This window comes from Dermatophilus congolensis, assembly GCF_900187045.1.
GTDB classification, from domain to species: domain Bacteria; phylum Actinomycetota; class Actinomycetes; order Actinomycetales; family Dermatophilaceae; genus Dermatophilus; species Dermatophilus congolensis.
The window spans coordinates 633,899-691,569 of record NZ_LT906453.1 but is presented as its reverse complement, the minus strand read 5'-3'; the positions used below and the strand labels follow the sequence as shown (position 1 = coordinate 691,569).

Sequence of the window (57,671 nt, the reverse complement as noted above, 5' to 3'; positions counted from 1 at the left end):
GTTGATCCCCGAGGCGTAGCCCGCGCCCTATTCGCCACACTGCGCGGCGACACCCAGGGAGCGTCCACCATCACACAGCAATACGTCCGCCAAACCCTGGTCACTACCGCCCTGAAATCTGACAACGAAGCTGGCGTTGCAGCAGCTCTAGAACGCGGCGGCGTCGCTGGCATCGTCCGCAAACTCCAGGAGATGAAATACGCCATCGCCCTGGAAGATAACCTCAGCAAAGAACAAGTTCTCGAGGGCTACCTCAACCTCGTCTACTACGGCGCAGGAGCGTACGGCGTCGAAGCTGCATCGCAACGCTACTTCAGCAAACGCGCTTCCAAACTCACCCTGCCCGAAGCCGCGATGATCGCAGGACAGGTGCAGCGCCCCAGCTACACCAACCCATTCGAACGCCCCGAAGAAACACTCAAACGCCGCAACGCCGTGCTAGACCGAATGCTTTCTTCTCACGTCATCACCGCAGAAGAGCACGACGAGGCAACCAACACGCCCCTAGGACTCAAACCAAGCTTGCCGAAACAGTCCTGCAACGCCTCGGGGTCCCCGTACTTCTGCGAATACGTCGTCAACTGGCTCCTAGACCAGCCTTCCCTGGGTAAAGACCGCAAGAGCCGCCGCAATGCCCTCTACCGCAAAGGGCTGAAAATCGAGACACCTTTCGATCCCAAGCTCGCTGCCTTCGCCCGCGAAGAACTCATCAAACGTGCCCCTGTGGAAGACAGCAAGAGCCGCGGGGCTGCCGTTGCTGTTGTACAACCCGGAACCGGAAAAGTTATTGCCACCGCCCAAAACACCAACTACGGGCAAGGCTCTGGCGAAGCTGGCGTAGAGACCACCGTGAACTGGAGCGTAGATGCCAAATACGGAGCTTCCGGCGGTTTCCAGATCGGTTCAACTGCCAAGCCTTTCAACCTAGTCGCTGCTCTAGAAAAAGGCATGTCCCCGGACACTGTCCTTCAAGTCCCCCCTAACCACACGCCCTACTCGGTCTCCCAACTTGGTGGAAACAAGTGTGGCTTTATTGGCCGCCCCTTCCAGCCCAAGAACCACGAAGGCAACGAGTTCGGCCCTATGAGCTTGAAAAAAGCCACCCAAAAATCCGTGAACACTGCCTTCGTTGAACTGGCCTCCCAGGTAGGGGTCTGCAACATCGTCGATGTCATGGGAAGGATGGGGCTACACACCGGATACGGGCAGAAGTACGGAACCAAATTCGTCCCGAACGTCATCCTCGGCGCAGACAACGCTTCTCCCCTCACCCTGGCCTCGGCCTACGCCACCCTGGCAGCCGGCGGTAAATACTGTGAGCCAGTCCCCGTGACGAAAGTCAGCGACTTCCACGGCAAGGTTTTCCCCATTCGAGGCGCGAACTGCCGTCAAGCAATCAGCCAAAAAGTCGCCTACGACACCACCCGCATCCTTGAATCCGTTATCTCTCCCGGAGCTACCGGTGAACAGATGGCTCTGGCAGATGGCCGAGTCGCAGCAGGTAAAACAGGAACCGCCGACGCGAGTGTGCACACCTGGTTCGCTGGGTTCACTCCTCAGCTGGCCACTGCCGCGTGGGTCGGACGCCCCAACGCGCAGCTGCCTCAGCCGCACGTGTACGGATCTACCTACGCTGGCCCGATCTGGACCGCAGTGATGAATGAAGCATCCAAGGGCATGCCCAAGCTCGAATTCCAACAAAACCCCAGCAAACCAGGGCAAGGAACTCCTGCTTCAGAGACTGCCGAGGTCCCGGACGTGGTGGGACGAAGCCTGAACTCGGCTAAGAAGCAACTCGAAAGTGACGGCTTCAAGGTCAAGATCAACTCCGAGAAAATGCCCTCGGAGAATATTGATTACGGCCGCGTAGCGCAGATCACACCAATGGCAGGATCGCAAACCAGCCGCGGGAGCACGGTCACCATCACGCTCTCCAGCGGACCCGATGAGTAAACCCGCAAGGAAAAACGTGTAGATGCAGTGTTGGGGGCGCTGGCACCTATCGGTGTAGGCGCCCTCAACACTGCATCTGTCAAGATGGTTAACGATGAACACACTCATGCGAGGAGCCGCTGCTTTGGCGGCCGCAGCCGTTGGAACTGCCGCCTACGGAGCTTTTGTAGAACGCAACAACTTCACGCTCCGTCGTTTCACGGTGCCTGTTCTTCCACCTGGGGCACCACAGATCCGAGTTCTCCATCTGTCTGACATCCACATGATGCCTTGGCAGCTGCGCAAGCAGGAATGGATCGCCAGTCTCGTTGACCTGGAACCTGACCTGGTCATTGACACTGGTGATCACATCTCTCACCCTGACTCGGTCCCTGTGGTGTTGGATTTGCTCGAGCCATTACTGCGCCTGCCTGGTGCGTTCGTGTTGGGGTCGAACGACTATTTCGCCCCTGCTGCGCGCAATCCAATGAAATATCTGTTGAAGTCCGAGCCGAAACCAAGTTCCAAACGTCTACCTACGGAGGCACTTGTCCTAGGGCTAGGTGAGATGGGGTGGCGTGACCTATCGAACGCCCGCGGCCACCTCACCGTCAAAGGCATAGAAATCGCGCTGGTCGGTGTCGATGACCCCCACCTGAAGTACGACATGTTCCACCAGATTCCGGCAGCACCAGAACATCCGACCCCAGATCTGAAACTGGGTCTACTTCACGCCCCCTACACGCGTGTGCTCGAAGCTATGACCGCCGAGGGAGTGGACCTGATGTTCGCTGGTCACACCCATGGCGGGCAGCTAGCAATTCCGGGCTACGGCGCCATCGTCACTAACTGCGACTTGGATGCGCGCCGAGTTAAAGGATTGTCGCGATGGTGGGAAGGAGCGAACGGAATCGACTCTTCCCACGCACCAGCCGAAGCAGCCTGGCTTCATGTCTCCGGCGGATTGGGTACCTCCCCGTTCGTCCCAATCCGTATCGCGGCACGTCCGGAAGCATCACTGTTGACTCTTACCCCACGAGAGCACTGAACAGCGCCATCCGCTGCCAAAGCAGACCGATTGGGAGAAAAGTACCCACGTGCGTTAACGTTGGGAGTCGCTGGGACTAAATCCACAGCATCCTCGGGGTGTGGCGCAGCTTGGTAGCGCGCTTCGTTCGGGACGAAGAGGTCGCAGGTTCAAATCCTGTCACCCCGACCAACTCTGAAAGGGCCCCTCACCTAGGTGAGGGGCCCTTTCAATATCCTTATCCCCCAACCCATCCCACCCCCACCACACCCGAACCACACCGGTTACCCCGCACACGCGATGTGATGGAGTTAAAGAGTGAAGGCGAACAACACACATCTCCTCTGCGCTACCACCGCGCTCCTAAGCCTCGCCTTCCTCAGCGCCTGCAAAATCAACCCCATCGCCTCCGCCGCCTCCGGAACCGACCACCTCGCCCACGTCACCGGCATCACCGACGGCAACATCATCAAAGTCGACCTCGACGGCACCACCGAACACATCCGTCTCATCGGAATCAGCACTCCCCCAGGCACTGGCTGCTACACCCAAGAAGCCACCAACCGCATGCGCCGATTCATCGAAGCCACCGCCGTACGCCTCGAGACAGACCCCACCTACAGCAACCGCGACCCCCAAGGCCACCTCTTACGACACATATTCACCTCAGACGGAACCAACGTCGCCCAAACCCTCATCAACGACGGATACGTCCACGCCACCACCACCAAACCCCCATACCGCTACCAACCCGCCTACACCGCAGCCCAAAAAGCAGCCCAAAAAGCACAACGCGGCCTCTGGGCCGCCTGCACCACCACACCCAACCACCCCAAATAACCCCCCCCATCACCCCACCACACCCAACACCACCGTCGCTGCAACAACCGCGCACCCCGCACACACCACCCCAGCAACCCCCAACCGCCACACACTCCACTTCACTCCCGCAGCCGAACACCGCTGCAGCCACAACAACGTCGCCAACGCCCCCCACGGCGTCACCAACGGCCCCACATTCGCTCCCACCAACACCGCCATCAACCCCACCGCATCACCTGAAACCACCCCCTCCACCGCCAAATACGCAGGCAAATTGTTCACCACATTCGCCAACAACGCCGTCACACCAGCCACCCGTAACAACCCACCCACACCCTCTGCAGACCCCAACACCCCACCCAACCAACCCAAACCCCCCACACCCTCAACCCAACCAACCAGCACAGACAACACCACAAACCCCAACGCCATCCCCCACGGCACCCCCACCCCACGCAACAACCCCGCATCCCGCACCAACACCGCCCCCACCAACACCACCACTCCCACCGACGAGACCACCCACGGCTCCACCCCCACCGCAAACGCAGGCCCCACTGCCCCACACACCACAAAACCCACCAGCAACAAAACCCGATCACCCACCTCACCAGCAGGAACCACCCCATACCTACCCGACACCAGCGCCGGATACATCACGACCACACACACCAACGTCACCACAATCGCCACGCACCCGGGCCATAACGCCAACGCCACATAATCCCCATGCCCCAACCCCCACCGGGCAAAACGATCCACCGCCATAAGATTCGTCAAATTCGACACCGGCAACAACAACGACCCCGTATTCGCGATCCACAACGTCGTCACCGCAAACGGCCGCACCGGCACACCCACCTGCCTAGCCAGCGCAAGCGCCACCGGCGTCAACAACACAGCCGTCGTATCAAGAGAAAGAAAAACAGTAGTAACGACAGCAAAAACAGAAAACAACCACCACAAAAGAAACGTGCGACCCCGCCCCCACCCCGCAATCCAGCGAGCAGCAACATCAAAAACACCCACTCGCTGAGCCACATCTGCCAAAACAGTGACCGTCACAAGGAAAGCGACAACCGGAGCAACCCGCTCAAGAACAGGAATAACAGTGTCAGTGAACACGATTGTTAATCGTGCCGCAGATAAAAACCCTTCCCGCGCAGACTCGCTCCCCCGACAGGCGCACCGTTGCACACAAGCACACCCAACATGAGCAGCAACTAATCGCACTCAGTGACACCATGCAGCAGTGAACACCACAGAGAACGAGCACACCACGCCTCACAAACACGGCGTAGCCGTTCTCCTGGGCGCTCTCGGCGTCGTCTTCGGCGACATCGGCACCAGCCCCCTCTACGCCCTCCAAACGGTCTTCTCCACAGACCACAACGCCGTCGCAGCCACCACCGAAGACGTCTACGGAGTGCTTTCCCTCGTCGTGTGGTCCATCACCATCGTGGTGTCCATCAAATACATCGCACTGGTCATGCGCGCAGACAACAACGGCGAGGGCGGCATCCTCACCCTCACCGCGCTCCTACGCAGGATCTACCGCAAACCCCGACACATCTACACCGCCACCCTGCTAGGCATACTCGGCGCCGCACTCTTCTACGGCGACTCCCTCATCACACCCGCCATCTCCGTCATGAGCGCCGTCGAAGGACTCGCCGTCATCGACCCCACCGCCGAAACCCTCGTGGTCCCCCTGGCCCTGATCATCCTCACCATCCTCTTCGCCCTACAACACAAAGGGACCCACGTCGTCGGCAAAGCCTTCGGACCAGTCATGATGCTCTGGTTCCTCACCATCGCCGCCCTCGGAATACCCCACATCTTCACCCACCCAGCCGTCCTACAAGGCCTCTCCCCCACCTGGGCAATCCACTTCGCCCTCGACCGCCCCGCCGTCGCCTTTATCGCCCTCGGCGCAGCAGTCCTCACCATCACCGGCGCCGAAGCCCTCTACGCCGACATGGGCCACTTCGGCGCATCCCCAATCCGCAAAGCCTGGTTCTTCATCGTCTTTCCCTGCCTCCTACTCAACTACCTCGGCCAATGCGCCCTCATCCTCACTAACCCCGCCGCCATCGACTCCCCCTTCTTCCACCTCGTCCCCACCCCACTGCTCATCCCCGTCGTCATCCTCGCCACCGCAGCCACCGTCATCGCATCCCAAGCCGTCATCTCCGGAGCCTTCTCGGTATCACAACAAGCCCTCAACCTCGGCCTCCTCCCCCACTTCGCCATCCGCCACACCTCCCGAGAAGAAGGCGGACAAATCTACGTACCCATCATCAACACCACCCTGGCCATCGGCGTAGCCATCCTCATCCTCAGCTTCCGCAGCTCCGCAGCCCTCGCCAACGCCTACGGCCTGGCCGTCACCGGAACCCTCATCCTCACCACCGTCCTATTCACCATGCTCGCCCACCACTGCTGGAACTGGCCCACCTGGGTCATCGCCCCCATCACCACACTCATCGGCAGCCTGGAACTGCTCTACTTCACCGCCAACCTCACCAAAATCATCCACGGCGGCTGGCTACCCATCGTCATCGCCACCATCATCCTCATCATCATGACCACGTGGATGCGCGGCGCTCGCCTAGCCAACAAGCGCAGAGCCAGCCTCGAAACCAACCTCCTGACCTGGCTAGAAAAAATCTCCGACAAAGGCATCCCCCGCGTCCCAGGACAAGCGATCTACCTGCACCACAACCTCGAAACCGTCCCCCTAGCCCTCAAAGAAAACCTCCGCTTCAACCACGTCCTTCACGAAAACATCGCCATCGTCACCGTCGAAACCACCAACATCCCTCACGTACGCCACAACGACCGCGTCACCGTCACCGACATCGGCACCGAAGACGACGGCATCGTGACCATACGCATCCGCCTGGGCTTCAACGACTCCCGCGATGTGCCCCACAACCTCGCCTGGAGCGCAGGCAAAGATCCCCACTTCACCTACGACGCCGACGAAGCCCGTTACTTCCTCTCCGTACTGCACATTCACCCCGACCACAACTGCAACAAACTCACCCGCATCCGCCGAGGCCTGTTCATCTTTCTCAACCGCAACGCAGGCAGCCGAGCTGAAGCCTTCCACCTACCACCCCACCGCACCGCGATCCTTGGCGGATCCATGTACCTATAACCCCCACCACACAACAAAGCAGCGGCGCCGCGAACCATCGCGACACCGCTGCCTCACACAGCTACTACCAAATCAGCGACCAGTACCGCCGTACACAACCGCCTGAACCTGCTCATCATCGAGACCAAACGCTGAATGCACAGCACGCACAGCCTCATCCAACTGATCATCCCGTGTCACCACCGAAACACGGATCTCCGAAGTCGAAATCATCTCAATGTTGATCCCAGCCGAAGCCAACGCAGCAAACAAGGTCGCCGAAACACCCGGGTGAGAACGCATACCCTCACCCACCAGCGACAACTTACCAATCTGGTCATCGTAAAAAATGTTCTCAAAGCCGATCTGCTCACGCACCTGATCCAAAGCCTGAACAGTCCGGTCACCATCAGCCATCGGCAACGTGAACGAAATATCCGTCGTACCAGCTTTCGACGTAGACACGTTCTGCACGATCATGTCGATGTTGCCCTGCGCCTCCGAAACCACCTGGAAAATACTCGCAGCCTTCCCAGGAACATCCGGCACCGCAGTAATCGTGACCTTTGCCTGGCCACGATCATGCGCCACCCCAGTAATCAACGGCTCCTCCACAGCGTCTCCTCCTCGAGGCTCGTCAGTGATGATGGTGCCCGTCTTATGCGAGAACGACGAGCGAACGTGAATCGGAACATTGAAACGACGCGCGTACTCCACACAACGCAACATGAGAATCTTCGCGCCAGAAGCCGCCATCTCCATCATCTCCTCCGTGGAGACACGCTCGAGACGACGCGCCTTCGGCACAATCCGCGGATCAGCCGTGAAAACACCATCAACATCCGAATAGATCTCACACACATCCGCACCCAACGCCGCAGCCAAAGCCACCGCCGTCGTATCCGAACCACCCCGACCCAACGTCGTGATGTTCTTCGTCGTCTGCGAAACCCCCTGGAAACCAGCCACAATCGCGATATGGCCCTCAGCCAACGCCGACTGAATCCGACCAGGGGTCACATCAATAATGCTCGCCCGACCGTGCACCTCATCCGTGATCACACCAGCCTGCGACCCCGTAAACGACTGCGCCGAATGCCCTAACGCCTCAATAGCCATCGCCAACACAGCCATCGAAATGCGCTCACCCGCAGTCAGCAACATATCCAGCTCACGCGCCGGAGGAAGCGGAGTCACCTCCTGCGCAAGATCCATCAAATCATCCGTCGTGTCCCCCATCGCCGAGACGACAACACACACATCGTTGCCTGCACGCTTGGTCTCCACAATCCGCCGCGCAACACGCTTAACACTCTCAGCATCCGCCACCGACGAACCGCCGTACTTCTGCACCACCAAACTCATGGACTACACGCCTCTCCAACGCAGACAACGCGACAATTCGCGCCAAGTCTAAAGCTCCACACAATTCACACCACCGCCTGACCATCCAACCAACCCCACCCACCCCCATCCAAAAAACCCACCAAAAACCCTCACACACAACAACACCCCGCCGATAAACACATGAACCACAAACCCGGTCAGGGGAGACCCTCACGCCTCAGAAGGTCGCATGAACAACGTCGCCGAGAAAGAACCCCGCACCCACACCAGCGGAAACACCGACGAACCCGGCCTACAACTCACCAACATCGTGCTCACCCACCGAAACCGCACCATCCTCGACCACACCCGCCTAGGCGTTCTCCCCGGCACCATCACAGCACTAACCGGACCAGCCGGATCCGGAAAAACCACCCTCATGCGCGTAGCCGCAGGAATCCTGCGCCCCACCTCCGGCACCATCCGCATCGCAGGCATCGACCCCACCACACAACCCCAACAAGCCCGCGCACACACCGGCTGGCTCCCAGCCACCCGCACCAACCTCGGCCCAGTCACCCCCCGCGAACTCCTACGCACCTTCACCATCGGCCACCGCCTACCCGAACGCACCGGACGCCTACGCACCAACGAACTCATCGAACGGATGAACCTCACCCGCGTCGCAGACACCCACGCCAGCACCCTGCCCCTGGCAACCCAAACCCTCCTCATGCTTGCCTGCGCCACCATCCACAACCCCGCCGTCCTCCTCCTGGACGAACCACTCACCGGACTCGACAGCGACGACCGCGCACACATCGCCGACCACCTACGCGCCGAAGCCCACCGCGGAACAGCAATCCTTGCCACCGCCCCCGACTCCTGGCTCCTCGACGAAATCGCACACCGCTGCGTCACCATCGACCACGGCCGCATCACCGGATCACACGAACTCCAAGCCACCAACGGCCACCGCTGGCGCATCGTCAGCCTCGACGGCGACATCCTCCGCACCACCCTCAACGCCAACGGAGTCGACTACGAAGACGTCCCCACCCCCGATGGCCGCCTCACCCACCGCGCCGCCGTCGACGTCGCCATGACCCACGAACGCGAAGCCACCGCCCTACTCAACGCCCTCACCCGATCAGGCGTACCCGTCTACGGATTCGGCCCCAGTAACACCACCCACACCTCACTCAACGAAACCCCCACCATCCACGGCCACGAGGCCACCCCGTGAAACTCCGCCTACCCAAACGCACCAAACGCACCCGCGAATGGCGCTGGACCACCGACCGCCGCAAAGCCGAAAAAACCCAACGCAAAACCCAACACACCCCCAAACCCGCTACCACTCGCAGCGACAACCGAACCCCTCACAGCGGCATCGCCCGCCTCACCGACGCCCTACCCCGCACCCCCATCCCCGCACCCCTAAACACCCCAGCCCGGCGACACACCCTCACCGCCATCACACACATCGCCGCACTCGAACTACGCACCACCGCCCGCACCCGCCTCACCTGGACCATCACCGCCACCTGGACCGCACTCATCTACGGATTCCTCCTGCTCGCACTCGCCACCACCGGAACCAACGCCCCCACCCTCCTACACAGCATCACCGCAACAACCACCCTCATCACCACCCTCATCCTCGCCCCCATCCTTGGCGTCACCCCCCTAGCCCGCACCCGCGCCACCGGCCTACTCGACATGTTCCGCCTCACCGGATTCACCCCCCGCACCATCTCCTGGGGCACCACCCTCGCCACCACCACCCAATACACACTCCTACTCCTCATCGCTACCCCCGCCCTAGCTATCGGCACCCTCCTAGGCAACGCCAACCCACTCGACCTCGCCGGAACCCTGCTCACCCTCGCCGTCACCGGATGGACCCTCACCTGCCTCGGCTCAGCAACCGCCACCCTCATCGCCCACCGCGCCCTCGCCTCTTTCACCGCCATCACCCTCACCGGCGCACTCATACTCACCCCCGTACTCCTCTTCTCCGCACTCCTACCCCTGACCAACGAAGCCACCAACGCCCACGTCGCAACCAGCACCCCCCTGCACACCACCAACGGACACCACCCCGAACAATTCATCACCTGCACAGTCACCAACGCCACCCGACACCGCAACCGCCCCGACCACATCTGGTGGCTCCTACTCCCCCAGCCCTTCATCACCCTCGCCGACGCCGCACCCCGCATCCCCCACACCTTCGCCTTCGAGCCCCTCACCGCCCTACGCACCGCAATCCGCACCACTCGCACCACACCACCCACCCCACCCACCATCGACGAATGCCCCCTGCCCAGCCGCCCCACCGAACACACAAAAAACACACCCCCCACCCCCACTGAAAAAATCCGCGCAACCATCACTGAACAACGCCGCACCACCGCACAACAAGCAGAAAAACTCACACCACACTGGCCCATCTCTCTGGCAATCTGGGCCCTCATAGGCGCCACCACCACCGCCTACACCACCCGACGGCTCAAAACCCCCGGCCCAGCCGCGTACGGCGAACACACCATCCACCACGCCCCCACCAACACCTAACCCACAGCAGCAAAAAGCCCGGCACCGCCAACGCGGAACCGGGCCGAACTACACCTCAATCCTGCTGCTCATCAGCATGCAAAGCCTCAAACTGTGCCTGCGCAATCGTGTCTTCATCGGCATCCAACCGAATATGCGCCAGCAACGACTGCAACACCCGTAACGCACTCGCCGCCCGCGCCCCCCACGTCGCCAAATAACTGAACTGCCACCACCACAACGCCTCCGATACCGCCCCTTCAGCGTGATGGCGCAAACCATGCATCAAATCCGAGGCCACATCGGCGATATCGCCACTCAAACTTCCACTCACTACATCCCCACGCAGCAGTGGATCCACCACATCCACATACTCATCGATTCCCCGCAACAACGCCGCCAGCCCATCTCGGATGTCATCAACATCCTCCTGACTGCCCAAATCAGGCTCAAACCGCTCAAACGGCACAACATCCATGATCGCGCCCAACCGCGCACCCGTCACCAAAACCTGCGACACAGCAAGTAACAGCAGCGGAATTGCCGTCTCCGGCGAAGCACCACCAGCCACACCACGAGCAGCCGCCAAGAATGTTCGCGCCTCTAACGCCGTCTCCTCGGCAAGAATCACCAAATCATCAGGCACCTGCCCACCAGAACTACCAGCACCTTGCACCGACTCAGACATGAATCATCCGCCTCCCTTCGAAGGCGCGGCCGAGCGTGATCTCGTCCGCGTACTCAAGATCGCCCCCGACTGGCAAGCCAGAAGCCAAACGTGACACCGAAACACCCATCGACCCCATCGACCGAGCCAAATACGTAGCCGTAGCCTCCCCTTCCAAATTCGGATCAGTCGCGATGATCACCTCCTGAACAACCCCATCAGCAAGACGCGAAAACAACTGCGCTACAGACAAGTCCCCCGGACCAACGCCCTCCATTGGATTAATCGCCCCACCCAAGACGTGATACAGCCCCCGGAACTCACGCGTGCGCTCAATCGCGATCACGTCCTTAGGTTCCTCCACCACACAAATCTTCGAGGCATCACGCCGCGGATCCCCACAGATCCGGCACTTCTGCTCCTGCGCGACATTGCCGCAGACCTCACAGAACCGAACGGTCTCCTTCACATGCAGCATCGCCTCAGCCAACCGCTGCACATCCGCCTCATCAGCGCTAAGCAGGAAAAACGCGATCCGCTGAGCACTCTTCGGGCCGACCCCGGGCAACCGCCCTAGCTCGTCAATTAGATCCTGAACCGCGCCTTCATACACACCATCAGCCTAGCCCCCGACACCCCCTAACTCCGAGAGCTCTCACCTGGCAGATGCCACCCCAGGCCGCTCGTTGTACGCACCCGCCAACTCCTGGCCACTCATCGCATGAATCGCCCCCATAATCTCGTCCGTAATACTTCTACGCACCACCCCCTTAGGCACGCCAACGAACCTATCCACAAAATTCATCGGCTTGCCGTACTGCACACACACCTTCGCAGGACGCACAAAGCGCGACCCCACCGGCTGCAAATTCTCCGTACCTTGTAAAGCAGTCGGCACCACCACTGCTCCCGACTTCATCACCAACTCAGCAACCCCTGTACGACCCCGATACAAACGCCCATCCCGCGAACGCGTCCCTTCCGGATAAATACCCACCGCACCACCGCGTGCCAGTACCTCTAACTGCAGCTCCAACGACTTCTGAGCCGCACGCGGATCATCCCGATCAACTGGGATCGCACCAATACTGGTAAAGAAAGTCCGGCTAACAAAACCGGAAATACCCGACCCTGTGTAGTACTCCTTCTTAGCTAAAAAAGCAATCTCACGAGGAGTTGTCATCGGAATAATGAAACTATCCAAAAAAGACAAATGATTGCTCGCCAAAATCACCGGACCACGCAAAGGAATATTTTCCTTACCCAGCACAGTCGGCCGCAAAAGAGCACGACCCACAGGCCCAACCGTCTTACGCCCCAGCTCATACCACACCTGACTTCCCCCCTCCATCAAAAACTTCACTAACAGCGCATACTCTCACTTGCACTTCACCAGACGACTGCGTACACAAACCGCTATAAAACTCATTCATCCAGCTCGGCAATAACCACACCACCAAGTATTTCGGCAATCACAGGCTGCCCCACCTGAGACAAATCCGAAATATCTTCATCATCAGCACTGGCACCAGATTCAAACGAATCTGCATCCTCTAAAGACACTTCGGAAGCGCCAAGAGACGCCAATCCTGTCCCAGCTGATTTCGCCTTCCTAGCGGCCATCGCCGCGCGAAAAGCCTCGTGCCCTGAGTGTGGTCGCATCGCCCCATCCCCAAACACAGCGGGCGCAGATGTACTTGCCGGCAACGACCCCGCACCCGATGGGACAGGCGCCGTCTCTTCTGCAACCTCTTCCACAACAGACGTTGGCCCTATCGCAGACGTCTCATGAGGATCTGTCTGCTCATTAGACTCCACCGGTTCAACCTGATGAACAGTCTCATCTATCTGCGGTTTGCTCTCTGCAGAGCGAAACTGGAAACGCTCATCCCGTCGTTGTGAAGAAATAGGAGCTGCAGAACCCCATTCATGCGCCCCTGAGGCAAAGGGGTCTCCCGGGCCTTCGTCATATTCCACCGGTTCAGGTGGCAAATCATCCGGATAGTTCGGTGGCTGAGCCGCTTCTGCCGCAGCACTCGATCGCGCTTCAGGGCGCGAATCTCCTCTCACCGAGACATCTGGCCGCGCATCCACAGCACGAGCTGCAGCAACAGTTGCCGCGCTTCTACCCATCGTTTCTTGTGCGCTACCGCCGCGCGTATTAACCGGCGCGCGCTTGTTCGCTGCCTGTGCAGCTCGCCCAGCCCTGCCTACATCACGAGAACGCACTGAACCTGCCGCAGGCGCCTCACCACGGTCTTCCATGGCAACGCCCTCAACCCTGACATCCACCCCCCGGGCCTCGATAAGCGCCTGACGCACTACCTCAGCATGGCTGCCCTGCACGAACGTACGAGCAAGCCCCCGCGAATTAATACCAAGAAGCAAACGCTGACCATCAAAATCAAGCACCTGTGAGTGCTGCGACAAAAAGGTCCATGTCGCTCGTCTCATTCCAAAAATAACGGCCAACACATCTGGCCATGCCCGACGAATCGCATCCGTGTCCACCCCTGCGAGCGCACCCTGCTGTGGCGACTCATCATTTGTGCTGGTCGGCGCCGCCTGTTGAGGCGTGCTTGCTTTCCCTGTTTGACCAGCGCCTCGCTGACGGACTGACGTCTTTGGCTCTGGGCGTGTGGGCACTACATCACCAGCAGCAGCTGGTGCAGGCTCATCAGCACTATGAGGAGCGCTGACTTCTTGTACACGTGAACGCAAAGCACCCATATCTTGGGCATCGTCAGAACCATCTGAGGGGCGGGCTGTAGCACTGGGTGCTTCGCTCCTACCTGAAGCAGGTACGCCCCCGAGTTCAAGCCGACGTTCTAGGCGCCCCACACGAGCAATGACACCATCCTCACCAGCTGAGCGAGGCAGCAATAGCCGTGCACACAGCAACTCCAGCTGCAGCCGGGGAGCCGTAGCCCCAGTCATAGCACTCAAACCCTCGTTAACGACATCTGCTGCATAAGACAACTCACCTGTGCCGAATGCGGTTGCTTGCTCCCGTAGACGGGCAATCTGGTCCACCGGCATACCGCGCAGCACAGCTGAGAGGGTCTCTTGCGAAGCAGACTCTGTGGAATTGAGCGCCGCAATGACGATCAAATCTCGGAAGCGTTCTAGGAGGTCCTCAACAAATCGACGAGGGTCTTGTCCGGTCTCAATCACCCTGTCGATCTGCCTGAAAACTGCTCCACCATCTTGAGCCGCAATCGCATCAACAGTGGCGTCGAGCAGCTCTCCTTCGGTGAATCCCAGTAGTGCGGCGGCGCCTGCGTAAGTGATTCGACCGCCTGATCCAGCCATCAACTGATCGAGAACTGACATGGAGTCACGTACTGAGCCGCCCCCTGCCCGAACTACGAAGGAGAGCACTCCTTGCTCTACTTCGATCTGTTCCTGAGTGCATACCTGTTCCAGGTATGTCTGCAAGGCCATGGGCGGGACCAAACGGAATGGGTAGTGATGTGTCCTGGATCGGATAGTACCGATCACTTTCTCCGGTTCGGTGGTGGCGAAGATGAACTTCACGTGTTCGGGTGGTTCTTCAACGATCTTCAGTAGTGCGTTGAACCCTTGGGGGGTAACCATGTGCGCTTCGTCAATGATGTAAACGCGATAACGGGAGTTTGCTGGCCCGTAGGATGCTTTTTCTCGTAGTTCTCGGGCGTCATCAACGCCACCGTGACTTGCAGCATCAATTTCGATGACGTCTACGTTTCCTGCTCCGCCGCGGGCCAGAGCTTTGCAAGAGGAACATTCGCCGCATGGAGTAGGGGTGGGGCCTTTTTCACAGTTGAGGCATCGGGCGAGGATGCGGGCGCTCGTGGTTTTACCGCAGCCGCGTGGACCGCTGAACAGGTAGGCGTGGCCGACCCTGCCGGACTTCAACGCGTTCATGAGCGGTTCGGTCACGTGCTCCTGTCCGATGACGTCTGAGAACGTTTCGGGTCGGTAGCGGCGGTACAGGGCTTGTGTCACGTACCTGAGGTTAGCTGCCTGTGGCCGGATGGTTTTCTTGCCCGCACCGTTGGGGTGGGTACGTTGTTTTTGTTGGGGGCTTTGACCGGCGCGTATCGGGTTTTAGGTTTTCGATACGTGGAGGAGATTCACATGTGTGGTGTGTGGGCCAGGGCATGAAGGGACCCCTCGCGCACCTGGAAGAGCACACCTACCCTTGCTGCATTCCTGCCCTGGGGGAGTTCAGTGAGGTACCACCACACGAGGGGTCTGGGTTAAGGCTAGCGCAGCTGCCCCTGGGGATGCCAACAGAGCTGTTTTTGCTGGGTTCGTGGAGGTTTTGGGGTTATGGGAGCAGGGGTGTGAGCAGGCGGTGAACAGCTGTTGAGCTAAGGATTTCGGTTGCGCCGCCTTCGTCGGGTAACGTTGTCTTTGGAGGATTCGCATAGCGGCCTAGTGCGCACGATTGGAAATCGTGTTGGGTTAACCACCCTCAGGGGTTCAAATCCCCTATCCTCCGCCATAGGAGAGGCGCTCGTTTGGGTGCCTCTCCTTTTTTGTGCGCGCGAGTGACGGTGCGGCTCATGTGGCTGACAGTGCGCGATGGTCACCGCGATGCACGAACGGCGGTTTGTGGGGTAGTTGGTTTCCTTCGCAGAGCCATTCGCCGAGTTTTTCTGCTCCGTAGCGGGAGTCGTGGAGAGCAGGGACGAGGAAGAGGCGTCTTTTTCCGAGAGCTGATGCGATGGCTATTTTTACTGCTTCGATCATGAGCAGTTCACCGGTGACGGTTATTGCACCGTCGGGGACAAGGGTTGTTCCGGCGGTGAGGGTGTCAGCGATATGTTCTCCGGCTGCGCGGATGATGAATTGTGCGATTGGGTCGCCGTCGACGCAGGCACGGGCTACAAGGGGAGCGAAGTCAGCAAGGAGATCGTGTGTTCCTGGGGTGCTGAATAGTTGTGGCCATGCGTTTTCGGTGCCGAAGGCGTTGCGCGCCAGGTCCAGGAGTTTCTCAGAACCGTTGGGTACGCCGTCGCGGGCTCGTAAGGCTGCGCAGAGTCCTTCTTTGCCGATCCATGCGGCGGATCCTCGTCCGCCAAGGAGGTTGCCCCATCCGTCGAGTCGCTGCCATGTGTCTTTGAGGTTGGTTGCGAGTCCGGCTGCGGTGGCACCGAGGTCGACAATGACGCCTGCATGGACGTTTTCGAGTGCGCCGAAGAGAGTGGTGAGCAGAGAGTCGACAACGAGGGTGGGGGCGTTGGTTTCGTGGGTGAGGCGGGTGTGGAGGTGTCCCAGGTCTAGCGGATGGGTGGTGGGGTCGATGGCGGCGATGACGTGGTGGGGTGGGGCGGGGCCGGTGGTGAGGAGGGGTTGGCAGGTGGTGAGGAGGGTGTCGGTGTCGAGGGTAGTGTGGGCTAGGTCGGGGATGTCGAGGGCGGCGGTGGAGTTGGTGCCGGTGCGGTGGGCGCGCAAGCCTCGGCGACCGAGGTCGATGATGAGCAGGTCGGGTGCGGGGTGGGGTGTGGGGGTGTTGGCGGTGTGGAGGATGTGTCCGTTGATGGGGGTGTTGGGGTTGGTCATGGTGTGTCCTGTCCTCGGGGTGGCGCCGGCGGTACAGGCGGTGTGTTTACGGTGTCGCCCTGTTTTTTGGGGGTGTGGTTAATCGTAGGTAGTGGTGGTTTTTTTGGGGTGGAGGTTCGTATGCGTCAGAGGTGGTGGGTGCGGGTGGTGGTGATGTGGTTGAGGGTGTTGGGGTTGGGGTTGGGGTGGGGATGGTGTTTTGTCCGGCAAGGGCGCCGGTGATGGCTCCGACGAGGGTGGTGGTGTGGGTGCTGTCGCCGCCGAGTTGGGCTGTGGTGCGTGCGGCTTGGGCTGGGTTGGGTGGGGTGTCGTTGTGGGTGAGCATGCCGATGATTGCGCATGCTGCAGGGAGGGTTTCTTGGGGTGCGTTGGAGGTGCCGATGAGGAGGGTGATGATGTCTGCGGGGGCTTCTGGTGCTTTGGTGGCTAGTGCGTGTGCCCAGGTGAGTCTGGCGCTGATGCTGGGGCCTGCTTGGTGGTGGGGCGCGGGGGTGGGTGTGGCGTTTTCAATGGTGTCGGCGGCGGAGAGGCTGAGGGCGAAGGCTTGTGACCAGGGGGCTCCCTCAAGGGCTGCGGAGATGAGGGTGGCTGTGGCGGCTGCTGCTGCGTAGGTGAGGCGTCCGCGGTGTTCGAGTGGGAGGTGGTTGCCGACGTGGTTTGCCAGGGTTTCGATGGGGTCGCAGGGGTGGGTGAGTCCTGTGGCTAGGGCGATGGGTATCCAGGTTGGGAGTGGGTGGGAGGTGGGGGTGGGGGGTGGTGAGTGGGTTGCGTAGGCGGTGGCGAGGTTTTCGATGTCGGTGATGGTGGGGTGGGGGGTGGTGAAGTCAGGGAAGGCGTCGTTGAGTGTGGTGGTGGCTTGAGTGCGGGTGAGGCCGTGGGTGATGGTGCCTAGGACGAGGCCTAGGTGGGTTCCTGAGAGGGTTCCTGCTGCGCGGTCGGTGTAGTCGGGTGTGGTTCCCACGTGTTTGGCCTTTCTTTTGGCGTGCAGATTCCAGGATGCCGTGTTGGGTGGGGTTGGGTTGGTTTTTGCGGTGGGGTGGGTCTCAGGCGGTGGTGTGGCTGGTCGATCGATAGGTGAGTGTTTGTTGTGGAGTTGTTTGGGGGGTGTGTTGGTGGTGTTGGTGGCGCTGGGGGCTGGTGTGGTGGTGTTGGTGGGGGTGTTTTTGGTTATGGGGTGCGGGCGGTGGGGGTGCCCAGTGGCGGGTTTGTGTTGGGTGGGCCTTTCGCGGCGGTTGCGGTGGCGACGACGGGGTTGAATTCGCATGAGGATCGGGTTGTTGAGGTGGCGGTGGTGCGTTTTGGGGGGCCGGGTGGGCAGGTGTCTGCGTGGTCGAGTGTGGTGAATCCAGGTGTGGAGGTGGGTGGTTCGTCGTTGCATGGGTTGGGTGCTCGGGAGGTGGCGGATGCGCCGGGTTTTGTGGATGTGGCGGGGGCTTTGGTGGCGATGTTGGGTGGGGCGGTGGTGGTGGCGCATAACGCGGAGTTTGTGGAGGAGGTGTTGCGGGCGGAGTTTTTGCGGGCGGGGTTGTTGGCGCCGAGTGTGCCTGCGGTGTCGTTGGGGAGGTTGTCTCAGTTGGTCGTGGATACGCCGAATCATCGGTTGGGGACAGTGGCGGCGCGGTTGGGTACGCGGCATCGGCCGGATGGGTCTGCTGTGGCGGAGGCTGCTGCGGTGTGTGAGGTGGCGAGTGTGTTGTTGCCGGGGCAGATGGGGCGTGTGGTGTTTCCGGTGCCGGTGTTGCCTGAGGTTTCGCGGGAGGCGGTGGCGGGCGTGGGCAGGCCGCGGTCGGCGTTGCCGCCTGCACCGGTGGTGGATGGCTGGTTGACGCAGGTGATGCGTTCGATGTCGGTGGGGGTTGTTGAGCTACATGATGCGCGGGCTGCGGCGTATACCGATGCGTTGGTGACGTTGTTGTCGCGGGGGCGTGTTGTTTCAGATGAGGTGCGGTTGTTGAATCGTTCGGCAGTGCGTTCAGGGTTTTCGGCAGAGGCGATTCGGGGGACGTTGGAGCGGTTTTTGGAGTTGGTGCGGCAAGCGGCGTTTGCGAATGTGGAGGTGTTGAAGTCGGGGCATGTGCGTCATTTGAGGGCGTTGGCGGTGTCGGTGGGGGTGCCGACGTATTTTGATGATTTGATTCCGCCGCCTGCTCCGGTGGCGCCTGTGCCGGGGTCGGGTTCGTTTGCTCGGCCGGTGCGTAAGCCGTTGCCTGCGTTGCCGGTGGAGCGTGGGCCGCGGTGTGGTCGGTGTTTGCAGGTGGGGCATTGGGCTTCTGCGTGTCCGCGGCGTGGTGTTGGTGGTGTGGGGAGAGTGGATCCGGTTGATCCGGTGTGAGTTGTGATGGTTTTAGCGGTTGAGGAGGGTTTCTAGGACGGTGATGGTGCCGTGTTCGGTGTTGGGGGGTGCGATGTAGTTGGCGCGTTGGATGATTTCTGGGTGGCCGTTGGCCATAGCGAAGGAGAGCTCGGCGGTGTCGAGCATGTCGGCGTCGTTGAAGTAGTCGCCGAATACGAGTGTGTGTTTTCGGTCGATTCCGAGTGTTTTTTGGAGTTCTTGAACGGCGAGTCCTTTGTGTACTCCGTGGGACATGACGTCGATCCAGTTGGGGCCGGAGATGACGACTTGGTGTGTGTGGAGTAGGGGGTCGAAGTGGTGGGCGATCTCTTCGGCTGGGCCGAAGTCGAAGATGGCTACTTTGAGGATGTCGTCGTCGATGGTGTGGAGGTCTTCGACGAGTTCGAGGGCGGCGTAGTAGACACGGCATTGGTCGAGGAATGGCTGGTGGTTCCATTCAACGTAGGCGGAACGTTTTCCGCAGACGACGGCGCCGAGGCGGTGGCCTTTTTCGTGGGTGTTTCGCACGATGTTGATGGCGGTGGTGACGATGTTGTGGTCGAGGGTGACTGAGGAGATTTCTTCGTCGCCGTGGACGACGTAGGCGCCGTTTTCGGCGATGGTGTAGAGGTTGTCGCCGGCGGGGGCGAAGAGTTCGCGGAGAGTGGCAAGTTGTCGTCCAGAGGCGGGGGCGAAAGCGATGCCGCGTTCGCGCATGCTGGTGAGGATGTTCCAGAAGGTGTCGGGGATGTTGCCGTTGTTGTCTAGGAGTGAGCCGTCCATGTCTGCGACGACTAGAGCGGGTACGAGGTGGGTGGGGACGTCGTGGACTGTGCGGCGTCCTTGTGCCCAGGCTGGGGTGTTGGCGCTTGTTGTCTGTGTTTGCTCAGACTGGTTGTTCATTCATGCCGCCGTTCGTTGAGGGTGTGGAGGTGGTGGGGTGTTGCATCCAAGGCTACGACGTGGTTGTTTGGCAGCTGGTTGGGGGTGCGGGTGGGATGTTTGTAGGGGAATAAAAATGAGCCGGTTCCTGTGGGAACCGGCTCATTTTTATGGCGGTGGCGGTGGGATTTGAACCCACGGAGGAGTTGCCCCCTCACGCGCTTTCGAGGCGCGCTCCTTCGGCCGCTCGGACACGCCACCGCGAACTACGTTAAACGAGAGAGCCCCGTTCGGCGAAATCCGTTGCGTTCAGGTTTCTCCAGTGGTGGGTGTGCTGGATCATCGTCGTGCTTCGAAGAAGGTGGTGAGGAGGTGGGCGCATTCGTGGGCGTAGAGGCCACCGATGGTTTCGATGCGATGTAGTGCGCGTGGGTCTCGGGGTAAGTCCCATACTGACCCGCAGGCGCCGGCCTTGTCGTCCCATGCTCCGAAGACGATGCGGGCGATTCTGGCTGACATTGCTGCGCCCGCGCACATGACGCACGGTTCGAGGGTGACCACGAGTGTGCATCCGTCTAGGCGGCCGGAGTTAATTGTTTTTGCCGCTGCGGTGAGCGCAACGATTTCGGCGTGCCCCGTCGGGGTTTTCTCAAGTTCTCTTGTGTTTCTACCGTGTCCGAGGATTTTTTGGTTTTGATCCAGGACGAGAGCACCAACTGGAATATCGCTGTGTGCAGCAGCTTTTCGGGCAAGTTCTAGGGCTGTGCGCATGGCGGCATGGTCAGCGAGTGCTGCTGTGAAACCTGTGGGTTCTTCCCCTACGGGTTGTGGGGTTTCTTCGGGTTTCATGGCTTCCCCTCTCGTGCCGAGCTCACACCCAACCGTCGACTCCCCGTACAGTTTCGACCATGCAGGTACACGTGGCCGACCACCCGCTCATCAAGCACAAGCTCACTTACTTGAGGGATCGACGTACTGATTCCCCTACGTTCCGTCGTCTCGCTGAGGAACTGGTGACGCTGCTGGCCTATGAGGCGACGCGGCATATCCGGACAGCTCCGATGGAAATCAATACCCCTGTGACCAGCACTATCGGTGTGCGTTTGGCAGATCCTAAGCCTGTTCTGGTCCCGATTTTGCGGGCTGGTTTGGGGATGCTTGAAGGCATGGTGCGCATTCTGCCGACGGCTGAGGTTGGGTTCCTTGGGATGGTGCGCGATGAGGAAACGCTCGATGTGAGTGCTTACGCGAACCGTTTGCCTGAAAACCTTGAGGGTCGTCAGGTTTTTGTCGTGGACCCGATGCTAGCGACGGGACACACGCTGGTGATGTCGATGGACTTCCTGCGTGCTCGTGGCGCCAAAGACATTACGTGCGTCTGTCTTATCGGCTCCCCTGAGGGATTGGAGCTGTTGAAGGAGTATGGCGCTAAGGCAGAGGGCGAGGCAGATATCAAGATCGTCTTGGGTGCGATCGATGAGAAGTTGGATGAGAACGGCTATATCGTTCCTGGTCTCGGTGATGCTGGTGATCGTCTTTACGGGGTGGTTCATCACGGCAGCTGACCGGTTTTCCACATATTCTTTGCGTTCTTTGCGCTGTTTTTAACACCCCGTGACCCGCAGAGAGAGACATTTCGCTGATATGTCGGTGGCGCCTTGTCGTGAGGCGAGTCGCCCCGTCTTGTCAGGTTTCTATGTGTTTGCATATATCGAAAAGAATTTCGGCCCGGCTTTTTACGTATTTGAGCCGGCGCTGTTGAGTGTCTCTCCCTCACCCCTCTCGAGAGTCAAGGACCGACTGTGCACATCGACTGGAAAAAAGTCCTCTGGTGGCTGTTCATCATTTTCATTGTGTATTCGATCTTTACTTCACCGAATCAGTCCGCCGAAGTTGTGCGGGCGCTTTTCGACATCATCATCAACGGTTTCCGGGCGTTGAGTGAGTTTTTGCAGGGTGTGATGCGTCGCTGATAGCGCGGCTGGGTTATGGGCTCTGAGGCGCAGGTTCTTCAGCGAGAACGAGGCCTTCGTCATGCTTCGGCTTTTCTTCTCGATGATGAAGAAGTGGTTCTTGCCACGAATATGCACTGGGTGAATATTGCTGAGCCTGTTGCCACGGTGGTGCTGTCGTTGCTGGTCTGTGTGTGGTTTAACGCCACTAACAGTTCCTCGGCGGGTGATTTGCTGTGGTGGGCGTGGTTTGCCGTGTTGGCTCGATGGGCTTGGCGGTGGTTTGAGTGGCGGAGGCAGTGGTTTATCTGCACTGATCAGCGATTGTTACTTATCACCGGTATTTGGGTACGTAGCGTGGCCATGATGCCTTTGGGCAAGGTGACCGATATTAAGTACAACCGTTCGGTGCTGGGTAGGTTGCTGGGATTTGGTGATTTCCGGTTTGAGACGCCGGGGCAGGATCAGGCATTTGATCATGTGCATCCGTTGCCTCAGCCTGATGATTTGTATCGGAAAATTATCAGGCAGTCGATGGGTGATGGCTCTGGTAAGAAAAATCGGAGTTCGCAGGTTTCGGGTGAGGGTGTTCCCGCCGCTGAGGGGGGCGGCGATGATGGCCCTGCTTTTGAGATCGGGTATGAGGATGTGACTCCGATGCATCCGATTGTTCCGCCAACTCAGCCGATTACTGAGCCGTTTGAAGTTCCTTCGCAGTGGCGGCGTGTGCCACGTGAGGACGATGTTCCTGCGGGGTCTCGGCGGGCTCATCCGGATGTTCCGGTTGTGTCGGATCCGATTATCTCTGGTGAGAGCAGATCTGGTGTTTTTGAGCAGATTGAGCCGGGTGAGGGACCGGTTTTGAAGAAGTACGGGCGGCGGCGGAAACGCTGAGGTTTGGTGTGGTTATTCGAGACGCCCGGGGGTGGGTCCTGTTTTGCCGATGACTGAGCCGTCGTCGGGAACGCTGGGGAGACGTTCGTCTGTATTGATGCTGGGTCTGGCCTCTTCTTCGGCGTTGTTAGCGGCGAGGTCGGCGAGGTGTTGTTCGTGTTCGCGTTCTTGTTCCGCGCGTTCTTCGGGGGTGAGGAGTCTTCGGGGGGTGAGGAGTTGGTAGAAGCCGAGAGCGTTTCCCCAGTAGTCGGAGAAGTTTGCGAATGCGACGACGTCGGGGACGGTGACGACATCACCAATGGGTACTTCGGCGGTGCGCATGCGTTCGGCGGCTGCTTCAACGTCGGCTACTTCGAGGCGGACACGGGCGTTGTTGGCTCCGGGACGGTCGTGACCGGTGGAGAGTTGCAGCCATGTTCCAGGGCTGATTTGCCATTCGAGGAAGTCATCCATGGGGGCGGTGTCGGGGCCACGTCCAAATACGCGCGTGTAGAAGTCGAGTACCTCGTTTGTATCGCCTGCGTTGATGGCGATGGTCATGCCGGTGAGGTCGCTCATGTATTCAGGGTAGGGCGCGCAGGGCGTAACGCATTGTTGTGTTGCCGACAGGGCGCGTCGGATCGCCTGTGGGGGCGCCGATCGTGATGATGCAGGATCGGCGCCGCAGCGGGGATACTCAGGCGCGTTCGAGTTTCCAGTGCTGGTTTTTTTCGTTGGCTGGTTCTTGTTGAGTGGGGCGTCCGTTTGTGTTGGCCAGGGCGAGTCCGCTGAATCGGGAGCGGATGCTGTAGGTGCCCCCGGGTGTGGAGTGGATGTGCCAGCGGCGCCGGCTTCCAGCGGAGTCGACGGTGGTGGGGGCGTATGTGGTGGCGTCTACAGGCACGCCGATCTGTCCTCGGCCGTCGTGGAGGGTGAGCATAGTTGCGCTGTCGGTGTGGCGGATGTGGTAGGTGAAGTCTTCTAGCCGTTCGATGGTGAAGGTGTCTTTTGCGCCTGCTTTGTCGGTGAGGGTGCCGTTTTTGACGGTCAGGCCGTTGCCGTTGGCTGCATTGACGATTCGATATTTTCCTGGGTCAGGTCGGGTAGTGGCGGTGTGGTAGTAGGTGCGCAGGTAGTCGATGTGGAAGGCTGCGGGGAGGAATTGGGGGTTGGGCGCACCAAGGTGCCCTTCGAGGCTGAGGACGGCGTGGCGGGACATGCGTGCCATGGAGGGGTGGGGGGCTGGGGTTTCCCAGGCGAGTTTGCGGTCGAAGTAGAACCGGAGTTTGCCGTCGCGGCGTTCGAGTCCGTAGGTGTGGTAGGCGGCGCTGATGTCGGGCAGGCCTGTTTCGTAGTTTTTTCCTCCGTGGGCGATGTGTCCGGTGGATGCCCACGTATGGGTGGCCATGTTCATTTGGGAGAAGGAGAAGGTCTCCATGATGTCGATTTCGGGGTGGGGGTCGGCGCCGGTGAGGAGGCGGTCAACGTGGTCGTGGTTGGAGGATTGGAGCCAGATTGCGGATAGGACGTTGGCTCGGCGGTCAAGTGCGCGGGCACGGAATTCAACGAGTGTGCATACGCCGGGTAGGTCGAAGGTGGATTCGACGGCGCCAAAGGAGTAGCTGTTTCCTTCGCGTTTAGCGCTCAGCTGTAGGGCGCCGTTGGCGAAGGTGACGTTGTTGTCGTTGAAGGTGCCGGCTTTGGAGGTGGGGTACCACAGGCCGCGTTTCCAGCGGCCGGAGCTGGAGGAGTTTGCGAAGTTATCGCTCAGGGCGGGGATGAGCGTCCACTCTGGGCCGATTTGCGCGGGAGGGGGGCTTGTTGGGGTGCTGGGTTTGGGTGGGTTGGCTGTGGCGGTGCTTAGTCCGGTGAGGCTGGCTCCGAGGGTCATGGCTCCAGCGATGAGGGTGCGTCGGGTGATGTGTCGTTTGTGGCTCATGGTGTTCCTCTGTGATGTGAGCGTTGAGTTAGGCAAGGAGTGGGGCGGCGTGAAGGAGGTACGCCTGAGGTGGGGCCACCGGGTTGGTGTGGCCCCACCTCAGGCGTAAAAGTTGGGTTGGTGGGAAGCAGTCAAGGCGATGGACATATGCATGAATCTGCTTGTGCTGCAGCTTTTCCCAGGGAAGCTAGTTTAAGCCGGTTGTGTGGCTGGCTTGGCTGGAGGGCTGGGTTTTCGGCCAGAGGCAGATGTGCGAGGGGGGCTTGTTGCTGCTGTGCTTTTTCCTTGGGGTGGAAAGCACTTTGCACTGATTCAGGTAGTCGGGTTTTTGGTGAATGAGCAACGCCTGAAATCTGCACTTTTCATGAGTGCTACCTGAGCGACATATCACCGGGTGGGTACCACGTAACCCACATATTTGGGTGATCTCAGTACCGGATTACGAATATACGCAGTTTGCCAAGACCTTATTTGAGGCTGCAAACAGCTCCCCAACTGCAATAACAACTCAGATGCCGGGGGTTTGTGTTTGATTGAAACGCTTGGGAAAAGCACCCACATGTGGGGCCCTGGGCTTTCCTGCGCTGCGGCGTAATGTTCCGGCTTGAAAGGGAGTTGGGGGGATGTTGAAGACCGCCTGGGACCCTCATGCCACCCGATCGGGGAGGGCATACACCTCACAGATCCTCGTAGGAGTACATGTGCGTCGAACCATTGCAGCGACAGCAGCCGGAGCACTTCTTCTCGCCGCCTTGCCGGCATCAGCCGGGCATGCGTCAACTAATCAGGGTGAAAACCTCACCGCTGAGCTCGCCGTATCTGTGATTAAGAATTATCAGGAAAACCGAACAGCTACCGCCACCGCGGAACAAAAATCACAGCAGGCTCTACCGACGAACCGGTACTCGCAAGAGGCTTTGAAGAGCCTCAACCAAGATAAGAACGAAATTGGTCAGCTGAAGCAGAACACTGACAGCGACAAGATGTTCGACCGCAGCACGGTGGATGTGAAGGTCGATGGAATCAAGACCAACGGTGACACAGCCACCGTGAACACCACAGACACCACGCGTTTGAAGCTGCGTAACCCCAACCAGGGCGTGGGTGATTACGCATCGGAATCTCGTCAGCGCTGCTACACGTTTAAGCGAGTGAACGGCACATGGCAGCTGGAGGGGGCAAAAGAAAATGACAACATGACCCCAGAGCAGCGCCAGATGGCTGGCCCTGCAGCAGCCGATGTGCTGGGGCAGCTTCCTTCTAAGCCTGCTGGCACTGCGAAGAAGTTCAAAGGCAAGCCTGACTCTCCTGAGATTGTTGCCAAGCTAGCCAAGATTCCGGGCCGAGCAGATAAAACCCCAGGAAATAAGCCGAGCAAGCCTGGCAACGATGGCCAAAAGCCAGGTGAAAAGCCAAGCGAGAAGCCAGGTGAAAAACCAGGAGACAAGCCTGGTGAGACGAGCAGTGTCTACGACCGTAAGAAAGCGGTCGCGTATGCCTGGAAGCACGTGTACTTCCACAACAAGAAGCAGTACCCGACGTGGCGCAACGTGGACTGCACCAACTTTGTATCGCAGGTTTTGAATGCCGGTGGATGGTCGAACGTTCCGGGTGCATTTAGCAGCGATAAGGCTTGGTACTTCAAGGGTGGTACTCAGAACCCAAGCCCCCAGTCGGTGAAGACAAGCTTGAGCTGGATTAACGCCTCGAAGTTGGGTGACTTCATGCGCGCTAACCCGGATCGGGCTGTGATGTTCCGTGATCCGGCAAATGCCAAAGTTGGCGACATCGTGCAGTTCAAGTGGTCGAAGAACAACCGTATTAGCCACAGCGCTGTGGTGACTGGTGTTACTGCCTTCGGGTTGCTAGTGACCTACCACTCTGCTGACAAGCTGAACCAGCCGCTCAACGCAATCATGCGTCACGACCCGAATGCTGAGGTCTTCTTCTACTCCCCGCGCTGATCCGTGCCAGGAATAAGCTAGCAAGTAATTATTTTGAGGGGCTGGGCCGTTGATACGGCCCAGCCCCTCAATGCGAGCCTGTATTTCTCGACTTGTCGCTATACAACGATTGGCGAGCAGGTGCATCAAAACAAAAAAATCGGAACCGATGATCGGTTCCGATTTACTGTGGCGCACCCGTAGGGATTCGAACCCCAAACCTTCTGATCCGTAGTCAGATGCTCTATCCGTTGAGCTACGGGTGCTTGTCGCTCGCAACAAGGAAGACATTACTCGAGTTGAGCGGAAAAGACCAAATCGAGTGACCAGCAAACCCTGAATCCGCACCTACATGCCTGCCACCAGCAAAAACATCACAAAGAAAAACCCAGAAACCGACCCGCATGCCCGCCACCACTTCCATCAACAGCGGCACGCTCACCTCTCATCCATGCTGCAACAGTTCACCCGACTGAAGGCCTTATTCCTGCCACCTGTCCCGAAACCTCCAAAACCCAAAGGCCCGAAACTTTTTGATGAGCAAAAAGTTTCGGGCCTTTGATGTGGCGGAGGTGGAGGGATTTGAACCCTCGATGGGGTTTAACCCCCAAACCCGCTTAGCAGGCGGGCGCCATAGACCGGACTAGGCGACACCTCCACGCATATGACACTTACCAGGCAAGAAAACTCTTACCTGCGTCTGCATCACAGCACCACCACACTACCCGCCAAGACACCCCAAACTCAAAACGAGGCACACACTCACCAAAACCTCTCACCACGGGGCACACCAACCGGCTTCAGCCCAGAGTTCGTATACATTCATCCACCCTGCCGCCGGAATTCCACACGTACAGTTACACGTTGCAGAAGACAGCGGACGGCAGAATAGACGAATTCACCCCCAAGATCTCCTCAAACCGGCAAGACAGGAAACGATGACGGAAACCCCGAGCGTGCGTCAGACGGTAATTCCCCGCCCTGCGGCACAGCCCCGCCGCCTACGCACCTTCATGACACGAATCCTGGCAGGAACCATCCTTCCCGGTGCCGGACTCATGCTCAGCGGCCGCACCCTCGCCGGGGGCCTATTCCTCAGCTTTTTTGTCCTGGGCATCGTCGCAAGCGCCCTAACAGCCATCGCTATCGGCCCCACCAAAGCCGCAATTCTCGTAGCCACCAACCCCACCCTCCTTATACCTCTAGCCATCGCAGCAGGAATCTTCATCCTCCTGCTCATCGCAAGCCTCATCTGGACCGCCGACCTCAACTGGCCCTCACCAGCAGGACGCACCAAAAAAGCCCTCGCAGGGCTGACAGCGTTCCTTCTCATCGCGGCCCTCATCGCCCCCACCGCACGAGCCATGCAATATGTCTTCATCACCTCAAACCTCGTCGGTAACGTCTTTTCCGCATCAGCTCCTAAAGGAAAAGAAGTAGGCATCGGCAAAGACCCCTGGGCCGGGATCCCCCACGTCAACGTGCTCCTCGTCGGCTCTGACGCACAAAAAGACCGCCCCGGCGTACGCACCGACTCAATGATGATGGCCAGCATCGACACCCAAACCGGAGACACCCTGCTGGTCTCCATACCCCGCAACCTCGAAAACGCACCCTTCCCCAGCAGCAGCCCTCTAGCCAAAATTCACCCCAATGGCTTCCGCTGCAAAGAAGACTGCCTACTCAACGAGGTATGGACAGAAGGCGAAGAACACGCACACCTCTATCCCGGCGATCCACGCCCTGGCCTGACAGCCCTCAAAGAGTCCATCTCCGAAATCACTGGGCTCACTCCCGACTACTCCGTTGTCATCGACATGAAAAGCTTCCAAGCACTCGTCAACGCCATGGGCGGTGTCGACATCAACGTCAAACACCGCATCCCCATTGGCGGAGAAGTCACCAACGGCAATATCGTCCCCGGATCCATCAAAGGCTGGATAGAACCCGGCGTACAACATCTCGACGGCTATCACGCCATGTGGTATGCCCGCGGCCGCGCCACCACCGACGACTACAACCGCACCGCACGCCAACGCTGCATGGTCAACGCCCTCGTTAAACAAGTCGACCCATGGACGATGATCGACCGTTTCCCCCAAGTTGCAGCGGTCATCAACGAACACATCCACACCGACGTACCCCAAGACCACCTACCCGCCTGGGCAGATCTCGTCGAAAAAATGCAAAAAGGAAAAATTCGCAGCTTCGGCCTCAACGCATCAAACACAAACGTGGCAAACCCGGACTACCGACACATCCGCGAAATGATCCAGGCATCCATGTTCGGGCAGCCTCTGCCCACCCCCACCTACACTGACGGCCGCGCCGTCCCACCAGCCTTCCGTAGCCGTCCAACACCCACACCCACCCCAGAAAACAGCATCAGCGCCCCCTCCAACACCACACCTGCCCCAGCCACTCCCACCGTTGAGGACGCTACAGACGCTGACGCAGCAGCAGCCTGCTAAACCGCCTTCTGCTCGCTTCTACCCCACCACCAACGCGCCCCAGCCAACGCCATCACTGCCACGGCAAAAACACCAACCCACTTGGCATAAAAAGTAATCAACGGCAGTGCTGACTCTCCCAATGCAACACCAGCAGCAAAAAAGCTCACTTGCGTCACCACCGCTGCCACGACATCCACCACGACAAATACCCACAACCGCACCCGCGACTGCCCCAGCAATGCATAAATCAACTCACGCGGCAGCGGCAACGGGACATATGCAAGCGCAACCGCCAAAACGCGATACCGACGCACCACCACCTCAGCCCGTTCCACTCGTTTCACTGCCCGCGGTGAGCCTCCCGCCAGGGTGATCATCACTTTCTCACCCCACAGCGCACCCGCCCACCAATACACCCAGTGAAACTTCATGATCGAAACAATGCTCACCACCAATGCCAGCAACCACGGCTCACCCCGACCAGCCGCAAGCACCCCCAAAGCAACCAGTGCAGTACGCGAACCAGTCAACATCGCCAATACTGCAGGCGACAACGCCAACAGCACCGGCCTGGCAAGCAGCGAAACCACCTGGTAAACAGCCACTACCGACAGCGAAATCCCACATAACGCCGCTGCCCATCCCGAGTGCCCCTCAAAACGAAACTTCACCCGCATAACCTGCCTCCCTCACAGGCGCCCCCACACATACGGATGCCCCACACACAACAATGCCCGGTCAGCTGCGCAAAGCGCAGCCACCGGGCATTGTCTACGAACGCGCCGTCACAAACGGCACGAACGAGAAAGATCAGTCAGATCAGAGCGGCTGAACGTTGTCGGCCTGGGGACCCTTGGGGCCCTCAGTGACTTCGAACTCCACACGCTGCGCCTCTTCGAGGGAGCGGAAACCGTTCGTCTGAATAGCCGAGTAGTGCACGAAGACGTCGGGGCCGCCGCCGTCCTGGGCGATGAAGCCGAAGCCCTTTTCAGCGTTGAACCACTTGACGGTACCCTGTGCCATGGGAAAAACCTCATTTACTGGTGGCCGGAAGACCTCGCACTGCGCGAGGTCGAGGCTGCCGAACCATCCCACGAAGGGCCACTAGCCCTGCGTGCAAAACAAACACCGAAAACCAGAATCCAGACTTACCCGGAACCGGGGAGTCGATGTCACCGTGCAAAACTGCTTGGAACATTGCTTGGAACTGCTCTTGCAACCAGTTTCAGCCTAGCACGCACCAGTCTGACAACAGTAGATCTTCGATCTATAGATGTTCTTCGTGGCGCCAGACAACCAAGAACACGCTGAACACGCCGCGACACACCCACCCCACTCCCCCTCAGCGAGAAGCCGCCTCAGCTTTGGCATGCGGCGAAACAATCCCCCCAGAAATACCCCGGCAACCACATGAAGTCCCATGGCTAATTTCACCTGCAAGCCGGATCGTGCGCCCAGGCACTTCCGGCTGTTGCAAACGACGCAACAACAACTGCACTGCACGAGCCCCTAGGGCGTAGCACGGCTGCGCAATCGTCGTCAGGTGCGGAGTCAACAAGTCACCCCACGGAAATTCATCGAAACACACCAAGGCCATGTCATCAGGAATCCGCATACCCGCCTGGCGCAGCGCCCGCACCGCACCAATACTCATCGCGTCATTCGAGACAAAAACAGCAGTCGGAGCAGTCCCGGCGGGCATCGCCAGCAGATGCTGCATCGCTTTACGGCCATCATGCTCAGTCGAACCACCATTGACCATCAGCGACTCATCCACTGGAACACCGCGACGCTTGTGAGCTAGCAGATAGCCATCCCTACGCTCCGCAGACGTCGCCAACCCAGCCATACCGTCAATAAAACCGACCCGCGTATGCCCAATCTGCAACAGATGATCGACGATCGCTGCTGAGGCTTGCTCGTTCTCCACACACACCTGATCAACATCAAGATCCTGATGGCGATCAACCACAACAAACGGCGTGTCATGCTCATTCAACAAACGCAACGCAGTCCCCGTCCATGACGGGCTGGGCATGATGATCATTCCGGCCACGTGATGAGCAAGCAGGTTCGCAATCACACGTCCTTCACGCTCAGCATCATCACGGGTATCGGCAAACAGCAACTGCATCCCGTGACGCAGCGCCTCTTCCTCAATACCGGCGACAAGTTCCTGGCCATAAATGCTTGCCAGAAACGACATGGCCACACCGATGGTTGTCGTAGACCCCGCGGCCAGCGACCGGGCCACCGGACGATGGGTAAACCCCACCTTTTCCATTGCCTCCAGCACCAGTCGCTTAGTCTCCGGTGCTACAGGTCGAGTACCGTTAACGACGTGGGATACGGTGCTGACCGACACGCCCGCCTCGCGGGCCACAGTTGTCATCGTCACGGAACCCATGCACATATGGTTGCGCAATTTTTTGCTTTTGTGCCACTCCTGTGAGCATCCACAGCCCCGCAGGACACAACACCACGCATCCCCCCACAGCGGAACCTCAGGAAGAGAAGAGCATCAGCCCCCTCTCGCAGGAAGCTGACGCCCTCTTTCACTCACACCTTGCTCACACGAAACACGTGCAGAACTACGCGGAGGGCGTGGGATTCGAACCCACGAGGAGCTTGCACCCCTAACGGTTTTCAAGACCGTCGCACTAGGCCACTATGCGAGCCCTCCAACACCGAAACGAACAGTCGCGGCGTACAAACCCAACGTTACCTGAACACAGCCGAGAGCCAACCCTCGAACCCGCCAAATAACTCAAAGGCAGTACACCACGACCTTCCCGTCCACAGAATCAGTCCAAAATATCTTCGAACAACACCGTCGACAGGTAGCGCTCACCAAAACTGGGAATCACTACAACAATCAACTTACCCGCATTCTCTGGGCGCGACGCAACCTCATTCGCTGCAGCAAGCGCCGCACCAGAAGAAATACCCACCAACAGCCCCTCATCTGTAGCTGCCTTACGCGCCCACTGCACCGACGTCTGAGCATCCACGTCGATGATCTCGTCATACACGCCACGATCCAACGTCTCAGGCACAAAATTGGCCCCTAGGCCCTGGATCTTGTGCGGCCCAGCCTCTCCACCATTAAGAATCGGTGACTCTGCAGGCTCCACCCCGATCACCTGGACCCCAGGCTTGCGCTGCTTCAGCACAGAGCCGACACCCGAAATCGTCCCGCCAGTCCCGATACCCGCAATGAAAATATCCACCTCACCATCAGTGTCACTCCACACCTCCTCAGCCGTCGTCGCCGCGTGAATAGCCGGATTCGCAGCATTCGCGAACTGGCGAGCTAGAACCCCACCACGCTGGTCCGCGATCTCATTGGCCTTCTCCACCGCTGCCTTCATGCCACCCGCACCAGGTGTCAACACAAGCTCAGCGCCGTACGCGCGCAACAGCGCCCGACGCTCTTTAGACATCGTCTCTGGCATCGTCAACACAACGTCATACCCGCGCGCCGCACCCACCATTGCCAACGCGATACCGGTGTTACCCGACGTCGCCTCAACGATCGTGCCCCCCGGCTTCAACTCACCCGACTTTTCCGCCGCGTCGATGATTGCCACACCGATACGGTCTTTCACTGAATTCGCCGGGTTATAGAACTCCAATTTCGCAGCCACGGTCACGCCCGCAGCCTTGGCATCAAAGATGCGGTTGACTCGCACCAAAGGCGTACGACCAACCAGTTCCGTAACGTCGTTATAGACAGCCATGCCAACCCCTCCTTCAGACGAGGCTCACAGCCTCACTCCCCTACGCCTGGCGGCGACATAACGACAGTCACCACCAGACAACTGTTTACGTTATGGCATAACAAACACTGGCTTATAAATAGTTCCGGTTATCGCCCCAAAAAATGACGCACGACAAACACGGCCACCCCGCACCCCATCGGAACAGGACTCACACACTGAAACCTTCCCAGCCAACCCACCCCAACCAACACGCCTCAGAAACGCACAAATCTCTCAAAAGAACGACTCGGCGTCGGCCCACGCTGCCCCTGATAGTGCGAACCTGTAGACGCCGACCCATACGGGTTCTGCGCAGGAGAAGTCAGCTGGAAGAAACACAACTGACCAATCTTCATGCCCGGCCACAACTTAATCGGCAACGTCGCAACATTGCTCAACTCCAGCGTGATGTGCCCCATGAATCCAGGATCAACAAACCCTGCCGTCGCATGCGTCAACAACCCCAAACGCCCCAACGACGACTTACCCTCCACGCGCGCGGCCACATCATCAGGCAACGTCACCGATTCAAAAGTCGACCCCAAAACAAACTCACCAGGGTGCAGCACAAATGGCTCCCCCTCCTCCACCTCCACCAACCGCGTCAACTCAGGCTGGTCCGCCCCCGGATCAATGAACGGGTACTTGTGGTTATCAAACAACCTAAAAAACCGGTCTAGCCGCACATCAATACTCGACGGCTGCACCATCCCCACATCCAACGGATCGATCTGAACCCGACCCGACTCCAACTGAGCACGAATATCACCGTCTGAGAGCAACACAACACAAGGCTAGGTCACCCCCACACCCACTCCCAGAAAAAACAACCACCCAAAACGCGACAAACATTGCTACTCAATCCCACTCAACAAAAGCATCAACCAGTCGATGGGAGAAAGTGCGCGCGCACCGCGCCGCCAGGACACCCCCGAGTCCTGCCCCCGCCACCGATTGGAACTACATGCCTTCCCGCACCACACTCGCTCTGGCCACCGCACTAAGCCTCACGGCCGTCACCTCCCTGGGGGCCACCTCCACCGAAGCCGCCAGCCACACCAACAGCGCCAGCCCCATCATCCGCACAGCAGCCCCCAACCCCGCCCTAGCCAAAGCCCTCAACGGCGCAGCCAGCAGCCGGTACCTTCGAGGAAAACTCTCCGGATACGTCACCGACATCTCCACCAACACCCGCATCTGGAACCACAACGCCACCATCAAACGCCTGCCCGCATCAACCCAAAAACTCATCACCGCCCTGACCGTCCTCGACGCCATCCCCAACGGCACCCAACTCATCACCACCACCACACAAAGCACCGCCAAACCAACCAACATCTACCTCAAAGGCGCAGGCGACCCCACCCTGACCTCCGAGCGACTCACCACCCTTGCCCAACGCACAGCGGCCGCCCTCAAAAACAAAAAACACACCAGCATCAACCTCTACGTCGACTCCTCCGCATTCCCAGCCCCCACTAACGCCTCAGGCTGGAAAACCAGCTACGTCCCCACCGAGGTACAACCCGTCCGCGGCCTGACCCTCTACGGATACAAAGGCACCGACAACGACCTCGCCGCCGGACGCGCCCTAAGCAAAGCCCTCACCGCCAACGGCATCACCGTCAAAACCCTCTCCCGGGCAACCGCCCCCGCAGCCAGACAACAACTCTCAGCATCCTGGTCAGCCTCCACCTCAACAATGGTCGCCACCATGCTGAACACCAGCAACAACACCTACGCCGAATATCTCCTGCGCCAAGCAGCAGCAACCCGCGGGACACTGCCCACCTGGAACGCCGCCACCGCAAACGCCCACAAATCCCTCACCAAATACCGCATCAACACCACCGGCCTGACCATCAAAGACGGATCTGGCCTCTCCCGCGGCACCCGCATGCCCGTCGCCACCCTCACCGGAACAATCCGCACACTGCACAGCAAACCCAGCATGAACACTGTCGCCTTCGACATCAGCGCCATGCCCCGCGCAGGAAGCACCGGCACCCTCGCCAACCGCTTCGCTATCCCCAGCCAACGCTGCGCACGCAACGCCGTCATCGCAAAAACCGGCACCCTCGGTGACGTCGTCTCTCTCGCCGGAATCGCCAAAGCACGCAGCGGCCGCACCTACGCCTTCACCTTCCTCGTCAACAACGTCACCGACATCGGAGCAACCCGCATCGCCATCGACCAAGCCGCCACCACCCTCGTTGGCTGCAAGTAACCCCAATCACTGAGGCGTTCACCACCTCAACCCCGCCACGACAAAGAACACAGCAAACACACCACTAGCGTGGAACCATGACGCAGCCGAGGAACACGCCGCCACAGACAAGCACCACCGACCACCTCTGGGAACGTCCAGTCCCCAACATCGGCGACACTTCCTCGGCTGCTCAACGCGCTGAAACACTCAACGGCTGGGCCTACCCCACCAGCGCCCAAGCAGCCCTACGCGACATCATCACTTCCCGACGCGACGTACGCCGCTTCCGCCCAGACCCCCTCCCCGAAGACCTCATCCAATACATCCTCGAATCAGCCCATCTCGGCCCCTCCGTCGGACACAGCCAACCCTGGCGCTTCATCATCGTCACCGACCCCAGCACCCGCGACCACGCCGCACTCATGGCCGAACGCGCAAAAATCGCCCAAGCGCAAAACATGACCACCGACCGCGGCTCCCAACTCCTCGACCTCAAAGTCGAAGGCATCCGCGAAGCCCCCATCGGCATCATCGTCGCCTGCGACCGCCGCGCCCCAGCCCCCGGAGTCCTCGGCCGAGCAACCTTCCCCGACGCTGATCTATGGTCCTGCGCCGCCGCCATGCAAAACATGTGGCTCACCGCCCGCGCCGCAGGCCTAGGCATGGGATGGGTAACTCTCTTTCAACCCGACGAACTCGCCCAACTCGTCGACTTACCCCAGAACGTAGAACCACTCGGCTGGCTATGCATCGGCTGGCCTGACGAACTTCCCCCCAGCCCCGGCCTCGAACGACGCGCCTGGTCCAAACGCCTCCCTCTCGAACCTCTCATCATGCGAGAACGGTGGAACGGCAGCACCCCCGCACCCACTTCACACCTACACGCCCCTGACCAAAACGCACACGTAGCCACCTACGACGAGGCCGATCTCCTCCTCACCGCCCCCGGATCCCTAGGCAAACTCGACATAGCCATCAACAAAATCATCACCGCTGGACGAATCAACTTCACCACCGCAACCCTCGTCACAGCATGCGCCGACCACCCCGTACACGACCTGGGCGTTACTGCCTTCCCCAACTCCATCACGCGCGTCGTCGCCGAAGCAGGCATCGCCGGAAAAGCAGTAGGCACAACCATGGCCGCCGCCAACGGGTTTGATTCCATCATCATCGACTGCGGAGTGGGTACCAGCAGCGATTCCTCCCCCCTCACCGCCGCCGACCACATTCACCGACCCACCGGACCCCGCGGCGACATCATGCACACCGACGCCCTGACACCCCTCGACGTCGACATGCTCATCACGGCCGGCCGCACACATGGAAACACCCTCGCAGACCAAGGCCTAGTCCTCCTAGGCGAAGTTGGCCTAGGCAACACCACCATCGCTGCCGCCTTAACCGCAGCGACAATCGGCATCCCCGCGCACAAAGCCGTCGGCCTGGGAACCGCCTCTGACACCGCCATGCTCGAACGCAAAACCCACGTAGTTCGCGCCGCCCTCGAACGCATCGGCCTACCCGAAGGAAAAAAGGCCCCCGCATCTATTACCTCCGCCGAGCTACTCACCCACCTGGGCGGAGGAGAGTTCGCCTACCTCTACGGCCTGATACTCGGCACCGCCGAGAAATCTGGCATCGTCGTCCTCGACGGCCTGGCTACCTCCATCCCTGCACTACTAGCCACCCGCGAAGAACCCGGCGTCGCTGCCTACCTCGTAGCAGGACAAGCAAGCCGCGAATTCTCCCACCAGGCAGTACTCCAAGAACTTGGCCTCGAAGCCCTCATCGATGCTCGCTTCCGTGCAGGCGAAGGGGTCGGTGCCATCCTGGGAGCAACCATGCTGCTTACCGGCCTGACCGTCCGCCGCGACTCCGCTCGCACCGCTTAGACCAGTGATATGCGGCCGGGCAACAACACTGCTCGGCCGCAACACCTCACTCTTGACGTCCCTCCAGCACCGCAGTGAGTCGAGCCACCAGCGCAGCAGCAGCCTCCCGCGAAAATTCCTCGCTCGGGTGCGAATCATTCGGCGCTACCGCATAGTCGGAGCGCAACACTCCCCCAGGGGCAGCCAACCCGTAGTAATCGAACACGTGGATGTTGTCCCCCGGCTCATCCCATTCCTGCCGTACCCAGCGCGCGAACTCTTCGGCACGCGCCGCTTCCTCCGCGGTTGTGTCTTCCACGGCTCGTGGCGGCACTGTCCAGACCACAAAAGTGGTGTCAGGGTGTGCCCGCATTACCTCACGAAGTGCCATGTACTGCGCTTTAAAGTTCGGCAACGTTTTCAACGCAGAACGCACATCCCCGTCACTTTTAGCCCCAGGGGTATCCGCAGCAGCAATCTGAGCAGCAGTGAAACAGTGCTTCCAGACGATGACGTCGTACGAGGCACACAACTCATCGAGGGTTTCCTGACGAAAAAAGCGCCGCTGCCCGCGATGCTTTACCCAGGCACGCCAGTAGTCGAAAGGATCATTAGTCCACGAGTGTGGCCAGTGCGGGTATGCACCTTTGGTGATGCTGTACGCAGTACCGTGCTCGCCGTTATGCGCGGCAAGAAGTTCAGGAACACCCCCCTTCCACACGTTCTCACCAGTGCTGTGATGCAGATAAAGAATGCTGGTTCCCACAGTTCGAGGGGCCGGAACAAGTGGTTTCTGTTCGTACGAGGGATTGCGACGGCTAGCTCCCTGAACGCAGCGCAGGATGCGTCCAGCGCATTTACGGGCGCGTTGTTTGGCGTATCGAATACTGATGGCGGTCATGTCACCGGTCCTCTACTACCTCATGGCGTGGCGCTGATGCGCGGATGAGTGAGGTGACAAAGTATCGCCGCCTTTTTCCAGCGTGGATGTACCACCAGTGAGCTGGCTGTAGACTGGCGCCTGGCTTTAAACAGTGTGGAGCACTCAGTGATCGCCACATCTGCTACCGAAGAAAAACCTTCGAGATCAAGACAATCCACTGGATCGACTGGTAAGGTCTTGGAATCGAACAGGCATGCGAGTGTAGTTCAATGGTAGAACATCAGCTTCCCAAGCTGAATACGCGGGTTCGATTCCCGTCACTCGCTCGATTAAAAGGAGATCCGCACCACTGGTGCGGATCTCCTTTTACATTTGCAGAGCTTTCACCGCGCAGATGTAGTGCGAATCACCCCACGCAGACTTCTCACAGCCACCGAAACAGGCGCAAGACCAGCCTCTGGCATCGTGTCAATGGCTTCCATGATCCCGTCTAGACGAGAAAGAACATCAGCGTGGACCTGAGCCCAGGTACGCACACGTTCATGAGCATCAGCTGCATCGCCCTCGCCGGCTTCGGACTCCAGAACAACTGTGGTGATACTGCGAAGCACGTCATAAAGATCATCGCGCAGAGCCTGGCGGGCCAGGGAATCCCACCTGTTGTCACGATCGAGGGCTTCTACCCGAACAAGCAGTTCACCAACACGGATCTGGCCAAGAGCCGCATAGTAGATCGAGGCCACCTCAGCTGGGTCAACACCAGTATTCACAGCAATCTCGGCAATATCGAGCAACGAGAAAACAAAGATCAAGGCTGAAGCATCACGGGCAAGATCCTCAGGAAGACCACTATCGATGCGGGCGCAAACATCTTCGCGGAACTCATCGATTTGAGGCCCAGTAAGAAGATCCGGTACCCGATCATGCAGTGACTCCACGACGGGGGCAAAAGCCTCGATCTCGTCACCAATGTTCAAATGCGGCGGCCGGTTAGTGACAATCCACCGAACCGCTCGATCAATGAGACGCCGGAACTCTAGGTGAAGTGTGGTCTGAGCAGTGGAAGCAAGCTCATTGTCTAGCGCCTGGACACGTTCAGCGAAAGCACGCTGCCCAAACACCTCAGAGGCGATCACATACGCCGCGACGATACGTTCAACTGTGGCGTCAGTTTCTTCCTGACACCGGTGCACGAACGTAACACCACCGCGATTAACCAGGCCATTAACAAGAACATTGATGATGATGTCGCGGCGAAGCGGATGCTCAGAGAAACGATCTCCGTATCGCTCTCGTAGTGCTTTAGGGAAGTACTTCTCTACATAGCGATCAAGCCACGGGTCATCCGGCAAACGGGCGCTGCCAAGCGCGTTCTTGAGGGAGATCTTGGCGTAGCCGACAAGGACACTCATCTCAGGTGAAGTGAGGTCCTCACCACGGCTGAGACGAGCAGCGAATTCCTCGTGCGATGGAAGGAATTCGAGGCTCCGGTCAAGTTGTCCGGTTTTCTCCAAAGCGTCCATAAAGCGAGCGTGCGCTCCTGCCATAGCGGGAGCCTGCATACGCGCGTTGCCCAAAAGGACGTTTTGTTCGTAGTTATCGTGCAAGACGGCTGCGGCGACTTCCTCAGTCATGGACTCAAGGAGTTCGTTGCGCTGTTTTCGGGTGAGATCTCCGGTGCGTTCGATATCACCCAGCAGGATCTTGATGTTGACCTCGTGGTCAGATGTGTTGACGCCAGCAGCATTGTCGATAGCGTCAGTGTTGAGAAGAACGCCGTTACGAGCTGCTTCGATGCGGCCAAGCTGGCTCAAGCCGAGGTTTCCACCTTCTCCGACAACACGTGCTCGTAGTTCGTTGCCGTTGATACGGACTGCGTCGTTGGCGCGGTCACCGATTTCGGCGTTGGTTTGGGTGGTGGCTTTGACGTAGGTACCGATACCGCCGTTCCACAGGAGGTCAACGGGTGCGCGCAGGATGGCCGCGACGAGCTCGGAGGGTGTCAGTGAGCTCGTGTTTTCCAGTCCGAGCGCTGTAGCTGCTTGTTCACTGATGTCAATGCGTTTAGCGGTACGGGGGTAGATCCCCCCTCCCTTAGAGAGCAGGGCGCGATCGAAATCATCCCAGGAGGAGCGAGGAAGATCGAAGATGCGCCGCCGTTCAGCGTATGTGGCCGCTGCATCGGGAGTGGGGTCCAAGAAAATGTGGCGGTGGTCGAATGCAGCGACGAGATGGATGTGTTCAGACAGCAGCATGCCGTTACCGAAGACGTCGCCGCTCATGTCACCAATACCAACAACGGTGAAATCTTGGGTTTGAACGTTGATGCCTAGTTCACGGAAGTGACGTTGCACAGAGACCCAGGCGCCTCGTGCGGTGATACCCATTCCTTTGTGGTCGTATCCAGCTGACCCGCCAGAAGCGAAGGCGTCTTGAAGCCAGAATCCATAGTCGACGGCGATGTCGTTGGCGATATCAGAGAAGCGGGCTGTGCCTTTATCGGCTGCGACAACGAGGTAGGGGTCTTCTTCGTCATAGCGGAGCACACCTGCAGGAGTGTGAATTCCCTCGTCAGTGCGGTTGTCCGTGACATCTAGAAGGGAGGAAACGAAAAGCTTGTAAGCAGCGATTCCCTCGTTCATCCAGGCGTCACGGTCTGTCGCAGCGGGCAGACGCTTAGCGTAGAAACCGCCTTTAGATCCAGTGGGGACGATGAGGGCATTTTTGACCATTTGGGCTTTGACCAGGCCCAGAATTTCGGTGCGGAAATCTTCTCGGCGGTCTGACCAGCGCAACCCACCGCGAGCAACGGGACCAAAGCGCAAGTGGGTTCCTTCAACGCGAGGACTGTAGACCCAGATTTCTACGGCAGGAACGGGTTCGGGGATGCCAAGAATGCCTGCCGGGTGAAGTTTGAAGGCGAGGGTGTCGACGCGGCGGTGAGCGTATCGGTTGGTGCGGACGGTGGATGCAACGACGGAGTGCAAGCGACGCCAGATGGTGTCTTCATCGAGGGAGGTTACGTGAGCGATGTTGTCGATGAGTTCGCTCTCGATAGCGGTAACGGCGTCGATACGCGCTGGGTTATCGGTGCCGCCTGGGAAGGCCTCGGGGTCGAAACGGGCCTCGAAGTAGCGCAGCAAAGTGGCAGCGAGCTCGGGGTTGTCGAGGACAACTTGTTCGACGTATTGGCGGCTGAAGGTCGATCCAGCTTGGGCTATGTAGGAGGTGATAGCACGCAGCACGGCGATTTCGTCGCCAGTTAGGCCTGCTCGTAGGACGAGGGCGTTGAGTGAGTCTGATTCGGCCCGGCCTGCCCATACATCAGCGACGAGGTCTTCGAAGGCCAGAGTGGAGGTTTCACGGCTGGCGGTGACGCGTCCGGTGCCGCGGCGCCAGGTGACATTGTCGGGAATGGATAGGCCGATGTCGTAAACGTAGAAAGAGGTCCCGTCGGCGCGGTGAAGGCGGTAGGGACGTTCGTCAGTGACGCGTACGCCGGTGTCACGGAGGATAGGAACAAGGTCGGATAGAGAGACTTCTTGGCGGGCGTAGATTTTCATGCGGCGCTGGTTATTGGGTGCGCCGGGGGTTTGGTGGACAACGGGGCGGATGGAACGTTCGGGTTCGTGTTCGAAGGATTCGAGAGCCACGACATCAGCCACAGCGACGCGGGGGGCTACGTCGGCTTTGTAGACCTGATCGACCCCTCGCCCGTAGCGGGCGATGATGGCGGCGGCGGGTCCTTCGCCGAAGCGGGCGGTGGCGGCTTCGGCGAAGCCTTCGTCCCAGTTTCGGGTGGCCTCGACGATGCGGGCTTCGAGTTCATTGAGGTCGATTTGGCGCGCATCGGAGGCGTCGACGCCATGGACGATGGCGTAAATCTGAGCTAAGGAGGCGTCGCTGACTCGGGTGCGGTATTCGATTTCGTCGCCGTTGAAGGCGGACATGAGGATGTCTTGGATGCGGATGCGTACGTCTGTGTTGTAGCGGTCGCGGGGTAGGTAGATGAGGGCGGTGACATAGCGGCCGAAGGGGTCGTGGCGCAGGAAGAGTCGGGTTCGTCGTCGTTCTCGCAGGTGGACGACGGCGGTGGCGACTGCGGTGATGTGTTCGACGGTGCCGTGGAAGAGGTCGTCGCGGGGGTAGGACTCTAGGACTGCGAGGAGGTCTTTGCTGAGGTGGCTGTCAGGGACGTAGCCGGCTTCGTGGATGACAGCTTGGACTTTGTCGCGGACGTAGGGCAGGGAGGTGACGGACCAGACGTAGGCGGGGGCGGTGAACAGGCCGATGATGCGACGTTCGCCGGTGACGTTTCCGGCGGTGTCGAATTGTTTGATGCCGATGTACTCGAGGCGCACACGCCGGTGGACGGTGGAGGTGGCGTTGGCTTTTGTGAAGACGTAGGCGACGGGTTTGAGTGCAAGTTGTGCGGCAACGCCAGTAAGGATCTTGGCGTGGTCGATGGTGGTTTCAGGTGAGCGTCGGGACGAGAGGATGCCTAGACCGCTTTCGGGGATGCGACGTAGCTCGACGGTGTCACGGCCGTGGCCGTCTTGCTGCCGTTCGACGGTGTAGTCGGCGGCGCCGATGAAGATGAATTGTCCTCCGGCGACCCAGTCCAGGAGGGATCGGGCACGGTGGACGGTGTCGGGGTCGACGTTGGGAATGTTTTCGGTGAGGTTGTCGCGGATTTCTATGGCGCGGGCTTCGAGAGCATCGAAGTCGTCGACGGCGGCGTGGACGTCGCGGACGACGTTGAGGAGTTCAGCGGCGAGATTTTCTTCGGTTGCGTGGTCGTTGAGCCGGTCGATTTCGATGTGGATCCAAGATTCGCGCAGGGCGTCGGTGGGGGTGGGGTCTGTTTGTGCCCCGGAGGCAACATCGACGACGTCGGTGAGGGTTCCTTCGTCGTCGCGGCGTACGTAGATCTGGGGGTGAGCAATGAAGTGGACGCGGGTTTTGGTGTGTTCGAGGTGTTCCAGCAAGGAGTCAACGAGGAAGGAGGCATCGTCGGTGGCGACGTGGACGACGGTGTGGCCGCTTGCCCAGCCGTCACGTTCAACGGTGGGGGTGAAGACGCGGACGCGTTCGCGGGTGCTGGTGGTGAGTTGATGGGCGGTGGCGAGCATGGATGCTGCGGCGCCGGCGAGTTCTTCGGGGGTGCGGGTGAGGAGTTCCTCGGTAGCAACGTGGTGGTAGAAGCGTTCGAGGTAGGTGGTCATGGTCTCAACGCCGCTGCGGTCTCCTACGTGTGCTGCGGCTGCGATGGTGGCGGCGGCTGCTTCGAGGTGACTTGCGCGCAGAGCCTGGTCTTTGCCCATGACGTCCCTTTCGTGGTGTATACACGCTGTGGTCGCGGGCTACCCGGCATTCAGTCTCCCGACATTGGCAGACCGCGGCTGACCGTATCCCACCATTGGTTGAGGCGCCGATGGTGGATCAACACTGTTTTGCTGTCTCGTATTTCAGACTTGCCTTAAGCACTGGGGTGGGCGCGGGGTGAGTTTTCTGCGCAGAGGGTGTTTTCGAGTTTGTTCGCGACGGCACGCAGGGCATTAATGAGAGCGGGCTCGCGCTCTGTAGGAAGGCGCTCATCTTCGACGGTGAAAGCCAGTGCTGCGCAAGGCCATCCAAGGTGGTCATGGATGGCGACCGCGACGCTACTCATGCCAGCGGTGATTTCGCCTCGTTCAACAGCCCAGCCGCGGGCACGGACCTTTTGGAGGGTGGTTCGCAGACGCCCTGGAGACCAACTGGTTTTGTCAGCACTGCTATGCGGAAAGGATGCGGCATCGGGGTAGAGGGCGCGGATTTGTTTGGCAGGTAGTGCAGCAAGGATGGCCCGGCCACTGGCGGTCAGGTGCGCGGGCAGGCGTACGCCTGTCTCTGAGACGAGCATGGGACGTCGCGGGGCTCGTACTTCGGATACGTAGACAACGTTTTGGCCTAGAAGGACCGATAAGTGAGCGCTTTCTCCTATGCGTTCAACGAGGGCATCGAGGACTGGGGTGGCGATACGGGCGATGGGTACCTGCCGGGAGTAGGCAGTTCCAAGTTCAGCTGCGGCTGGCCCTACTCCGTAGAGATGTTCGGTTTCAAGGTGGACAACGAAACCAGTTTCGATGAGTGCGGCAAGCAGGTGATAGACACTGGATCGAGGCAAAGAAAGTGCTGTTGCGATTGACGCAGCTGAAACAGGTCCCCGTCTCGTCCCTAAATAGCGCAGAATCCTAAGAGCACTCATCGCGGCGGGAACTTGAGCCACACGAACTCCCTACGTTGTTTTCATGTTGCCGACCGTGTTCTGGTGCGACACCATCCGCACGATAACGAGTTCACGGCACAGAATTGGTCGATCTCAGTGTGTATTTGCTGGGAGCGGTAGAAATTGTCGAACGATCGCATCGTGTCAATTCATTGGAGAGGGGGCCCACATGTCCAAACCGAACAACCCCAACGGTGGACAAACACACGCCACGACCACAGCCACGACGGTGCATGAGCATGGCGAACTTACGCGCGGCCTCACCCTGCGACACATCACTTTCATCGCGCTCGGTTCGGCTATCGGAACAGGCCTGTTCTACGGTTCAGCCGCGGCTATTCAGGCTGCTGGCCCTGCGGTGATTTTGGCGTATCTCGCCTCGGGCGCTGCCGTGTATATGGTGATGCGCGCTTTGGGTGAGATGGCTGTCCGGCACCCTGTCTCGGGATCTTTTGGGCAGTATGCAGCTCGCTACATGGGTCCGTTTGCTGGGTTTTTAACCGGGTGGACGTATGCCTTCGAGATGCTCGTTGTTGCGGTCGCGGATGTGACTGCTTTTTCTGTTTATATGGCTTTTTGGTGGCCGCAAACGCCTCGCTGGATTTGGGTCACAGCTGTGATCTGTTTTATCGGAGCCGTGAACACTCGGCACGTCAAAGTTTTTGGTGAGCTCGAGTTTTGGTTAACGATCGTGAAGGTCAGTGCGATTGTCGCGATGATTATTGGTGGATCATTCCTCATGTTTAAAGGAATCACCTTTGAACCTGGGGTAGCCGTGGGACCGCACAATCTTTTTGATCACGGCAGCTTCAGCCCTACAGGAATGGCTGGAATTATCGCATCTTTGTCGATTGTGGTTTTCGCCTTCGGTGGAGTAGAGAATGTTGGCATCACTGCAGGTGAAGCATCTGATCCTAAGCGGGCAATTCCGCGGGCAGTGGGATCTGTTCCGGTACGTATTTTGATTTTCTACGTACTCACTATGATTGTCATCATGTCACTAGTTCCATGGAATCGAATTACTGGCGACTCAAGTCCATTTGTGCAGATTTTCTCTACGCTTGGAGTCCCTGCTGCGCCTTCGATTCTTAACGTGATCATTATTACGGCTGCAGTTTCTGCGATTAATTCAGACACTTTTGGCGCTGGCCGCATGCTATACGGATTGGCTCAGCAGGGACAGGCACCGAAAGTGTTTGCCCAAGTATCAAAGAATGGTGTCCCATGGATGACCGTAGTGGTCATGTGCGCGGCATTAGCGGTGGCGGCTGTACTTAATGCGGTTATCCCCGAGAACGTATTCAAAATTATCGCCTCAATTGCGACGTTCGCGACGGTGCTTGTGTGGCTGATGATCTTGTTGTCGAACTTGGCGATGCGCCGGGAGATCAAGCAGCGGGGCCTGCAGGAGTCTGAGTACCCGGTGCCGTTCCACCCTGTCGGCACGTGGGCAACGTTCGCGTTTCTTGTGTTTGTCGTGGGCGTGATTGGTTGGTTCCCTGATACGCGAGTGGCCTTGTGGGTGGGATTGATCTGGGTCTCCCTGCTCACGATCGCGTATTTCACCTTGGTTCCTGAGCATGGTCGACGGCAGCCTTCGCTTGAAGACAAGACTCCAGGGGAATCCTGATCTGCCTGTAGGCACTACGAGGGGCGGTGTTGTCATGGGAAGCGCAACAACACCGCCCCTCGTCTATACATCCATGGATACATATGTGATCTAGGTCACTTCACGGAAAATGAGACCACCCCACTGCCCGAATATGCACCCAGCTCAGAGACTTACGAACCCCATCACACTGCCCGCCAGCAGCATTGAGGGCAGCCTCACCTCACTATCGCTGCGAAAACGGTTCCCTAACCTGAAAACAACAGACCTGCGGACAGCACAACCCTTTCTCAGAAAGTAGGCACCATGTCCACGCTTCCAATCATTTCCTCCTGCACCACCACTTCTTGCTCCTTCAATGACTCCGGCTGCACCGCTGGCGCAATCACCGTTGGTGGCACAAACGGCACCGCCTCCTGCGGCACCTTCATTGCCCTCGACGCCCGCGGCGGACTCACTGACGCCAACGGCCGTGTCGGTGCATGCCAGCGCCTGGAATGCACCCACAACACTGACCTAATGTGCACTGCCGAAGCCATCAGCATCGGCGGCGACACCGCGACCTGCGAGCACTACAGCAACGCCTGAGCTCTCACAGCTGAAATTACTGGCGTCATAAAAACAGGTGCCTAAAAGTGCGTGGCCCCCACCAGCATGGGGGCCACGCACTTTTTGATCTCAATCACATGCGCGGATGGACGCGATGAGACCGAGCTTGAGAAACCGCTGCTGCCAACGTGGCTTGGACATCCTCAACCGTGGCGGCAGCGGGAAGTTCGACGTGAACGATCCGACTCATCCCCCCAAGCGGACCAATGTGCATGAGCGTAATGCCGGTGGAATCAACATCTACGCAATAGACGCGATCCTGGGTGTGCTCACAGCCCCCATGAGATGGGCGCTCATCAAGCACGTCACCATCAGCAAGACCTTCCACCACAGCAGTAATGACGGCTCGAAGTTCATGGTTAGGGAAAGATAAAACAGCATCGTGGGCCTCAAGACTGCCCATCACCCCCGGTCCACACAATGGCGAAACCGGGTAGTTTTTCATCGCGATGGCCGAGACCGGCGCCACTCCCGCACTGTCATGAACTAGCACCCGATTGATGTTCACGACTGCGAGCGCGCCGCCGGCCTCGATTACCGCGGCCACGTCTTCCGGAATCCCAGGACTGTTGGCCCACCCGTCGCGTTCATCCTCGGGGATCCACTGCAACACCCCCAGGTAGTGCAGTGTTGCCGCGAGGATTCGTACGCGTGGGTCAGGGGATTCGAGTCTGATGTCGACTCGGACCTCCTCGAGCACGTCTGTCGATGGGGCACCCATGCCGGAATGACGCGAGAAGGCGAGCAGGATCCGGCCCTTTGAATCCAAACCATGCGCTGCGACCTCGAGGCAGGACTCGGGGTCGATCCGATAGCGCATCAGCGTTGCCGCACCCTCGCCACCCACGAGACGTCGTGCCAGGGACGTTGCTCGCGCGTTGGAGCAGATGCTCGGTGTTGGGTTGACGGCCATGTATCGCCTCCTCATTAAGGTAAGCCTAACTTTAGTTGCGAGTCGGTCAGTTGACCACCCCTATCGAACGATCTTCTTAATCTTTGGCAAATTCATTGCGTCACAACGCAAATAACCGCTATAAGCCCGCCCCAACAACCAGCCACCACCACCCACACTCACCCAGGCAAACACGCACGCAACGCCCGCGCAGCACCCTCAGGATCATCAGCCTGCGTCAACGCCCGAACCACCACCACCCGCTCAGCACCAGCATCCACAACCCGCTTCACCGACGAAACATCAACACCCCCGATCGCAAACCACGGCTTACCCGACCCCACCCGCGCAGCCTCAGCCACCAAACCCAACCCCACCGCAGCACGCCCCGGCTTCGTCGGCGTCGCCCACACCGGCCCCACACAGAAATAATCCACCTCCGGCGCAGCCATCGCCGTAACAAACTGCTCCCGCGAATGCGTCGAAACCCCCACCAAAGCCCCCGGACACACCGACTTCACCTGCACCGGCGACAAATCCTCCTGCCCCACCTGCACAACATCCACCCCAGCCACCAACCCCACATCAGCACGATCATTCGCCGCACACAACGCCCCCGCCGCACGCGCCTCCTGACGCACAATCCGCAACGCCTCCACCTCATCAGCCGTCGAAATCGACCGATCCCGCACCTGCACAACATCCACCCCACCGGCAAAAACCCGCCGCACAAAATCCCGCAACTCCCCCGCCGAACCCCGCGCATCCGTACACAAATACAACCGCGCCCGCCCCAACCGACGAACAACATCCACACCCGAATTCTCCAACCCAACACCCTCACAAGAAGCCATGCAGGTACGGTAAACCGCAGCATCCGCGGGAGCCCCACAAACGGGCTGAGAGGGTGGCACGCAACCAAAGCGCCCACCGACCGCTCGAACCTGTCCGGTTAACACCGGCGAAGGGAGGAAGCTGTGCGCATCGCCATCATCGGCGCCGGCATCATCGGACTATCCATCGCATGGCACCTGCACGAAGCAGGCACACACGTCGAACTCATCGACCCAACCCCAGCCAACGGCGCCACCCACGCAGCCGCCGGCATGCTCGCAGCCACCAGCGAAACCACCTACAACGAACACCACCTCACCCCCCTCATGCTCGCCTCCGCCGCCCTCTACCCCCACTTCATCCACCGCCTCACCACCACAAACCTACCCACAGGACACCAAAACACCCCCACCCTCCACATCGGCACCGACACAGCCGACCGAGAAACCCTCCACAACCTCGCCACCTACGCACACAGCCTCGGCCTCACCCTCACCCCCCTCACCACCCGCCAAGCCCGCAAAATCGAACCCCTCCTCACCCCCTCCATCTCCAGCGCCCTCCACGCCCCCCACGACCACCAAGTCGACCCCCGCCTCCTAGCCCACGCACTCCTGACCACCCTGACCAACGCAAACATCCCCATCCACACCACCCCAGCAACCGGCATCACCCACACTGACAACACCGACCCCACCAGCCCCGTCACCGGCATCACCCTCACCAACGGCCACACCATCCCCACCGACCACGCCATCATCGCCAACGCCACCAACGCCACCCAGCTAAGCGGCCTACCCCTAAACCTCACCGGCCTCATCCGCAACGCCTACGGCGAAGTCATCCGCCTCACACCCCCACCCAACCTCCGCCACAACCTCACCCACATCATCCGTGGACACGTCAACGGCAACCCCATCTACCTCGTCCCCCGCACCAACGGAAACCTCATCCTCGGCGCCACCACCCGAGAAAACGAAACCCCCCACGTCCAGGCCGGCGGCATCCACACCCTCCTACGCGACGGCATCCGCCTCCTCCCCTGCATCGAAGAATTCACCATCACCGAAACCATCGCCCGACCCCGCCCCGTCACCAAAGACAACGCCCCACTCCTAGGCCCCATCAGCACCACCATCACCCTAGCCACCGGACTAGGCCGCAACGGCATCCTCCTCGCCCCCGCCATCGGCGCCACCATCACCGCCACCATCACCACACCACCAACCACCCACCCACTACCCGACATCACCGCCTTCACACCCCACCGCTTCACCACCACCCCCTAACCACCCACCACCAAAGGACCCCATGAACACCACCATCACCATCACCATCAACGGCGAACCCCACACCCTGCCCACCACAACCACCCTGCGCGACATCATCACCCACATCACCGGCCACACCATCACCCCCGAAGGCCACACCCCCACCGGCACCACCCTCGGCATCGCCCTAGCCCTCAACAACGAAATCATCCCCCGCAGCAACTGGGCCACCACCATCCCCGGCCCCAACGCCCGCATCGAAATCGTCACCGCCGTCCAAGGAGGCTAACCATGACCCCCACCATCCCCCCACTCACCATCGACAACACCCCCCTGACCTCCCGACTCATCACCGGAACCGGCGGCGCACCCAACCTCGACATCCTCCGCGAAGCACTCATCGCCTCACACACCAACCTCACCACCGTCGCCATCCGCCGCTACACACCCACCCAAACCGGATCCCTCTTCGACCTCCTACGCTCCCTCAACATCCGCATCCTGCCCAACACCGCCGGATGCCGCACCGCACTCGAAGCACTCCTGACCGCAGAACTCGCCCGCGAAGCACTCGAAACCGACTGGATCAAACTCGAAGTCATCGCCGACGACCAAACCCTCCTCCCCGACCCCATCGAACTCATCGACGCCACAGAACAACTCGTCAACCGCGGCTTCAAAGTCTTCGCCTACACCAACGACGACCCCATCACCGCCCAACGCCTCGCCGACCTCGGCTGCACCGCCGTCATGCCCCTAGGCGCCCCCATCGGAACCGGCCTGGGCATCCTCAACCCCCACAACATCGAACTCATCACCCACCGCCTACACGTGCCCGTCATCCTCGACGCCGGAATCGGAACCGCCTCCGACGCCACCCGCGCCATGGAACTAGGCTGCGACGCCGTCCTCCTCGCCACCGCAGTCACCCGCGCCCAACAACCCACCCACATGGCCAGCGCCTTCGCCCACGCCGTCGAAGCTGGCTACCTCGCCCGCCACGCCGGACGCATCCCCCAACGCATCCACGCCCACGCATCATCACCCACGACAGGCATGGTTACACCATGAACACCTACCCGCCACTGGTCGAACCTGCCCCCGAACTCACCCCCCACCAAGCCCAACGCTACGCACGCCACGCCATCCTCCCCGAACTAGGCACCCTCGGCCAACGACGACTACTCAACGCAAAAGTACTCGTCATCGGCGCCGGAGGCCTAGGATCACCCATCCTCCTCTACCTCGCCGCCGCCGGCATCGGACACCTAGGCATCATCGACGACGACACCGTCGACCTATCCAACCTCCAACGACAAATCATCCACACCACCAACAACATCGGCACCACCAAAGTCGACTCCGCCCGCACCGCCATCACCGACATCAACCCCACCATCAACATCACCACCTACAACCAACGACTCACCCCCGAAAACGCCCTCGACATCCTCACCGGCTGGGACATCATCGTCGACGGAACCGACAACTTCGCCACCCGCTACCTCATCGCAGACGCCACCGAAATCCTCAACACCCCCTGCGTATGGGGCGCCATCCTGCGCTTCGACGGTCAACTATCCACCTTCTGGCCCGGCAAAGGCCCCGTCTACCGCGACCTCTTCCCCGACCCCCCCAACCCCAACAGCGTCCCCTCCTGCGCCCAAGCCGGAGTACTCGGAGCCCTCTGCGCCTCCATCGGATCAGCCATGGCCATGGAAGTCATCCGACTCATCACCGGAATCGGCACCCCACTCATCGGCCGCCTCATGATCCACAACGCCCTCACCGGAACCTGGAACGAACTAACCATCCACCCCGACCCCAACCGCACCCCCACAACCACACTCACCACCTACCCCACCACCTGCACCCAACCACCACAACCACTCATCACCGAACACACCATCACCCCCACCGAACTCCACACCCTCCTAGACGACCGCGCCAACGGCACCATCGAATTCACCCTCATCGACGTCCGCGAACCAACCGAACACAAACTCGTCACCATCGACGGCGCCACCCTCATCCCCAAAAACGACATCATCACCAACCCCACCACCGTCCCCACCCACCAACCCGCCATCCTCTTCTGCAAATCCGGCGCCCGCTCCACCGAAGCACTCACCACCCTCCTCAACACCGGCCGCGACGACGTTTGGCAACTCCAAGGAGGCATCCTCGCCTGGATCGAACACATCGAACCCCACAAACCCCGCTACTAACCGGGAACACCAACCCCACCTCAACCGGTCCTACACACGACCAACCTTTCAACCACATCCCGAGCGGAGACACACCACGTGGGGACCACACCGCGCACCACCACCGGCATACCCGACCTCACCCGCGCCATCCTCACCCTCACCGGAGCATGGCTCCTAGCCATCGGCACCGCCCTGCTCGCCAGCCCCAACCCAAGCTTCATCACCACCAACCTCATGACCAGCCTGCTACTAAGCACCTGGCCCGTATCCCCTATCGTCACCGGCCCAGTGCTCATCGCGTGGTGGTTCCGCTCACGCAAACACCCACGCTGGTGGCGCGCCAGCCGACGACAATTCGCCACCATCAACGCCGCCGTCCTACTCGCCTGCGCCCTGGCCGTCGGCATCCTCGAAACCATCCCCCTGCTAGCCACCACTGGCAACAGTTCCCCCTTCCAACCATTGATCGGTATGTGCCTATGGCTGCTGTGGTCTGGGCAAATCTTTTGGACTCCCCTGCTAGGAGCCCTCATCGGCCCCCAGAAAACACAACAACCACACACCGACACAACCGACGACGACACCCCATAAACAAGGCGCCCCTCACACCTTCCTCACCCCTGACCACCACGGCTGCGCAACGCCGCAAGCCTTTCGTTATAGGCACGCAACTCCGCATCACCATCTCGATCCGCTTGACGATCCTTACGGCGTGCCTCCCCCTCATCAGCTCGCATCCACACCACTGCCACCGCCAACGCCAAAATCAGCATCGGAATCTCACCAATAGCCCAGGTGATCCCACCACCTACACGCTGATCGGCAATCAGATCAGTCACATACGGCACCTTTAATGCCCGGAAAGTATCCCCGGCAATCACATTCGCCGCCGTCATAATTGCCACCCCAAAAAATGCGTGGAACGCCATCGTGGCAAACAACAACACCAAACGAAGACTGGGAGCCCACCGATTCGGGCCCGGATCAATACCGATCAACGACCACGCGAACACATACCCAGCGGCCATGAAGTGCACAACCATGGCGATATGTCCCACGTGAGTGGTCAACGCCAACTCATACAAGTCGGTGAAATAGAACACATAGATCGAACCAACAAAGTTCACCGCACCCACAATCGGGTTGGTCCAAAATCCCATCCAGCGCGAATGCGCCGTCGACAACAAGAACTCGCGGGGCCCAAGGGTTTTATCCCGCCGCGCTTTCAATGCCCGAGACGCCAACGTCAACGGCGCACCCAGCACTAAGAACAACGGAATCCCCATCGTCAAAGTCATGTGCTGCAGCATGTGCGCAGAAAACATAATTCGCCCGTATATAGCTGGTGCACCACTGGTCACCCAGAAGAAAAACAACCATCCAAGGGTCCACCAGATCGTGCGGCCAACTGGCCACCGATCTCCCCGACGGTGCAACCGCGCTACAGCGGCGTAATACAACCCCACGGCGAGAACAACCACCGTAAGGAAAAGCCAATCAATCCGGAAAGCGGTAAACCATGTCGCTCCGGTAAGGGGCTCGGCAGGAAGTGGATACCCAGTGATGGAAACAGCTGGGTCAGGAGATTCTGCTTGAGCAACAGGAGGAGCTGTACGGCTAAGCGCCGATCCCAAACCCATCGCAACTGACATGAGCACAATCTCGGTCATAGCCAAACGCACGAAAGCTTTTGCTGAAGAGTCACCGTCATGAACTTCAGCGATGATGCACCTGCGCATCATCCAGCCAGCAACGCCAAGCACCACCACCAGAACCAACTTAGCCAGGAGAATAAGCCCATACTGACTGGTCAGGTCACCGATTCCGGTCAGTCGCAAAGATGCCGCCAAAATTCCCGAGACAAGCACACCGAAATAAGCCCACCCCGCCAAAGCAGAATAGCGGCGTACCGACGTACCGAAATCACGGTTGAGCAGCGGCCGCAGTATGCCTAGAGCCACCAGACCGCCGAACCATACAGAAGCGCCAATGATGTGAACTGCTAGAGAGTTAACGGCCGTGTCATGAGCAGCGGCACCTGCGGCGTGCCCGGCCAAAGCAAGAATGGCTAGGGCAATAACCCCTAGGGCAGCTGCCCAGGTAATGGAGTTCACGGTGCGTGCGCATGTGGCCAGGGCGGTCGCTCCAATAGCGAATCCCCAGGAGAACAAGTAGACGCGGAAAAGATCGATCTCCCACAGGAAGGGCAGCTGTCCAGCAAAAAGAGGTGAGGAGAGCTGAACGCCAGAAACGTTAGAGAGCAGAAGAAGCATGTGAATACCGCCGGAGACGGTCCACAGGATGCCAGTAGTGACAGCGATACGGCAGGCGGTGCGACGGCGTTGGGTAGTGGCCCGTTCTGGGATGATGGTTCCGGCCATCAGAAGTAGGCCAATGGTGATAGCGGCGCTGATGTCGTGAACGGTTTTGGCAATCGGTACGCCCCACACAGCAGTGGGTCCGCCGTCGGCGAAGCCGGGGACACCGGCGAGAGCTCCGCCGAGCCATCCAGCGAGGATAGTGGCCAGCACGGCGACGGGCCAGGTAATCAGGCTGGCTGTGGTGATGGTGGCAAAGGGGGTGCCTGGGTGGTGTTGTGCCCCGGGGCGGGTGGTGGCTTTGTCTTTGTTGCGGGGCGGGGTAGGCATGTTCCCAGCCTAAGTCTGAGCAGGCTGCAGGTCTGTTGTTCGTCTTGACGGCGTGGGTGGCTGAGCCGATAGGGGCGTATGTCTGTGTCCCGTCTGCGTCCTGCTCGCAGGTCTTTGGGTGCTCATGTGTCTCGAGCATTGCCGGTGGTGATGTTGTTCGTGGTGTCGTTATTGACGGCACTGTTGTGGATGCGCGCGGTGGTGGTGTCGTGGTCGGCGGTGTCGTGGCTGTCGGCCGATGATGTTGTGACAGCACGGTCGCTGGGGTGTGTGAATGGGGTGTGTCGAGCGCAGTGGCCTGATGGTCAGGTACGGGTGATTCACGATCCGGGGTTGTTTGCTCCGCAGCAGGGGGCTGAGTTATCAGTGGTGGAGCGTGGCGGGATGTTGCATGTGGCTGGGTGGAGTGCCGTGTCGGATGCGGCGTTATTGATGTTTTTGGCGGTGTGTTTCACCGGGTTCATGGTCAGTTGGATGCGGCGGGTATTGGAGTCGGCGCCGATCGTGGACGAGGACGTTGTGGGTGAAGGTGGTCAGGTGTAGCGGTACCTGGTCAAGGTGGTGGTGGCCTCGGCGCCACGAACCGAAGCCACCACCACCTGAGTCTTAGTTGGTTCGGGTGATGGGTGTGCTTGCGTCGGTGGGCAGCAGACCTTGGTCGGCGAATTCGCGGGCGACATTGAGGAATGTGTCGTTGGCTTGGGGGATATCGATGGAGACGCGCACGCCTTCACCGGCGAAGGGACGGACGGTGAGGTGGGCTGCTTCGCAGGCGGCGACGAATGCTTCAGTGGCGTTGCCGAGGGGAAGCCAGACGAAGTTGGCTTCGGAGTGAGGGAATTTCCAGCCCATGTCGATTAGGGCTGCTTCTACGCGTTCGCGTTCGGCGACGATGGTATCGACACGTTCGGCGAGTTCTTCGTCGGCGGCTAGAGAGGCGACTGCGGCGTCGTGGGCGATGTCAGTGACGACGAATGGCAGGCGTGTTTTGGTGAGAGTGTCTGCGGATGCGGGTGAGACGACTGCGTAGCCGATGCGTAGGCCAGCAAGTCCGTAGGCCTTGCTGAAGGTACGCAGGATGATGACGTTGGGGTATTTGCGTAGGAGGGCGCTGCTGTCGATGGCGGCGGGGTCTCGGTTGAATTCGATGTAGGCCTCGTCGATGGCGACGAGTACGTCGGAGGGGACGCGTTCGAGGAAGTCGGTGGCTTCGCGGTGGGTGATGATGGGGCCGGTGGGGTTGTTGGGGGTGCAGAGCAGGATCAGGCTGGTTTCGGGGGTGATGGCGGCGGCCATGGCTTCTAGGTCGTGGCGTCCGTCGGGTAGGAGGGGTATTTGGACGGAGCGTCCTCCGGCGAGGGCGATGAGGATGGGGTACATCTCGAAGGAGCGCCAGGCGTAGATGACTTCTTTTCCGGTTTCTACGGTGGCGGTGACGAGTTGTTGGAGTACTCCGGAGCTACCGGCGCCGGGGATGATGTGATCGGGACTGACGTCCCAGCGGGTGGCTAGGGCAGTGCGTAGGTCGTGCATGTCCATGCCGGGGTATCGGTTGAGGTGCGCCACGGCGTGGTTGATGACATTGATGACAGATGGCAGCGGGGGGGTAGGGGTTTTCGTTGCTGCTCATTTTGAATGCGTCGACGCCCTCTGCCTGCTGAGGGGGGCGGCCGGGTTTGTAGGAGACGACTCCCTCGAGGGCGGGTCGGGTGCGCAGGCGGTGGTTGGTGGCGTCGGTCATGCGGTCAACTGTACGAGTGGTTGACCGCATGACCGGGGTGAGTTTTCGGTTTTTTAAATCTGTCCGCTCAGATTCCCTGGCGATTGCGAGTTTGCTGGTACTACAGGGGTTTTGGAGCGGGGCGGGGAGGCTTCCGGCGGGTTGTAAGGCGGGTCGTCCTCCGCTGGTGGCAGGGGTGGCGCTGGCGGAACGTTGTCCCGTGGTGGCGGCGGGGGCGTCCAGCGGTCGTCAGGAGTTTTGTCGCGTGGTGGCCTGGGTGTCTGGGGCGAGGAGGGTGGTTTGGGCCGTGAACCTTCAGGGCGCGGCGGAGTGGGGCGGCGAGTGGGGCGTCCAGGTACGGGCGGCTCGTTCGGGGCGATGATGTCGGGACGTTTTCCTTTGGGTTTGTTTGTTTCTTTACCCGAGGAGGTGTTGTCGTTGTCGCTGGGGCGAGGGCTGGTGCTCACGTTGGGTGCCCGGGTGCCGGTGGAGGGCACGGAGGTGGCTGGGTCAGGGTGCAGGGTGTTCTTGTAGTGGTTTCCCCAGGAGAGGATGGCACCTACGGTGGCTGGGTCGTTGGTGTAGTGGTAGAGGCCGCGGGCGAGTCCTTCAGCGTTGTTGAGGTCGTCTCCACCTCGACAAATCGCGGCCGCGGCGGTGAAGGCGGCGTCGTCGATGTTGTCGGGGTTGGCGGTGCCGTCGGCGTTGCCATCGTGGGCGTCGAGGTACCAGCTGCCTGGTAGGAACTGCAGTGGCCCCATGGGGCGATCGTAGTTGCCGTCTCCGTCAAGTTTTCCGGAGTCGGTGTCAAGAACCAGGGCGGTGCCGATGCTGCGACCATCCAGGCGTACGCCACGGATCTGGGCGACGGTGGTGCCAGCGGCGTCGTAGGTGGTTCCTGCGCCGTGGTCACTGGCGATTTTTCCGATGCCTGCGAGCATCCACCAGGCGGCATGGCAGCGGGGAAATTCGGTGTTTGCTGCTGCTTCTGCGCGGCGGTAGGCGGCCAAGGCGCGGGGTGGGATGGGGCCAGAGTTGTTGGCGTTTTGTGGTGCGGTGATATTTCCGGCTAGTGCGCCTTGGGCGTCTTTGAGGGTTTGTTTGACTTTGCTGTCGGTGATGGACAGGGGATGGCCGTATGAAGATAGAGCGACGTAGTGGGGGGTGCTACTGGCGCGGGGCATGGATCGGGGGGTCTCGGTTCGATCCGCGAATGCGGCGGCGACCAGGCCTCCTGTCACGACAACTGCGATAGCACTGGCACCAATGGCGAGGGCTTTGCGTCGACCCCCGCGCCTGTTGGAGGTGTCGCTCTCCCCTAGCCTGGTGACTTCGTCAGACTCTTGCATTTCTTCTCCTGGCTCGATTCCGCCTGAGTTGGTTCGTCGACCACCTGTGAGGGGAGGGCGATGAGACAGCACGAAGCGGGCACCGGGGGAATCGAGCAGTCACATCCGGTGCATGGAAGTTTTTCGGGGCCAACC

Annotated in this window: 48 protein-coding genes, 7 tRNA genes, 1 other RNA gene and 1 riboswitch (1 of these 57 cut by a window edge); of the genes, 26 read left to right on the top strand and 30 right to left on the bottom strand. The window is 59.7% G+C overall.

The features are described from left to right. From CKV89_RS02965 to CKV89_RS02950, 4 genes are all read left to right on the top strand, one after another. Positions 1-1,953 carry the 3' portion of a transglycosylase domain-containing protein gene (locus tag CKV89_RS02965; RefSeq protein WP_051277634.1) on the top strand. The gene continues 390 nt to the left of window position 1, outside the view, so the window shows 1,953 of its 2,343 coding nt (coding positions 391-2,343); the start codon falls outside the window, past its left edge; its stop codon occupies positions 1,951-1,953. 94 nt (positions 1,954-2,047) lie between these two features. Beyond that, the gene (locus tag CKV89_RS02960; RefSeq protein WP_028327534.1) at positions 2,048-2,980 is read left to right on the top strand and encodes a metallophosphoesterase; all 933 of its coding nucleotides are present in this window, start codon (positions 2,048-2,050) and stop codon (positions 2,978-2,980) included. A gap of 94 nt (positions 2,981-3,074) precedes the next feature. Next, positions 3,075-3,151 (top strand) — tRNA-Pro (locus CKV89_RS02955). Between the two features lie 126 nt (positions 3,152-3,277). After that, positions 3,278-3,799 (top strand): thermonuclease family protein, encoded by a 522-nt coding sequence (locus tag CKV89_RS02950; protein ID WP_051277633.1) that lies wholly within the window; start codon positions 3,278-3,280, stop codon positions 3,797-3,799. 9 nt (positions 3,800-3,808) lie between these two features. On the opposite strand, the gene CKV89_RS02945 is transcribed toward CKV89_RS02950, so the two are convergent. Continuing rightward, the gene (locus CKV89_RS02945; protein WP_034401330.1) at positions 3,809-4,906 is read right to left on the bottom strand and encodes an ArsB/NhaD family transporter; all 1,098 of its coding nucleotides are present in this window, start codon (positions 4,904-4,906) and stop codon (positions 3,809-3,811) included. Positions 4,907-5,033: 127 nt separating this feature from the next. Between CKV89_RS02945 and CKV89_RS02940 the strand changes: the two genes are divergently transcribed. Next, positions 5,034-6,944 (top strand): potassium transporter Kup, encoded by a 1,911-nt coding sequence (locus CKV89_RS02940; RefSeq protein WP_051277631.1) that lies wholly within the window; start codon positions 5,034-5,036, stop codon positions 6,942-6,944. A gap of 72 nt (positions 6,945-7,016) precedes the next feature. Here CKV89_RS02940 and CKV89_RS02935 read toward each other — a convergent pair whose 3' ends face one another. Beyond that, complete coding sequence (locus CKV89_RS02935) at positions 7,017-8,288, bottom strand: aspartate kinase (protein WP_028327530.1); 1,272 nt, start codon at positions 8,286-8,288, stop codon at positions 7,017-7,019. A 211-nt stretch (positions 8,289-8,499) separates the two neighbouring features. On the opposite strand from CKV89_RS02935, the gene CKV89_RS02930 reads away from it, so the two are divergent. Then, positions 8,500-9,495, top strand: a complete 996-nt coding sequence (locus CKV89_RS02930) for an ATP-binding cassette domain-containing protein (protein ID WP_051277630.1) — start codon at positions 8,500-8,502, stop codon at positions 9,493-9,495. Further along, positions 9,492-10,829 (top strand): hypothetical protein, encoded by a 1,338-nt coding sequence (locus tag CKV89_RS02925; protein ID WP_028327529.1) that lies wholly within the window; start codon positions 9,492-9,494, stop codon positions 10,827-10,829. The genes CKV89_RS02930 and CKV89_RS02925 overlap by 4 nt, the downstream gene beginning before the upstream one ends. A 55-nt stretch (positions 10,830-10,884) precedes the next feature. Here CKV89_RS02925 and CKV89_RS02920 read toward each other — a convergent pair whose 3' ends face one another. The 5 genes from CKV89_RS02920 to ffs form a co-directional block, all read right to left on the bottom strand. After that, on the bottom strand, positions 10,885-11,496 hold the full coding sequence (locus CKV89_RS02920; protein ID WP_051277629.1) for a DUF5063 domain-containing protein: 612 nt from the start codon (positions 11,494-11,496) through the stop codon (positions 10,885-10,887). Further along, positions 11,489-12,088, bottom strand: coding sequence for a recombination mediator RecR (gene recR, locus CKV89_RS02915; RefSeq protein ID WP_028327527.1), 600 nt, complete (start codon positions 12,086-12,088; stop codon positions 11,489-11,491). The genes CKV89_RS02920 and recR overlap by 8 nt, the downstream gene beginning before the upstream one ends. 42 nt (positions 12,089-12,130) lie before the next feature. Continuing rightward, on the bottom strand, positions 12,131-12,826 hold the full coding sequence (locus tag CKV89_RS02910) for a lysophospholipid acyltransferase family protein (RefSeq protein WP_028327526.1): 696 nt from the start codon (positions 12,824-12,826) through the stop codon (positions 12,131-12,133). 74 nt (positions 12,827-12,900) lie between these two features. Continuing rightward, positions 12,901-15,462 (bottom strand): DNA polymerase III subunit gamma and tau, encoded by a 2,562-nt coding sequence (locus tag CKV89_RS02905; RefSeq protein ID WP_028327525.1) that lies wholly within the window; start codon positions 15,460-15,462, stop codon positions 12,901-12,903. A gap of 156 nt (positions 15,463-15,618) precedes the next feature. Then, positions 15,619-15,715: signal recognition particle sRNA small type (gene ffs, locus CKV89_RS02900), an RNA gene on the bottom strand. A gap of 160 nt (positions 15,716-15,875) precedes the next feature. Between ffs and CKV89_RS02895 the strand changes: the two genes are divergently transcribed. Next, positions 15,876-15,964, top strand: a tRNA-Ser gene (locus CKV89_RS02895). A 59-nt stretch (positions 15,965-16,023) separates the two neighbouring features. On the opposite strand, the gene CKV89_RS02890 is transcribed toward CKV89_RS02895, so the two are convergent. Together CKV89_RS02890 and CKV89_RS11660 are read right to left on the bottom strand one after the other, a co-directional pair. After that, positions 16,024-17,025, bottom strand: a complete 1,002-nt coding sequence (locus tag CKV89_RS02890) for a BadF/BadG/BcrA/BcrD ATPase family protein (protein ID WP_051277626.1) — start codon at positions 17,023-17,025, stop codon at positions 16,024-16,026. A gap of 46 nt (positions 17,026-17,071) precedes the next feature. Continuing rightward, positions 17,072-17,986, bottom strand: coding sequence for an ADP-ribosylglycohydrolase family protein (locus CKV89_RS11660; RefSeq protein ID WP_154657674.1), 915 nt, complete (start codon positions 17,984-17,986; stop codon positions 17,072-17,074). Positions 17,987-18,112: 126 nt separating this feature from the next. Here CKV89_RS11660 and CKV89_RS02880 point away from each other — a divergent pair, with 126 nt between their 5' ends. After that, positions 18,113-19,357: a 3'-5' exonuclease gene (locus tag CKV89_RS02880; RefSeq protein WP_154657673.1), complete on the top strand. Its 1,245-nt coding sequence runs from the start codon at positions 18,113-18,115 to the stop codon at positions 19,355-19,357. A 12-nt stretch (positions 19,358-19,369) separates the two neighbouring features. On the opposite strand, the gene CKV89_RS02875 is transcribed toward CKV89_RS02880, so the two are convergent. The 3 genes from CKV89_RS02875 to tadA all read right to left on the bottom strand — a co-directional run bounded on the left by CKV89_RS02875 (position 19,370) and on the right by tadA (position 21,088). Beyond that, positions 19,370-20,260, bottom strand: a complete 891-nt coding sequence (locus CKV89_RS02875) for a Cof-type HAD-IIB family hydrolase (protein WP_084441188.1) — start codon at positions 20,258-20,260, stop codon at positions 19,370-19,372. 150 nt (positions 20,261-20,410) lie between these two features. Further along, a tRNA-Ser gene (locus CKV89_RS02870) sits at positions 20,411-20,500 on the bottom strand. 78 nt (positions 20,501-20,578) lie between these two features. Next, on the bottom strand, positions 20,579-21,088 hold the full coding sequence (tadA, locus tag CKV89_RS02865) for a tRNA adenosine(34) deaminase TadA (protein ID WP_407919579.1): 510 nt from the start codon (positions 21,086-21,088) through the stop codon (positions 20,579-20,581). Between the two features lie 59 nt (positions 21,089-21,147). On the opposite strand from tadA, the gene upp reads away from it, so the two are divergent. From upp to CKV89_RS02855, 3 genes are all read left to right on the top strand, one after another. Then, positions 21,148-21,804, top strand: a complete 657-nt coding sequence (gene upp / locus CKV89_RS02860; RefSeq protein WP_028327520.1) for a uracil phosphoribosyltransferase — start codon at positions 21,148-21,150, stop codon at positions 21,802-21,804. 237 nt (positions 21,805-22,041) lie between these two features. Then, positions 22,042-22,212 carry a hypothetical protein gene (locus CKV89_RS12015; protein WP_169714598.1) on the top strand — a complete coding sequence of 57 codons (171 nt, stop codon included), beginning with the start codon at positions 22,042-22,044 and terminating at the stop codon, positions 22,210-22,212. 15 nt (positions 22,213-22,227) lie between these two features. Further along, the gene (locus tag CKV89_RS02855) at positions 22,228-23,085 is read left to right on the top strand and encodes a PH domain-containing protein (RefSeq protein ID WP_051277625.1); all 858 of its coding nucleotides are present in this window, start codon (positions 22,228-22,230) and stop codon (positions 23,083-23,085) included. 12 nt (positions 23,086-23,097) lie between these two features. Here CKV89_RS02855 and CKV89_RS02850 read toward each other — a convergent pair whose 3' ends face one another. Beyond that, the gene (locus CKV89_RS02850; RefSeq protein ID WP_034401329.1) at positions 23,098-23,643 is read right to left on the bottom strand and encodes a VOC family protein; all 546 of its coding nucleotides are present in this window, start codon (positions 23,641-23,643) and stop codon (positions 23,098-23,100) included. A 118-nt stretch (positions 23,644-23,761) separates the two neighbouring features. Further along, on the bottom strand, positions 23,762-25,003 hold the full coding sequence (locus CKV89_RS02845) for an RICIN domain-containing protein (protein ID WP_051277624.1): 1,242 nt from the start codon (positions 25,001-25,003) through the stop codon (positions 23,762-23,764). Positions 25,004-25,704: 701 nt separating this feature from the next. Between CKV89_RS02845 and CKV89_RS02840 the strand changes: the two genes are divergently transcribed. Next, positions 25,705-26,967 carry an amidase domain-containing protein gene (locus tag CKV89_RS02840; protein WP_028327519.1) on the top strand — a complete coding sequence of 421 codons (1,263 nt, stop codon included), beginning with the start codon at positions 25,705-25,707 and terminating at the stop codon, positions 26,965-26,967. Between the two features lie 169 nt (positions 26,968-27,136). On the opposite strand, the gene CKV89_RS02835 is transcribed toward CKV89_RS02840, so the two are convergent. Further along, a tRNA-Arg gene (locus tag CKV89_RS02835) sits at positions 27,137-27,212 on the bottom strand. Positions 27,213-27,298: 86 nt separating this feature from the next. Between CKV89_RS02835 and CKV89_RS02830 the strand changes: the two genes are divergently transcribed. Next, positions 27,299-27,508, top strand: a complete 210-nt coding sequence (locus tag CKV89_RS02830; RefSeq protein ID WP_028327518.1) for a hypothetical protein — start codon at positions 27,299-27,301, stop codon at positions 27,506-27,508. A 2-nt stretch (positions 27,509-27,510) separates the two neighbouring features. Here the strand turns inward: CKV89_RS02830 and CKV89_RS02825 are convergent. Beyond that, positions 27,511-27,604: transfer RNA gene (locus tag CKV89_RS02825), tRNA-Ser, on the bottom strand. Positions 27,605-27,884: 280 nt separating this feature from the next. Between CKV89_RS02825 and CKV89_RS02820 the strand changes: the two genes are divergently transcribed. Next, the gene (locus CKV89_RS02820; RefSeq protein ID WP_051277623.1) at positions 27,885-29,417 is read left to right on the top strand and encodes an LCP family protein; all 1,533 of its coding nucleotides are present in this window, start codon (positions 27,885-27,887) and stop codon (positions 29,415-29,417) included. Here CKV89_RS02820 and CKV89_RS02815 read toward each other — a convergent pair. The 6 genes from CKV89_RS02815 to dcd all read right to left on the bottom strand — a co-directional run bounded on the left by CKV89_RS02815 (position 29,414) and on the right by dcd (position 33,945). Further along, positions 29,414-30,076, bottom strand: a complete 663-nt coding sequence (locus CKV89_RS02815) for a DedA family protein (protein ID WP_231935431.1) — start codon at positions 30,074-30,076, stop codon at positions 29,414-29,416. The genes CKV89_RS02820 and CKV89_RS02815 overlap by 4 nt on opposite strands. Before the next feature lie 142 nt (positions 30,077-30,218). Beyond that, positions 30,219-30,422 (bottom strand): cold-shock protein, encoded by a 204-nt coding sequence (locus CKV89_RS02810; RefSeq protein WP_028327516.1) that lies wholly within the window; start codon positions 30,420-30,422, stop codon positions 30,219-30,221. Positions 30,423-30,741: 319 nt separating this feature from the next. Next, positions 30,742-31,806, bottom strand: a complete 1,065-nt coding sequence (locus CKV89_RS02805; RefSeq protein WP_051277672.1) for a LacI family DNA-binding transcriptional regulator — start codon at positions 31,804-31,806, stop codon at positions 30,742-30,744. Positions 31,807-31,995: 189 nt separating this feature from the next. Next, positions 31,996-32,082, bottom strand: a tRNA-Ser gene (locus CKV89_RS02800). 121 nt (positions 32,083-32,203) lie between these two features. Beyond that, positions 32,204-33,139, bottom strand: a complete 936-nt coding sequence (gene cysK / locus CKV89_RS02795) for a cysteine synthase A (protein WP_028327515.1) — start codon at positions 33,137-33,139, stop codon at positions 32,204-32,206. Between the two features lie 236 nt (positions 33,140-33,375). Beyond that, the gene (gene dcd, locus CKV89_RS02790) at positions 33,376-33,945 is read right to left on the bottom strand and encodes a dCTP deaminase (RefSeq protein ID WP_028327514.1); all 570 of its coding nucleotides are present in this window, start codon (positions 33,943-33,945) and stop codon (positions 33,376-33,378) included. 179 nt (positions 33,946-34,124) lie between these two features. Between dcd and dacB the strand changes: the two genes are divergently transcribed. Together dacB and bluB are read left to right on the top strand one after the other, a co-directional pair. Further along, entirely contained in the window at positions 34,125-35,387 is a 1,263-nt protein-coding gene (dacB, locus tag CKV89_RS02785) for a D-alanyl-D-alanine carboxypeptidase/D-alanyl-D-alanine endopeptidase (RefSeq protein WP_028327513.1), read from the top strand. A 77-nt stretch (positions 35,388-35,464) separates the two neighbouring features. Beyond that, positions 35,465-37,264, top strand: a complete 1,800-nt coding sequence (gene bluB, locus CKV89_RS02780; RefSeq protein WP_028327512.1) for a 5,6-dimethylbenzimidazole synthase — start codon at positions 35,465-35,467, stop codon at positions 37,262-37,264. Between the two features lie 46 nt (positions 37,265-37,310). Here bluB and CKV89_RS02775 read toward each other — a convergent pair whose 3' ends face one another. After that, on the bottom strand, positions 37,311-38,144 hold the full coding sequence (locus CKV89_RS02775; RefSeq protein ID WP_154657672.1) for a hypothetical protein: 834 nt from the start codon (positions 38,142-38,144) through the stop codon (positions 37,311-37,313). Positions 38,145-38,381: 237 nt separating this feature from the next. Here CKV89_RS02775 and CKV89_RS02770 point away from each other — a divergent pair. Beyond that, a tRNA-Gly gene (locus tag CKV89_RS02770) sits at positions 38,382-38,452 on the top strand. Positions 38,453-38,509: 57 nt separating this feature from the next. On the opposite strand, the gene CKV89_RS02765 is transcribed toward CKV89_RS02770, so the two are convergent. After that, entirely contained in the window at positions 38,510-43,450 is a 4,941-nt protein-coding gene (locus tag CKV89_RS02765) for an NAD-glutamate dehydrogenase (RefSeq protein ID WP_051277620.1), read from the bottom strand. 155 nt (positions 43,451-43,605) lie between these two features. Continuing rightward, complete coding sequence (locus CKV89_RS02760; protein ID WP_051277671.1) at positions 43,606-44,373, bottom strand: IclR family transcriptional regulator; 768 nt, start codon at positions 44,371-44,373, stop codon at positions 43,606-43,608. Between the two features lie 190 nt (positions 44,374-44,563). Here CKV89_RS02760 and CKV89_RS02755 point away from each other — a divergent pair, with 190 nt between their 5' ends. Both CKV89_RS02755 and CKV89_RS02750 read left to right on the top strand, forming a co-directional pair. Beyond that, on the top strand, positions 44,564-46,024 hold the full coding sequence (locus tag CKV89_RS02755) for an amino acid permease (protein ID WP_084441186.1): 1,461 nt from the start codon (positions 44,564-44,566) through the stop codon (positions 46,022-46,024). Between the two features lie 285 nt (positions 46,025-46,309). Beyond that, positions 46,310-46,591 carry a DUF1540 domain-containing protein gene (locus CKV89_RS02750; protein WP_028327510.1) on the top strand — a complete coding sequence of 94 codons (282 nt, stop codon included), beginning with the start codon at positions 46,310-46,312 and terminating at the stop codon, positions 46,589-46,591. A gap of 94 nt (positions 46,592-46,685) precedes the next feature. Here the strand turns inward: CKV89_RS02750 and CKV89_RS02745 are convergent, their stop codons facing one another. Together CKV89_RS02745 and thiE are read right to left on the bottom strand one after the other, a co-directional pair. Continuing rightward, on the bottom strand, positions 46,686-47,525 hold the full coding sequence (locus CKV89_RS02745; RefSeq protein ID WP_028327509.1) for a hypothetical protein: 840 nt from the start codon (positions 47,523-47,525) through the stop codon (positions 46,686-46,688). 158 nt (positions 47,526-47,683) lie between these two features. Then, the gene (gene thiE, locus CKV89_RS02740; RefSeq protein ID WP_084441246.1) at positions 47,684-48,358 is read right to left on the bottom strand and encodes a thiamine phosphate synthase; all 675 of its coding nucleotides are present in this window, start codon (positions 48,356-48,358) and stop codon (positions 47,684-47,686) included. A gap of 15 nt (positions 48,359-48,373) precedes the next feature. After that, positions 48,374-48,491, top strand: a riboswitch (TPP riboswitch). Here thiE and thiO point away from each other — a divergent pair. The 5 genes from thiO to CKV89_RS02715 all read left to right on the top strand — a co-directional run bounded on the left by thiO (position 48,482) and on the right by CKV89_RS02715 (position 52,410). Beyond that, positions 48,482-49,627, top strand: a complete 1,146-nt coding sequence (gene thiO / locus CKV89_RS02735) for a glycine oxidase ThiO (protein ID WP_051277619.1) — start codon at positions 48,482-48,484, stop codon at positions 49,625-49,627. It overlaps the preceding riboswitch by 10 nt. A 22-nt stretch (positions 49,628-49,649) precedes the next feature. Beyond that, positions 49,650-49,898, top strand: a complete 249-nt coding sequence (gene thiS, locus CKV89_RS02730) for a sulfur carrier protein ThiS (protein ID WP_028327507.1) — start codon at positions 49,650-49,652, stop codon at positions 49,896-49,898. A gap of 2 nt (positions 49,899-49,900) precedes the next feature. Next, positions 49,901-50,680 (top strand): thiazole synthase, encoded by a 780-nt coding sequence (locus CKV89_RS02725; RefSeq protein ID WP_028327506.1) that lies wholly within the window; start codon positions 49,901-49,903, stop codon positions 50,678-50,680. Further along, positions 50,677-51,837 carry a molybdopterin-synthase adenylyltransferase MoeB gene (moeB, locus tag CKV89_RS02720; protein ID WP_028327505.1) on the top strand — a complete coding sequence of 387 codons (1,161 nt, stop codon included), beginning with the start codon at positions 50,677-50,679 and terminating at the stop codon, positions 51,835-51,837. The genes CKV89_RS02725 and moeB overlap by 4 nt, the downstream gene beginning before the upstream one ends. Before the next feature lie 78 nt (positions 51,838-51,915). Continuing rightward, positions 51,916-52,410, top strand: coding sequence for a 6TM ABC transporter family protein (locus CKV89_RS02715; protein ID WP_028327504.1), 495 nt, complete (start codon positions 51,916-51,918; stop codon positions 52,408-52,410). Positions 52,411-52,433: 23 nt separating this feature from the next. Here the strand turns inward: CKV89_RS02715 and CKV89_RS02710 are convergent, their stop codons facing one another. Further along, positions 52,434-54,467 carry a cytochrome c oxidase assembly protein gene (locus CKV89_RS02710; protein ID WP_028327503.1) on the bottom strand — a complete coding sequence of 678 codons (2,034 nt, stop codon included), beginning with the start codon at positions 54,465-54,467 and terminating at the stop codon, positions 52,434-52,436. An 84-nt stretch (positions 54,468-54,551) separates the two neighbouring features. Here CKV89_RS02710 and CKV89_RS02705 point away from each other — a divergent pair, with 84 nt between their 5' ends. After that, on the top strand, positions 54,552-55,010 hold the full coding sequence (locus CKV89_RS02705) for a hypothetical protein (RefSeq protein ID WP_154657671.1): 459 nt from the start codon (positions 54,552-54,554) through the stop codon (positions 55,008-55,010). Positions 55,011-55,073: 63 nt separating this feature from the next. On the opposite strand, the gene CKV89_RS02700 is transcribed toward CKV89_RS02705, so the two are convergent. Both CKV89_RS02700 and CKV89_RS12480 read right to left on the bottom strand, forming a co-directional pair. Continuing rightward, positions 55,074-56,033, bottom strand: coding sequence for a histidinol-phosphate transaminase (locus CKV89_RS02700; protein ID WP_324603352.1), 960 nt, complete (start codon positions 56,031-56,033; stop codon positions 55,074-55,076). 228 nt (positions 56,034-56,261) lie between these two features. Further along, positions 56,262-57,536 carry a lysozyme family protein gene (locus CKV89_RS12480; protein ID WP_051277618.1) on the bottom strand — a complete coding sequence of 425 codons (1,275 nt, stop codon included), beginning with the start codon at positions 57,534-57,536 and terminating at the stop codon, positions 56,262-56,264. Positions 57,537-57,671 lie beyond the last annotated feature (135 nt).

Bases quoted from the DNA above. Each gene is read 5' to 3' on its own strand.
- CKV89_RS02960 (WP_028327534.1), top strand. From the start codon at position 2,048: ATGAACACACTCATGCGAGGAGCCGCTGCTTTGGCGGCCGCAGCCGTT.
- CKV89_RS02935 (WP_028327530.1), bottom strand. From the start codon at position 8,288: ATGAGTTTGGTGGTGCAGAAGTACGGCGGTTCGTCGGTGGCGGATGCT.
- CKV89_RS02930 (WP_051277630.1), top strand. From the start codon at position 8,500: ATGAACAACGTCGCCGAGAAAGAACCCCGCACCCACACCAGCGGAAAC.
- CKV89_RS02920 (WP_051277629.1), bottom strand. From the start codon at position 11,496: ATGTCTGAGTCGGTGCAAGGTGCTGGTAGTTCTGGTGGGCAGGTGCCT.
- CKV89_RS02910 (WP_028327526.1), bottom strand. From the start codon at position 12,826: ATGGAGGGGGGAAGTCAGGTGTGGTATGAGCTGGGGCGTAAGACGGTT.
- CKV89_RS02890 (WP_051277626.1), bottom strand. From the start codon at position 17,025: ATGACCAACCCCAACACCCCCATCAACGGACACATCCTCCACACCGCC.
- CKV89_RS02875 (WP_084441188.1), bottom strand. From the start codon at position 20,260: ATGAACAACCAGTCTGAGCAAACACAGACAACAAGCGCCAACACCCCA.
- tadA (WP_407919579.1), bottom strand. From the start codon at position 21,088: ATGAAACCCGAAGAAACCCCACAACCCGTAGGGGAAGAACCCACAGGT.
- upp (WP_028327520.1), top strand. From the start codon at position 21,148: ATGCAGGTACACGTGGCCGACCACCCGCTCATCAAGCACAAGCTCACT.
- CKV89_RS02855 (WP_051277625.1), top strand. From the start codon at position 22,228: ATGGGCTCTGAGGCGCAGGTTCTTCAGCGAGAACGAGGCCTTCGTCAT.
- CKV89_RS02850 (WP_034401329.1), bottom strand. From the start codon at position 23,643: ATGAGCGACCTCACCGGCATGACCATCGCCATCAACGCAGGCGATACA.
- CKV89_RS02845 (WP_051277624.1), bottom strand. From the start codon at position 25,003: ATGAGCCACAAACGACACATCACCCGACGCACCCTCATCGCTGGAGCC.
- CKV89_RS02830 (WP_028327518.1), top strand. From the start codon at position 27,299: ATGCCTGCCACCAGCAAAAACATCACAAAGAAAAACCCAGAAACCGAC.
- CKV89_RS02820 (WP_051277623.1), top strand. From the start codon at position 27,885: ATGACGGAAACCCCGAGCGTGCGTCAGACGGTAATTCCCCGCCCTGCG.
- CKV89_RS02815 (WP_231935431.1), bottom strand. From the start codon at position 30,076: ATGCGGGTGAAGTTTCGTTTTGAGGGGCACTCGGGATGGGCAGCGGCG.
- CKV89_RS02810 (WP_028327516.1), bottom strand. From the start codon at position 30,422: ATGGCACAGGGTACCGTCAAGTGGTTCAACGCTGAAAAGGGCTTCGGC.
- CKV89_RS02805 (WP_051277672.1), bottom strand. From the start codon at position 31,806: ATGGGTTCCGTGACGATGACAACTGTGGCCCGCGAGGCGGGCGTGTCG.
- cysK (WP_028327515.1), bottom strand. From the start codon at position 33,139: ATGGCTGTCTATAACGACGTTACGGAACTGGTTGGTCGTACGCCTTTG.
- dacB (WP_028327513.1), top strand. From the start codon at position 34,125: ATGCCTTCCCGCACCACACTCGCTCTGGCCACCGCACTAAGCCTCACG.
- bluB (WP_028327512.1), top strand. From the start codon at position 35,465: ATGACGCAGCCGAGGAACACGCCGCCACAGACAAGCACCACCGACCAC.
- CKV89_RS02775 (WP_154657672.1), bottom strand. From the start codon at position 38,144: ATGACCGCCATCAGTATTCGATACGCCAAACAACGCGCCCGTAAATGC.
- CKV89_RS02765 (WP_051277620.1), bottom strand. From the start codon at position 43,450: ATGGGCAAAGACCAGGCTCTGCGCGCAAGTCACCTCGAAGCAGCCGCC.
- CKV89_RS02760 (WP_051277671.1), bottom strand. From the start codon at position 44,373: ATGAGTGCTCTTAGGATTCTGCGCTATTTAGGGACGAGACGGGGACCT.
- CKV89_RS02755 (WP_084441186.1), top strand. From the start codon at position 44,564: ATGTCCAAACCGAACAACCCCAACGGTGGACAAACACACGCCACGACC.
- CKV89_RS02750 (WP_028327510.1), top strand. From the start codon at position 46,310: ATGTCCACGCTTCCAATCATTTCCTCCTGCACCACCACTTCTTGCTCC.
- CKV89_RS02745 (WP_028327509.1), bottom strand. From the start codon at position 47,525: ATGGCCGTCAACCCAACACCGAGCATCTGCTCCAACGCGCGAGCAACG.
- thiE (WP_084441246.1), bottom strand. From the start codon at position 48,358: ATGGCTTCTTGTGAGGGTGTTGGGTTGGAGAATTCGGGTGTGGATGTT.
- thiS (WP_028327507.1), top strand. From the start codon at position 49,650: ATGAACACCACCATCACCATCACCATCAACGGCGAACCCCACACCCTG.
- CKV89_RS02725 (WP_028327506.1), top strand. From the start codon at position 49,901: ATGACCCCCACCATCCCCCCACTCACCATCGACAACACCCCCCTGACC.
- moeB (WP_028327505.1), top strand. From the start codon at position 50,677: ATGAACACCTACCCGCCACTGGTCGAACCTGCCCCCGAACTCACCCCC.
- CKV89_RS02710 (WP_028327503.1), bottom strand. From the start codon at position 54,467: ATGCCTACCCCGCCCCGCAACAAAGACAAAGCCACCACCCGCCCCGGG.
- CKV89_RS12480 (WP_051277618.1), bottom strand. From the start codon at position 57,536: ATGCAAGAGTCTGACGAAGTCACCAGGCTAGGGGAGAGCGACACCTCC.